Below are 57,671 nucleotides of genomic sequence, written 5' to 3' on the forward strand. Positions count from 1 at the left end.
GCTGAGCTCGCAAAAACAAGGGGTGATATACAGCCGTAGTCATATGTGACCTACAAAAATTTAGTGTGAAAGTGAGTAAACGATTTAATCTGACAGGACATAATCATCACCATGATTATGTCCTGAGGATACATTACTGGGAGTCGTATTTTTCAATCAGCGCTTTGGCAGCCTGATACAGTTTGGTTCCGTCCATCTTACGTTTGTCCATTTCTTTAACCCAGTCCTCGGTCACTGTTTTGCTGACCTTTTTCCACCGTGCAGTTTCAGCGTCATCGAGTTTAACAATGGTGTTATTCGCTTTCACAGCGATGTCATAACCACGTTTGTCTCCCGCGTCCATCGCCTGACCAAACTTTTGAGCCAATGCCATACCGGAATTGTTATCGATTACTTTTTTCAGATCGGCTGGTAAGTTGTCATAGGTGTCCTGATTCATGGCGAAGAGGAATGTAGCAGTGTATAACCCATTCCGGCCGGAGAACTCAGTGTGATAAGGTGCCAGTTCAGCAATTTTAACCGATGGAGTCACCTCCCAGGGCACTACTGTTCCGTCGATAACTCCTTTGGACAATGCTTCCGGAACTGCCGGAACCGGCATGCCCAATGGGCTGGCACCGAGAGAACTCAGCATGGCATTAATCACTCTGGAAGTACCGCGCAGCTTCAGACCTTTGAGGTCCTCAAGTTTTTCGATTGCAGAATCACGGGTGTGCAGCAAGCCGGGTCCATGGGTATGCACGGCTAGAACTTTCAGTCCACGAAAACCCTTATCACCCGTCATATAGGTATCATAATATTCCTGAAAAGCCATGGACGTGGCTTCTGCAGTAGTCCCGATAAAGGGCAGTTCAAATACTTCTGTTTTTGGATAACGACCTGGGGTGTAGCCAAACAATGTCCAAATCACATCCACGACCCCATCCCGGGCCTGATCGATCAGATCACTTGGCTTACCACCCAGTTGCATGGACGGATATAGTTGAACCGAAATTCTGCCCCCGGATTCTGATTCGACTTTTTTTGCCCATGGTTCAAGAACCTTGGCTGGAATAGTAGCCTGTGGTGGCAACATCTGGTGCAGACGTAAGACCACATCAGCTGCAAACACTGACGTTGCAAATCCCATTGTAACGATTCCAACGCTCATTATTTTAATGGCCTTGCGAAGCATATTTTGACCTCCAGTTTTATTTTTATTTTTTGCCCGCTTTCGCACTATTGCACCACACTCAAAGGTCATTCGACAATGACTGCCTACCTGTAGCATGGTTACATCCCGTCTGCCGCCAACTGGTGTAAAATGCCAGCTTCATACCGGTTGCGAATAACTCAGATGAGTATCAAGCCGGTGCATTTGATAAGCCACTTAGTTTTTCTTTTTTTTATATTAATTTTTGCTATAGTCCGTTCCAAAAGAATTTATAAAGGCTACTACGGATGCATAAAAACGTCCCAAACCTCAGACACTTACGCGCGTTTCGTGAAGTCGCCATCAATAAAAATATAAGTTTGAGTGCTGAAAAAATCTTTATTTCGCAATCTGCGATCACCCAGGCAATCAATAAACTGGAACAACACTTTGGGACAGCTCTGTTTAACCGCAGTCCTAGTGGAATGTTTTTAACAGAACGTGGCGAGATTTTGTTTCGTAGAGTTGATCGTTGTTTAAATTTATTACAGCAAGGTCTCAAAGAAGCTATTCGCAGCGGCAATGGAAAAGCAGGCACAAATCCACTCAATATAATATCTACTTCACAGTTGCGGGCATTAATCGCGCTGGAAGGTACCCACAGTTTTTCCATGGCAGCGCGTTCAATCAGCATCTCTCAGCCTTCATTGCATCGTTCAGCGAGAGAACTTGAAGATCATTTATCGATTATTCTGTTTGAAAAAACCAATATCGGTATATCGCTAACCAAAGCCGCACTTATTCTGTCCCGCAGTGCCAAGCTTGCCTTCAGCGAATTGCGTCAGGGTTTTGAGGAAGTCAACGAATCACTGGGTATAGAATCCAGCTATATCGCCATTGGATCCATGCCGCTGGCCAGAACCTATATTTTACCCATGGCTCTGAATCAGTTGACCGTCAGCCGTCCACAAATGTCTATCAATGTTATCGACGGGCCTTATGAAGATTTGCTACAGCACCTGCGCCAGGGAGATATTGATTTTCTGATCGGGGCATTACGCGGAAATTTTCCCTCCAAAGAAATTATCGAAGAAACCTTATTCGAAACTTCTCTGTCCATCGTTGCCAGAGCAAGTCATCCGTTGGCTGGTGAGTCGGAACTTAGTCTCGAACAGCTGGCGCAATACCCCTGGGTAGTACCACGCAAAGGAACCCCTGCCAGAAGCCGTTTTGAGGCTATGTTTGAACAGGGTGGCATGCATATTCCCAAGGGGTTGATTGAGTGCAGTTCCCAGATTCTGATTCGTCAGCTGTTACAAGCCAGCGACCGGCTCACGTTTCTGTCCAAACATCAGATCACTTTGGAAGAAAAACAAGGCATCCTGACTACTCTCGCCTATAAGCCTGATCACTCTTCCCGCCCTATCGGCCTGACTTACAGAACAGACTGGCATCCAACCACCGCTCAAAAAGAGCTGATGAATTATTTGCGGGATCTGAGCCGTGATATCGAAGAATAAATGTTGATGTTCGGAGTGTAATCGCCAGATCTTCGTTACTCCGGCTGCTCTTTTCAGGACATCATTGATTTGCAGGATACAGACAAAATGAAAATCACCAAAAACGAACTACCGGAACAGGCGTACTCAAAACAATATGCTGACAACGGGGCTTTTACCGATTGTTATCATGTCGACATAGCACGCAGCATATCGTTAACAGACTACCTTCAGGCATTTTACACAACTGCGATTTTCAAAATAGAGAGAACCATTTTATCGACTTTGACCGGCCAGAGAGCAGATGACCGGTCAGCCGCTCAACTGGCAAGCGGGCAAACCGACCGGTTTTCAATCTGGCGCGTTGAGCAACGAGCAGAGAATCAGATTTTGTTGTGCGACATGACTCAGAGTACACGGTCGTGGCTAATGGTGACACCTGCAGACACCAACTCCAGGGTTTTGACAAGGCTATACTTTGGTTCTGTCGTGATGCCGTCCAAACGATCCGACAATGGCCAATCATCATTCGGCCCATTGTTTCACACGCTGAGCGGTTTTCATCGCCTCTATAGCCGCGCACTGCTGGCATCCGCTGCCAAAAAACTGTTAAAACAGAACCTGTAATAAAAATAATTTTTTCTGACTTTTAAAACAGCCGGTGACTACGATACTGAACCCCGGCGCTGTACGATTAACCCGATAACTATTACCTCCGGGCTAATCGAACATCATCACATTCAGATCACATTCCGGTCGGAATCAGTTTTTTAATCGTGCCATCGTCATTGTAGTAGATTCGATCAATACATATGGATCGACGATAGTCACCTCCGGTAGGCAATCCACCATTGTGATAGGACATATAATGAGCTCCTTTGAATTCAAATATGGAATGGTGCACGGTACCAACACCACTGGGAATCGCAGATGAGTCAAGTATTTGCCCTTTGTATTCCCATGGTCCTCTGGGAGTGCGACTCATGGCATAAGCTGTACTCTCGGGAAATCCTTTCGAAAAGCTCAAATAATACCAATCGTCATGTTTGTGCAAGTAAGCGGCCTCTTCAAAATCCGGTAGATTACTAACCACATTAATTTTGACATTGGAGGTATTGCGATTAATCATTTTTCCGGAAGTATCCAGAGAATAAGACTCCCCTTTCAAATGGATCATGTCCTGCTCGAGCTCCACCCAATACAATGAGTTATTGCCCCAGTACATGTAGGCTCGACCGTCATCATCCACAAACACGGTTGGGTCAAGATTGCGCCAGCCATGATCGGCGGTTTGTCCGGTAGCCTGGTACCACAACCCTGCAGTATCCGCCAGCAGAATCATAGGCATTCCACGCGGATCTGTGTAGGGACCTTCCGGCCTGTCGGAAACACCGACACCAATGGTAATTCCCCAACCGCTCGGATCACCATTGATGGGTACATAGATATAGAATTTATCGTTCCCCTGGGCATCTTTTCGATGCACAGTCTGCATCGCATTAGCATCACCAGCCCTGTCATTTCCTCTGGCCCATGCCCAATCGCTATAACGCGCCACCGCGCCTTTATTCTCCCAATGGATCATGTCGGTCGTTTCCCATAGCCGGTAATCAAACATCCGATACCCCGAAACCCCCTGGGCCTGTTCATCATGGGTCGTAAAAAGATAAAGCTTGTCGTTCCACTCGAAACCGGCTCCGTCAGCGGTAAAAATATAGTTACCAGGACCATTAACCGGATCCGCAGCATCATAACGAATCAGCGGGTTGGGAAAGGATGTAGGCGCTTCCACCTCTGGGTCTGGTGGGTCCATAGTGCTGTTGTAAGGACCAATATAAATCCAATCGAGATCAAAGTAGTCAGCCCCTGTCGCTGTTACACGGATTTTTTGAACCCCAGGAGTCAAATGAACGGTGCCAGCCGACCAGACCTTAAACTGCCCCCAGGCACCCACCACAGGTACGGTGAAAGAATCTATTAACGTCTGACCACATTGAGTAATAGAGAGTGTACGCCCGGCATTAACGCTTCCGGAACGGATCGTAATATCATAGTCACCTTCGGTTTCAACATTAATGGTGTATTCCACCCACTCACCGGAGGTTATCCAGCCTAACCCATAACCGGTATCCACCCCTTTAATATCTACATCGGTGTTGGTTCTGTAGCTACCACCTTCATTGCCAGCGCTGGAGTCGTAATACCCCGCCGGGTCAAAATTCTCAGCTTCGACCATATCAGGCACGACCACCACATAATGGTTATATGCATGATCACTGTCACTGGGACAGGTATGACCAGCGACCTGCGCGCTCGGAGATTTGTCCGAAGATGACTCAGAGGACAAGGATGATCCTGAAGAAATATATGAATCAGGAGCATATGACAAACCTGAAACACCGGAACTATGACCATCCTCATTACAGGCAGTCACACTGAGAGCAACTGAAACAAACAACAGATGCATGATTTTTCTTTTAAATACAATACTTAATACACTACCCGTCAAAGAGAATTTCATAGCAATGTGCTCCTGCTACGCGGTTGGCAAACAACACTTTGGATACTACTCACACGTTTGATTATCATCACAATGACATGAGGATACGTTGGCTCAATTCACATCGATGACACAAATCCACCGTCATATAAAAAACAGAAAAGACTGGATGGCAACGGACCCGGCCAGTCACGCCAGCGTGAGCCAAAGGCATTTTCATGGCTGGACAACATAGAATTAACCGTCCTTCAATGAATTAACTGAACTGAATAGTTGTTTACGCTGTTCAAACTGTCATCAACGAATTCAATTCAAGACTGAAATTCCTGTTTACCCCAATTTTTTATACTTATTCACCAGGGCAATGCGCTTAGCCAAATTAAGGAACCTCTGAAAAAGGTCGATAACGCGACCTCTGTTCCATATACAGACATTGATGATAGTACTTCAGTCCACTGCCACCGCTATAGGGATTTAGTATGAAGGCTATTCATAGCAGACATCCTTTTCACTGAAAAATCAGGGAAAATTGATAGCACCGAGACACCAAATACCCTGTACATGGAATGGTCTCTATCATTTTTCGAATTAACTGACATCGGCCGTATTTATCATTCATGAGTCCGCAATAGCCGGATCAGCAGGTCGCCCGGAGAATGACTCTCAGTAAGCCAACTCAAGCTTGCAAGATATGTTAGTGGAGGGCTCCATCTTTGGAACCGATGATAAGAAGATAAATGAACTATTGGATTATCACGTCAAATTGCCTGAAAAGAATAGAATCGTAATCCTCAACCTCAATACAGATACGGACCAGCGTTCTTATGCAAATGGTTTTACACAGCTGAGTGATTCGCTGGTTGAATCCCTGATTACCAGACTTGGAGCGTCAAGCTGAGTCTATGATGCCTCATTCCTACCAGCCATGCTGGTTTATTACTGGCATACAGAAATTCCTGCCAGTCCTATCAAAAATATAGATTCATTGATCCCAATGAGCGCAAATCATACTGTTCGGTTGAGGCCGTGTTACTGGATATTCGTTCGGGGATCATTGTGAAATCTGTCATCAACACAGAAGACTTCATGTCCCCAAAAGCCACCAGCGATACTAAGGAACCTCTGAAAAATGGCCTATTTTCGCGCAGGACGTTGTCAGCCCCATCTCACATCCTCATTTACGCCCATAAATTGCGGTGTTGCGAGTGGTGCTTCCTCGCCTGCATCAAAACTATTCCTATTTTTCAGAGGTCCCTAATTTTTATGAAGCAATCAAAAAATCTGAGTTAGGAGTTATTGCAAAGCTCTGGACAATATTGCGACCGAAATCGTGGTATTTTTAAACAACGTACCAACCATCAAACAAGCATAAATTCTCGATACCACCTGAGTAAGATGTTAACTACTCGGTGTATGGAATATTAACTGCTTATTTCCGGCGTGTGGAACTGTCTGCGCCAGTCAGTTCACTGCCTTCTAACACGACGAATGGTGGAGCGTTTTTAGTGGCTCTACGTGTAGGTGTTGGAATGGTTACTCTGATGATTACCATGCACTTAGCATGGCTCGCAGCAGATATATCTTTTGTCATGCAGGAAGAATGAAAGGAAGAACGGCTTAAGGGCTTTGAAGTAAGAAATGAATGGTCGGTGTGAGAGGATTTGAACCTCCGACCCCTTCCTCCCGAAGGAAGTGCGCTACCAGGCTGCGCTACACACCGGACAGCGGGCAATTCTATTCAGAATTCAGTCAGAGTCAATGGGCTAGATCAACAGACTCTCCTGCTTGCTCTGTTCATAAGGAAGATACTGCTGAGTAGCAGACAGTTTGACCGACAGCGACAAAAACGAAACCAACCATCGCCACTTCCCGGCGAATAAGAAATCGGCATCGTTCCTGCCATCACTATGGTTCTGAAGCTCCCGCTGACTGTAAATGGAAGTCTTTTGGAGGAACCCCAACCTTTTTCTTAAAAAAACGGCTGAAGTACGCTGGATCCCGATAACCCAGTACCTCTGCCACCTGAGACACGTTTAACCGGGTGTATACCAACAAACGTCTGGCCTCCAGAACAACACGCTGATGAATAACATTTAGCGCTGCCGTTCCAGCCACCTGATGACATATGACGTTCAAGTGTTCAGGCGATACACCTAATTGCCGCGCATACCAGGAAACATGCTTTTGGGTGGCAAACTGCTCATTAACGAGCTTCTCAAATTTATAAAAGTGCGTTTCAGCACGATCTCTCGGGTTATTCTCACGTTGTAGCTGAGATTGGGTCTCATGAACCCATGCTGCAAACAAAGCTTCAGCCAGAATGGAAACCAATGACATATTGCCCGGTGTTGCTTCCCGAAAACTCTGGCGCAAGCACTCAAATAGTTTTGGCAACGCCTGTTCGGCAGCATTCCTAAACCAGGTGACCTGGGATAAACAGACCGGATAGTCGGAAAAACGTGAAAATATGGGTTCAAGAAAATCTTCGTCCATCGTTATAACCAACCCGTCTGAGCCTGGGTCAAAATCGAACCCATGTACCACCCCCGGAGCTATACCAATAGCCTGATGAGGAAACAAGGCATGGCTTTCGCCATCCAGACTCACCACAGCTCTACCTTGCTGAACCAACAACAGCTGAAACAGGCGGGTATGCTTATGCGGCAAAATATGCCAATCATGCAAGCGACTGCGTTCAATTATTTGCTCGCAATGCACCAACTCCGGCATAGAAGCAGCCATTTCTTCGCCATATAACCGATAAGTTGGAATGGTCTGGCCCATCTTCATATGCTTACCTCACACCATGCATCTTTGAAATGTACAAGAAGTTATCAGAATAGCCCATAGCGCTTTGCCGCCAATTTTATCAACATACCTGACACTAACTGAAACTATAAAAATAATCATTACCAACGTCGATGTTGGATGTAATACGGACGAACAATTCGCGGAGAACAATTATGAAAACCACCGTAGCAATTATTGGATCAGGTCCTTCCGGGCTTCTGCTCGGACAACTACTGACTAAAGCAGGTATCGACAACGTCATTCTGGAAGCCAAAACCCGGGATTACGTTCTCAGCAGAATACGTGCAGGAGTACTCGAACAGGGAATGGTTGATCTACTGCGTAAAGCAGGTGCCGGTGCCAGAATGGACCAAGAAGGACTGGTACATGATGGCGTGAATATTTCCTGGAACGGGAAGCTGCACCGTATTGACCTGAAAAAGATGTCTGGAGGCAGCAGCGTGATGGTATACGGACAAACGGAATTGACCCGTGACCTGATGGACGCTCGACTGGAATCTTCAGCCCAGACTTTTTACGAAGCGCAGAATGTTCAACCTCATCAGGTGGATTCTGATCACCCCTACGTCACCTTCACTCATAATGGCGAGGACTATCGTCTGGAATGTGATTACATTGCCGGTTGTGACGGCTTCCACGGCGTATCCCGCAAAACTATTCCAGAAGATAAAATTACCGAATTTGAGCGGGTTTATCCGTTTGGTTGGCTGGGAGTGCTGTCCGACACTCCACCCGCTGCAGAAGAACTGATCTATGCGCACCACCCTCGCGGTTTTGCGCTGTGCAGCCAACGCAGCCTGACCCGTAGCCGCTACTACATTCAATGCTCGCTTGATGACAAAGTGGAAGACTGGTCGGATGAGCGGTTTTGGGAAGAATTGAAAAAAAGGCTGCCGGAAGACGTTGCCAACACCATGGTCACCGGGCCATCCATTGAAAAAAGTATCGCCCCATTACGCAGTTTTGTTGTCGAACCCATGCAATACGGGCGTTTATTCCTGGTTGGAGACGCAGCACATATTGTCCCTCCCACAGGCGCGAAAGGTCTGAATCTGGCCGCCAGTGATGTTCAGGCACTGTATTGCCTGCTGAAAGACGCCATTCAGCAAAACAACCCCGCGGCCCTGGAACGATATTCCGAGGTGGCATTACGCCGTATCTGGAAAGCTGAACAGTTTTCCTGGTGGATGACCAACCTGCTGCACGACCTGAGTGCATCACCATTCGAAGCCAAAATGCAGGACGCCCAGCTGGCGCATTTGCTGGAGTCTACAGCCGGTCAGACACTGATTGCAGAACAATACGTCGGCCTGCCATATGAGTTAAAGGAAGACTAGTGTAGTGTCCTGAAAAAGCACCTCAAGATGTTCACAGCGAGGCGCAGCTCTTGACAATGGAGCTCCCTTGTCAAGAGCTGGAACGAAGCGGTAGGCGTCTTGAGGGTTTCTCGAAGAATGGGACGCCGTTAGCTGAACTTAACGTAGAGTTGCGAAGTGAATTCGGCGGCCCATTAAAATATGCGTTTTATTTGAGGCACTACACTAGGGCCTTATTCTCACCCTGGCGGTTGACCCCCGACCGCCCATCTGCCCAAAATAGCGGCTTTTATCAGGCAGAAATACGTGCAAACGGACACTTATCCACTGCGATTGGGCATGGCCATGTGGTCACACTCACAATGGCGAGACACGGTATACGGCGGCAAACACGAAACGGCCGAGCGACTGGCGCGGTACTCTGAGATTTTCAGTACCGTTGAGGGCAACACCACGTTTTACGCCACACCCCATCAGACAACCGCACGGGATTGGAGCGAGGCTGTCGCCAACGATTTCCGCTTCACTTTTAAGTTTCCACAGGAAATCACCCATAAGCGGCTATTACGGTCTTGCAGCCAGGAATTGCAGACATTTCTGCATAATATGTCTCCCTTGATGGAAAAAACCGGTCTCTGGAAAATTCAATTGCCGAAGTTCTTTGGTCCTGCAGAACTACCGTTATTGCAGGCTTTCATGGGCAAACTGCCAAAGGAGATGAATATTGGCGTAGAAGTCCGCCATGATGCATTTTTTGCCAAGGGAGCCGATGAGCAACAACTGAACCGGCTGCTTATGGATCATAAGGCTAACCGCATAATCATGGACAGTCGGCCAGTATTTGCAGCGCCACCGGATACCCCGGCCATCATCGATGCTCAAAAGAAAAAGCCCAGGGTGCCTGTGCATGCTATCGCGACAGCAAAGTATCCCGTCATCCGCTTCATCGGCCATCCTACGCTGGACGCCAATAACGACTTTTTTCACAGCTGGATCGGCAAGATCTGTCAGTGGATAACGGACGGGTGCCGGCCGTATCTGTTCATTCACACACCCGATAATATTGAAGCCCCAACATTGGCTCGCGAACTATATCGACAACTGAGTGACCATTGGCTGCAATTTCATAAAACACAACTACCAGTGATCAAAACGCCGACACCGCCGGAATCGAACCAACTCGGGCTGGCTCTGTGAGCCAGGCACTATCACATCAGTCAACTCTCGGGATAACCCGAATGGGTTGGCAAGCCATCCCCCTCACAACTCCAGCGGACCCTGGAATCCCAAAATATGCGGCTTGATGGAGATATTCCTGGATCTGTATCCAGAGACCCGGATGGCACCACCACATAGCCACTACGACTAAGACGAGGTAAAGGCGAACCACAACAACGACAAAACCATTTACCAAAACTTTTTGCATCAGAAAGCTCAAAACGACTGATCAAATCCTCACCGGACAGCCAGGAAATCTGATCCATCCCCACCAACAGATTCGTTGCATGCCCGGTACCTGTGCCCTTACGGCACCGGCCACAATGGCAATGCCGCATCGTTTCAAAGGGAGGCTGGAGACTGAATCGAACCTTGCCACACAGACAACTTCCTTCAACAACTGATACATCCATACATATCTCCTACGATTTTTTTCATCATTTCATGACCCGCCAATCGGGGACCCTCAGCTATTCCCGGGGCATCCACCTGAATATCAATCAAAAAGACATCCACCCAGCTAGATTATTCATTCGCTGGACACCCACTCAAGCTTGATTGCTATTTTCAATATATTTAACGGAATCATCCAGCAAGAATGTATTGGAACATCAGCTCCTGCCCACTCAGAGGGACGTTAAGGCAAATACGGTCTGTTTACCAAAGGATTGCAAGCCAGCAGTAAATTCAGCACGGAATCCTTGCATAAAAGCCATATTTCGGTAGTTTAGCCGCTCTATATGAATTACCGTTTTTTTACATACTATAAGGAGTTCTTATGCGCATTACCCGCTGGTTCTTGGCTTTGCTTGTGATAACTACCGGCTCATCGGCGTTTGCAGCCAATAAAGCAATCGGTACAGATGTGGTTCGGATCCTGGACGAACATCAGGTTGTCGGCGAAGCTTTCAATCTTTTTTATCAGCATGGACTGGCTCGTAATTCTGCTGTTGTATTCTCAGTTGCCCGGGATTCAGATAAAGACATGATGCTGGAAGGTGCATTTAAAGCCTATTCCGGCGCAGCGTTCTCCAGTGTGTATTATCAAGTGGGCGGTAACCTTTTTGACTACAACGACGACAGCGAGCTGGGTATTCATGCCGCCATTGGCTACGAACGCAGTCCAGCACGGAATTTTGTGTTTTTCGGAACCGTTAAAGTGACCATCATGCCCGACTCTGACTACACTCAATTCTCCCCCATGCTGGGCGCAATGTTTGCGTTTTAAGCAGTGTTATCTGACCGGGTCATATAACCCGGTCCTTGAAACATTATTGTGCGTTGGAGTTGAATAGCCAGTGAGGTCATTCAATACGATTATCCCGCTTACAAATCATTGGTATTTTCATCATCAACAGCCATTGCTTCTAAATACACCACATAAAGAAACTCTGTTCCGGCTAACAGCTGCTAAACTGCAAGCTGAACGATAAATCATAAAAATGTCCCCACAAGCCGGCGAAATTAGCCAAAAACTTTCCAAGCCGTTAAAATCGCCGCCTTTGAAATACCCTGCCCGGAGCCATATTGAGATTTCACTGTTTATCATAACAACTCAGGCTCACCACTATTATTAGGATATTTATGGCCAAGAAGAACTTCATTGTTCACCGTTACCGAAGCTGGAGAAAAACCTGGAACCAGAATCTTGACTCCCCTCTGAAACGTTTTTTTGCCCACCTGGATGCTGTTTTTATCGATCATTCATTTTTTCGCATCTGGTTTCAAAATTTTCACCAGGTGGCCGAAGGCGTCTATCGTTCTAACCAGCCTTCGCCAAGGCAAATCCGAAAACTGCATCGTATGGGAATCCGGACCATTGTGAACCTGCGTGGCGCCAGCGAGTTTGGCTCCTATGCTCTGGAACGGGAAACCTGCAAAGAATTGGGTATCAAATTAATAGACTTGCGTATGTATTCACGCCGTATGCCCAGTGTGGAAAGTGTTCTGGAAGCACAGAAAGTCTTCGCCAACCTGGAAAAACCGGTATTGTTGCACTGTAAAGCAGGTTCTGACCGTGCCGGTCTGGGCTCTGCCTTATACAGCTTGCTGATTGATGGACAACCGATCGAAGTCGCACAGAAGCAACTGAGTTTCAAATATCTGCACATCAAAGCCGCCAAGACCGGACGTCTGGACCACTTTTTTGAAAGCTATCGTCGCTTCAATGTACAAACCCCAACGCCATTTTTGGACTGGCTGCAGAACCATTATGACCAAGAACACGAATTACAGACGTTCCATGCCAATGGCCTGGCCAACACACTGATAGACCGGATTTTAAATCGTGAGTAAACCCAAGGCGTCACTCATAAAACGGCTCTGGAAAGAGTACGTGTCCAAACACATGCTGTTATTGCTGGTGGCGATCACTTTGATGGTAATCGAAGGCAGTACCATGGGTTTGTTGAGCTATTCCGTTAAGCCATTGTTCGACAACATCTTCGTCGATAAAAGCGCGAATATGATTGGTCTCGTAGCCATCGGAATTTTTCTCATTTTCACTGTTCGCGGTCTCAGCGCCTTTGGTCAACGCTCCATAACAGTCACAATTGGCCTGCGGGTGATTACTGATATTCAGAAAAACATTGTCCGTCACCTGCTGGGCCTGGACAGTAGTTTTTACAGCCGCAACCCGCCTGGAGCATTGATTGAACGGGTACGTGGGGATTCTCAGGCGTTGCAAAGCTTCGCCAGTAACGCTCTCATCGTATTCGGCCGGGATACGTTCAGCCTGATATCGTTACTGTCTGTGGCCCTCTGGGTAGACTGGAAATGGACGCTTATCGCCTTCATTGGCACTCCACTTCTGGTTTTTCCAATTCGAGGTTTGCATATACTGATTCGTAAGACGACTCGACGGGCACGACAATCTTCAGCAGATATATCCAACCGCCTGAACGAAATTTTCCACGGTATCAAAGCCATCAAACTCAACAATGCAGAACAACACGAACATGGCCGTTTTGCAGAGGAAGTCAGGAAATACCTGAAGGTACAATCCCATTCCGAATACGGTAAAGCGGCTCTGCCATCCATGATCGATATTATTGCTGGCGCTGGATTTGTCGGAGTTCTTATTTTTGGTGGCCAGCAAATCGTAAATGGCGATAAAACCATCGGTGAATTCATGAGCTTCTTTACAGCACTGGGGCTTCTGTTTGATCCGATTCGTCGCCTCAGTGGGCTTGGTGGAAATGTGCAGGCCGCTATGGCGAGTCTGGAGCGAATCTACACACTGTTTGATGAGCAACCGACAATTGTTAACGCCCCGGCCCCCAAACCCGTCACCAATCCACAAGGAGACGTCTGTTTTAACAGTGTGACCTTTGGCTACAATAATCAACCGGTACTCAGAGGCATCAGCTTTACAGCACCCGCTGGCAAAACCACTGCCCTGGTCGGTCCTTCTGGTGCAGGGAAAACAACGATATTCAATCTGCTTTGCCGACTGGAAGATGTAGAAAGCGGTGAAATCCTGATCGGTGGCCAGCCACTGTCGGAAATCGACATTGTTGATCTGCGTAATCAGATTTCAGTTGTCAGTCAGGAATCTGCTCTATTTGATGAAACGATCTACGACAATATTGCGTTCAGCCGCCGCAGTGCTGAAGATGACGAAATTGAAATTGCCGCTAAAGTCGCATTGGTAAAAGAGTTCTCTGACCTGCAATCTGAAGGACTGCAAACCCTTGCTGGCCCAAGGGGATCAAACCTGTCTGGCGGCCAAAAGCAAAGAGTGATCATTGCCCGGGCATTATTGCGCAGTGCACCGATACTGCTGCTTGATGAAGCGACCTCTGCATTGGATACCCGCACAGAACAGAAAATCCAACATGCTCTGGAAACCGCGGCAAAAGGTAAAACCACGATCGTGATTGCCCATCGTCTTTCCACTGTTCGTTCCGCCGATATCATTCATGTCATCAAGGATGGTCAGGTGATTGAGTCCGGCAGTCATGAACAACTGATTGCACTTGACGGTGCCTACAAAGAACTCAACCGAACCCTCGAACAATAAAGTTATAAGCTTCCAGTACACACTGAGTGTGCTGGAAGCCTCTGCTATATCATCTGCAACTTTACTCCAGACTTTCTGTGATGTGTTTCGAAATCAAACTCAAGACCCGTGTTTATTCAAACGAGATTAATTTATGATCAAATCTTTGTTAAGCATACGTAGGTTTTATCTTGAAATTCTTGGTGTTTTGCATCTGTCTGCTGTCTATTAGTGCCAATGCTGAGGTGATCGTCAACGAAAGTTACGATTACTACAGTATTTATTCCGAAAGCAAAGGCGAACTACTGGATACCTTAAATATCTTTTCACCAATCCAAACAGATGGAAAAACATTTCATGGGAGCACCAGTCATTACATAAACTGGGATTTTCAGTGGGAAACACAGGAAGAACAATGTCTGATAACAACGGTGACCGTAACTGCTGACATTACATTTACGTTACCTGAAATCTACACGTACTCTGACGAAGTTTCGGCTATCTGGAATCAATGGTATCCACAACTCGTTGCCCACGAGAATACTCACGCCGATTATGCAATACAAACCGCGCGGGCAATTGAACAATCCATAAAAGACCTCCCGACTTACCCAGATTGTGATCAGCTCAGAGCCGAAGTTCATACCGTCGCCGAACAACAGATGAACAGACTCAACCAGATGAACAAAGAGTATGATCTTCAAACAAACCATGGCGAAACAGAAGGTGCGTGGCTGAAGTCGCATTTATAATCAACTAGCGGACTAAAGCGAATGCTTTTTTCTGGAAGCTTTCTTCAGGAGTACGACGAAGACAGGTACTGTTCCGGGTACCCATAAACACTTATGGCATAGGTATATAGTAATGATGACCGCCGAATTGATCATTATCCAAAAAATACGGGCAGCATTTTCTATCCCTCAAGACATATCTGATGAATGGATAACCCGCAATACATATATCTTTGAAACTGTCGATGCCAAAGAAGCTATAAATTACCTTCCTATTTTCATGATATGGGTACTTAACAACCACCGGGCAAACCCTCAGTCCTCAGCATACATTCACCTTTTGCAAGCACTGAACGAATACAGCAAGTGCAAACGCAATAACAATCCTCATCTGAATCTGTGGCATCAACTGAATAAGCAACAGAAAGCAGTAGTCAGGGCATTTCTTAAACATCTGCTTGAAAACCAGTCGGCAAATATCGATCGCCAGGATATTCAGAAAATACTTGATCGATTCGCAGCAGTTGAATAATGATCAACTTGTTTGTACGGACAAAATCGATCTTTCTGATCGATAATTATCATGATTTCAATCACACAACAACAAAAGTACTTTGAACGTATCGGCGTAAGCTCACTGTCAGAGCACCCCGGACAGTTACTCTCACAACTTCACCTGACTCATTTACGCCAACTTCCTTTTGAAAATCTGGATATTACATTCAACCGAAAAATCAGTCTCAATCCGGCAGATATATTTGATAAATTAATCAATCAACGCCGTGGTGGTTTTTGTTATGAACTTAACTATGGTTTTTATCTGTTGCTGAGCAGCCTGGGATTCGAGGTAACACTACTCGCTGGACGGGTATTTGATGGCCAACAGTATGGTCAGGAATTTGACCATTTATTATTATCCGTTGAATTGGCCGATGGACCTGTGATTGCCGATGTCGGGTTTGGGGATTCCTTTAACATGCCCCTCCCTATGGATGGTTCGGCGCTGGTCGAACAGCATGCAGCTCATAAAATTAGCAAGGAAAATAATCATTTTTCCATACTCAAAAGCACAGATAGCACCACTTGGAAACCGCAGTATATTTTTACCACTATTCCCAGAACTCTGGATGATTTTTGCCAGATGGCCAACTATCACCAGACCTCACCGCATTCTGTGTTCACACAAAAAACAATTTGTTCCCGATTGACTCAGGATGGACGTATTACTTTGTCAGGTCGCAAACTGATTGAGTTGCAGGGTCAGCAAAAAACCGAACGGTTACTGGAAAGCGCGGAACAATTTTGTTTGACGTTGAAGCAGCAGTTTGACATAACTCTACCTGCCGGTTTTCAGGTGAAAAAATGGTTTACCGGACAAGTCTGATAAACCTCACTCATATTTGGTCATTACGGCCATACAAATCGTCCCCATGTTTATCTTCACGGTGCAGGAAAGTTTACTGGCAGCACCAACGCTCAGCTTGACTACCCTGGATTTGCCCCCCAGTTATGCGACCAGCCCCCCAAACTGTAATATCCTTTGATTATCGTCTGTGCCATGAGGAAGTAGTTACTCTGGCTGGAAATCAGCCATCCTCGTCATTGCCTCAATATGATCACCAGAAATTGTGCTGGACCATGCGCGCCATATGCCAGCGTCTGCTGAATATCCGCTGTTTTACTTGGGCCGGAAATCATAATCAGATTTGTCGGTAACGGAGTCTGTTGTTGGCACATGAATGCCGCCATATCTGCAAAACCATCACTCTCCCGAACGATAACCACGTGACAGGGGGGTACCAGTGACAGCGCCCGGGGTTCATGCTCTGAGGATTGCAATACAACTGTGCCGGTTTCAGCAATCCAGCCAACAGCAGAAGTGATTCCCATGTCCAGATGATGGAACAGCTCAGAACGATGTTGCACCACACTTGTGGGGCTTCTCCACTGATATTCTTTGATGGCTCTAAACTGCGTCAAATGTTCGGCCAGCCAGTTATGGTCCGAACAACTGTACGAACGAACACCGAGTTTTCGACAATAGCTTTCCAGCGAGCTTGCCAACTCATCCGGCTGGATTAACATCACGTCTCCGTGCACCGCCTCCAGAGAATGTTTAAATTGGGAGAACATGTCCTCGGCAGATATCTCTTGAACAGTGGTTTCCGGTTCAGAATGCCTGACTGGAGAGACTGAACGTAACCTGGCCAATATCGCATCACGACTGCTCATGATCGGGACCTCCTCTGACGCATCTGTTGATGAAGGGTTTGTTTTGAAAAAGCCGGCTTGCGACGCTTCCAAGTCCAGGGGCCAAGGTTGTTTGGTAACAGAGGGTGTATACGACTGAAAATACGCAATCCCAGCCGATAGAGTTTTGGATGGACATTAGCAAAGCGCCAGAATACCCAGACAAATTTTTCGCGCTTTTTGGCGCCGTTTGGTGTGACCTCTGAGGCCTGTCGACGCCATCGCTGCAGTAGTTCCGGAATCGGGATTTTCACGGGACACACTTCACCACACGCGCCGCACAGGGTCGATGCTGTGGGTAGATGGGCAGTATGCATCAGGCCCTGAAGATGGGGCATGAGTATTTTGCCGATCGGCCCGGGATAGGTCGTGTCATATGCATGACCACCAACACGGCGATACACAGGACAATGATTCATACAAGCGCCGCAACGAATACATTGCAGCGTCTGTCGCTGTTGTTCATCTGTATATGCCTGGCTGCGACCATTATCGAGCAGTATCAAGTGTACCTGCTCGGGACCATCTAAATCAGCACCGCGTCTCGGACCGGAAATCATATTGACATAGGTACTGATATTCTGACCGGTAGCAGAACGGGTCAGCACATGTAGCAGTGGTGGCAGGTCAGTCAATGACGCAACAACCTTTTCAATGCCCATAAACGCAATATGCACCTTCGGCATCGTCGTTGACATACGTCCATTGCCTTCATTCTCCACGAGACAAAGCGTACCGGTCTCAGCCACAGCAAAATTAACCCCTGAAACACCAATATCAGCGGTCTCAAAAGCATGTCGCAGCACGCGTCGACCAATACGAATCAACTCATCGACATCCTCGGTATACTGAATGCCAGGTATCTTATCTACGAACAGCCGGGCGATTTCCTGTTTGGTTTTATGAATCGCCGGCATGATGATATGTGAAGGTGTCTCACCAGCCAGCTGAACAATGTATTCACCCATATCTGATTCAAGACACGACATCCCGGCAGCAATTAACACATCGTTCAGATGGATTTCCTCTGACACCATGCTTTTACCTTTGACCACGCTGGTGGCTTTTTGCTGCCGGCAGATATCAAGGGCAAGTGCACTGGCCTGCTCACCATTCTCAGCCCAGTGCACTTGAATACCATTGGCCTGACAACGGCTTTCCAGTTGTTCAAGTAACTCAGGAAGACGCGACAAAGCGCTTTTTTTAATCGCTGAAGCCTGTTGACGGCGCTGTTCAAAAACGGCCTGATCCGGAAACTGGATACGCCGCTTTTCCTGTAAATAATCCATGGCTCCAGCCAGACCGGATTGCAAAACCGGGTTGTTCAATGCGTCCTGAACACCGTCTCGCCAATACTCTGCAGATGTGTACCGTGGTTGGCTCATAACTGACCTGCCTGTTGTAATTGTTGATGAACCCAGGACGCAATGTGCATACCTGCAAGAGCCTCACCCCGCCAGGACAAATGACCATTAATATTCAGCATACAGGCGCAGTCAGCGCTTACCAGGGCATCGGGGTTTTGTGCCAGAATAGCATCACACTTATCAGACACCATGGCAGTGGAAATTTCTTTATGCCGAACGGCAAAGGTGCCACCAAAGCCACAGCACTCAGATTCTCTGACGTGAGTTTGCACACTCGCACCCGGAGCCTGCTGAAGCGCTCGCGAGACTGTTTCAAACGTACCCATTTCACGTCGCGCAGTACAACTGGTATGCAATACCACTTTTTCGACAGTGTCAGTATCCGGCCAGTGAAAGTTCGGATGATTGAAAACAAACTCACTCCATTCAATGACTTTCTGGCTGAATATTTGAGCAGAATCTCCCAACAATCGAGGGTAATGATGTTTCATCATGCCGGCACAGGAACCAGACAATACGACCACCGGCCAGGGTTCTGGAAACAATGCGGCCTGCTGAGCTGCCACGGTTGCCGCTTCCTGTTCAAATCCGGAAGTATATGCGGGTTGTCCGCAACAACTCTGATCCTCTACATAAACCACTTTCAAACCAAGACTTTCAAGTACTTCAGTGGCATGAATACCAGCCTCCGCAAAAGCCAGATCAACGACACAGGTACCATAAAGATAAACATGAGTGAATGATGAATAATCCAAGGACATAGCAACACCATTGTGGTTATTTCAATTCGGGCGACAATCGCTTTTTAACATTAGCTATTTTTAAATTTGTTTACAGCAGTGGCACACAGTTAATTTGATTCGACTTATAGCTAGTAGACTGAAAACACCACAAAACTATATAACCTGTTCATCATGAGCAGGTTATCCATACTGACTTAACACAAGTAGCTGGAGGCAGGATTCGGCGAAAATACCGTTGGCCTCCGGGGGTTTTTGCTTCTGGTCAGTCAAACCGTCCTGATGCGCACTGCCACAAGTGCAGTGTTTTGTCAGGTAATTGATAACCATTACACAAATTTCATAGTGGTCAGACCAATGCCGCAATATCGTTCAGAAGAGATACGTGATTTACTGCTGCAACAACTCCAGGACGGTGCCATCGCCACCGGCGAACGCCTGCCATCAGAGCGTCAGCTGGCCCAACAGTATACTGTCAGTCGTCCGATTGTACGTGAGGCCTTGCAGGCCCTCAAAAGTCAGGGATGGGTGATCAGTAAGCGTGGTGGAGGTACTTATGCAGCCAATGGCCTGGAGCGTTCCGCACCGACTCTGCTGCCTGAGCATATGGACAGAAACATCGACTTGCAGGAAGAGTTATTGGAATATCGCTATGCACTGGAAGGACAGACTGCCTACCTGGCCGCACAACGGGCTTCAGAGGCTGATCTGAAAAAACTTGAACGGGCGTTCTTACGGTTACAGCAGGCCCATCAGCTAAAAGATGCTCAACAAGAAGCCACCAGTGATGCAATCTTTCATCTCGCCATTGCAGAAGCAAGCCAGAACCGGGTGTTGCATTACAGTCTACAGACACTGTTCGATTTGTTGAGACAGCATATCAGCAGCAACATAGGCAGCCTGTCGCGGCGACCAGAAACCCGCCTCACTCTGATCCGCCAACATCGCAGAATATTTGATGCCATACACAGACGCCAGCCCGAACGGGCTCGCGAAGTGGTTTATGAGCATCTCGATTTCGTCAAACGCATACTTACGGACCTCGCCGAAGAGCAACAACGTGTTAAAGAGCTATCCGGAGCCCGTTAACGATCCGTCAACATTTTGCCGGGATCCAGATAAAACGCTTTTTTATACCCCTGGCTGGTGCGATCTGTTTTCCAGGGAAAAGGGATCATCCTCACAACCGAATAATGCAGATGAGGAGGTTTGCCTTTGGCATTGCCACTGTCGCCGAGAGAAGCGATTTTGTCACCGGATGCAACGACAGAAAATATCGACGTATCAATCGTATTAAGGTGAGCAAAATAATGCAGGTGCCACTTGGGACCTAACACCAGAACAACATTACCACCTAAACGAATCTGCCCTGTATACAGAACCAGACCATCGGTAGTACTCAATACGTCAGTACCGGTTTTGCCAAAGATGTCGATCCCCTTATGGACTCCAGAGACTCCCCATGGTTCATACCAGAACGATTTTGGATTCCAGTCCCGTTGACTGGCACCGGCAACCGGAATGACTATTCGTTCCGGCAAACAATATCCCACCACTATCAGCACCAGAATACAGATGGCAAACAAATACTTCTTTTTCATGAACTCAGATTAGATAACATGCGAAAAACAATTCGCATGTTATCACTCAAATAACAGACTGGTCGAAATTATATGGCGATGAAAAAATCTGAAACCAACGGCTTGGCATCAGCGCTTATCTCTCTGAATCTGAATGCGTAATGCTCGCAGATTTCAAAGTGTGCCCAGACTCAACAGTTTGCTGTCCAATCCGTCGAACTGACACGCTTCATCGCTATGGCGCAATACCCATCTCATCCAGTCGCATCAGTATTGCCGTCTTCCGCTCTCTGGCGATCTGCTGCCAATGCATGTGTTCCTGTGCTCCCAACATGGCGTATAAAAAATTCAACCCTACGCCTGGAACACTCTGCCTCAACGTTAGATACAACTCAAACGGATCCGACGCCATAAATTCCTCGACTGATGAGATGCCGGCACGCTTGAGTATTTCCTCGCTTTTTTTTCCAAGTCCCTGCAGTTCCCGAATTCTCATATTCATAAACCGGATTATTGATGTTGTTAATGATCCAAACGCAATTCCATCGGCTGAAACGAAATACCCTCCACCGTTCCCAACGGCCCGGATTCTTCGAACCCAAGCCGTTTATAGACAGGTACTGCATAGATAGACGAACGCAGGCGAAATACTTTTGCAGGAGTCTGACTTCGGGCATGCAGCCATAGTTTTCGGGCAATACCGTTACCCTGAAAAGCTTCTGCCACAAACAAATGGTATAGATAATCCCCATGTTTTATAGACAGATAACCAACAATCAAACCATCTTGCTCAACGACATAATTCTGAAATTCTGAGCTGATCAGTCGCTGTGCAAACGCACTTTCGGTCAGCGTCTCACTAAACCAATCTGGTAACCTGACATTGGAGTCATCCAGATAGAAATGCGTCAGTGACATTACCAGATTCCTGATTTCTTCCAAATCCTCCAAAAGGGCCTTACGTATATTCATTTTGATTCTTCTTTTAAATAAGTTACCAAGCTACCAATTACTGAAGCCCGAGCAGATATGGCGTTAATCAGTAAGGTAAGTAAATTTTTAGCTAACAATGACAAAATCATTCAACGTTTCTTATCCGCCAAAGGATGGAGCCTTACACCTGATATGCTTCCGAAAAACAGGAATAGTTTCGATGCAGGCGAAGAAGTAACCGCTCGCAAAACCAAAGTTTACTAATGTAAACAAACATTTGAGATAGTGCCGCCTTCTGACAAAAGCTTACCGAACAAATCAACCTCTGGAATCCACTGATGCACCGACAGGCTTACTAATGATTCAACTCAGAGAGCCGCAACAACAAACCACTCACTATGCCAATTCTCATCCCTTCAGCTACCGATATAAAAACATCTTTGACCCGATGGTCAATAAATCCTGACACAATAGATTTTGCAATAAAGATATATTGCCGTTTCAACGTACTGCATGACAACTCAGACGATAATATTTGTCCCTCAACAAACTATTTTTTTAAGACAAGTTCACATCTATATCAAAAATATTCCGTCATACAGATTTATGCCATATATAAATCTATCACCGAGAGCATTAATTCAGTAAATCAAAAACCAGGAGACTGATTTAGAAGAGATGGGCTGAATGACTATTGCAGCCCATAAAATTGAGGGACATCAGATGCTCAGGTCAAATCAGCCAACCTGATCAATGATAGACTGCCATAATTTACTCAACCGTTTGTCCGACACCGGTTGTATGGTACCTATGGTTTGAGCGAATAATGAAATGCGGTACTCTTCTATCAACCAGCGGAATGTATTGAGATCTTCGTTGACACGTTGTTCCTGTTCAAGCTTGCGGTCCAGGTCACTATATTTCTGCCACCAGTCAGCCAGCTCATCAATCATCAGTTGTTCATTCGCTGGTACGCCTTTGGAACGATCCATTCTCGCGTGAATTGCCTGAATATAACGGGGATATTGCTGCAACCAGTGTTTGGGAGTACGTGCGACAAACCCTGCCTGAGTCAGATTTTCCAACTGGCTTTTAATATCGGCATACATAAAAGCCAATACAAAATTTACTTTCTTACGGGTCGATTTCAGAATTTCTGTTCGCGCTTTAAGAATATCAAACACCAATTGCGCCACTTCTTTGCCAACGTTATTAATTTCTCCGCTACCCAGTTTTTTCAGCGCATCCCATTCCTGTTCGTTACGGGGTAAACGTTCATGTTGTTGTTTCCATGGTTCAATAAATGTCCATTTGAAAACTCCAGTCATCAGGTCATGGCGGAACTGTTGTGCATTTCCAATGGGAGCATACACCAGCTCAAGCTGTTTAAAGTTGCGCAGATCCTGTTTCAGAAAATCCTCCTGGCTGCGAAAGTTCATTCTTAACAGCTGAATCAATGCCAGCTCATGCTGACACTCTGCGTAATCGCCACCATTAAACATTTCCAGAGCGACGCCTTTTTCGGAGTATTGCAATGCCGGAAATACTTTGACCTGGATACCACCTCGTTTGACCAACTCTTCCCGAGCCAGCGGCCGGTCAGGAAAGTCAGTGAAATAGTGTTTCTCAACAGCACGCTTTTGACTGGCAGATGGGCTGATGGGAAGCTCTGTAGCAATGCTGCGCAGCTCTTCCAGATTACGGCCCTGTCGGATGATCTTGCCGTGCTGATTAATGACCTGAATATTGAGTTTCAAATGAGATTCAATATTTTCGGTATCCCACTGATCTCTTGGAATCTTAACCCCTGTCATACGCAATAACTGATGAGCCAGGGCGTCGCACAGATCTCCATCTCCAAACACTAGATTCGGCAGTGCAGCGTCGATGAAATCCGGTACCGGAACAAAGTTTTTACGCAAACTTTTGGGCAGTGCTTTGACCAGGGCAATACACTTTTCTCTCAACATTCCGGGAACCAGCCATTGAATCCTGGCTGCTGATACCTGATTGATTGCCTCAACCGGCAGCCGGATACTGACGCCATCAGCCTCACTGCCAAGTTTGAATTCGTAATTGACCGGTACGTATATGCCCCCCAGATCCATCACTTCAGGGAACTGATCAGGCCCCAATTGAGTGCCGTCTTTTCGTAACAGCGTTTCCCGGGTTAAATACAATAAACGATCGTTACCTTTTTGCTTCAGCCAATGCTCGAAACCTGAGCCATTAACAATCCCCTCCGGAATGTGCTGATCATAGAATTCAAACAGAACCTGGTCATCCACCAGATACTCATGCCGCCGGGATTTGGCTTCCATCTGTAAGATTTCATCAATCAGCTTTCCGTTATGCGCATAAAAGGCCGCACGGGTCTGATAATGATTTTCCACCAGTGCAGAACGAATGAAAATTTCTCTCGAAACAACCGGATCAACCGCACCATAGTGCACGCGTCGCTTGCCAATAATGATCAGGCCATATAACGATACCTGCTCCTGAGCAATTACCTGAGCACGTTTCTGTTCCCAATGGGGTTCAAAATATTGTTTTTTGACCAACGACCGGGCCAGCGGCTCTATCCATTCCGGTTCTATGCGGGCAACCATACGGGCGAATAATTGACTGGTTTCCACCAGTTCTCCCGCCATTATCCATTTAGGTCGTTTCTTGCTGACACTGGAACCAGGGTGAATCATACAGGCGCGACCACGTGCAGCAGTATACTGACGCTCTTCCTTCCAGGCTGCGATCTGACTAAGCAAACCAGACAACAATGCGCCATGAATTTGCTGATAACCAGCTTCACTTTCGTTTTCCACCAGCCCCAGTTCTTTACAGGCAAGATGCAGCTGCCGGTGAGTATCCCGCCATTCTCGCATGCGTAAATAATGCAAGAAGTTCTGCTCACAGTATTTACGCAACTGATTCTGGCTTAGCTCCAGACGCTGTTGTTCATAGCGATTCCATAGATTTATCAGGCTCAGGAAATCAGAGTCTTTATCGGCATCCTGAGCATGTTTCTGCTGGGCTTGCTGTTGTTTTTCCTGAGGCCTTTCCCTTGGATCCTGTATGGCCATCGCACTGACAATAATCAGCACCTCTCGCAGGCTTTTCTGCTGATGGGCCTCCAACAGCATGCGGGCCAAACGCGGATCCAATGGCAAGCGCGCCAGTTTCAGGCCAAGTTTGGACAACTGGCCATTAACGGTAACCGCGCCAAGCTCGTTTAATAAAGTATAACCATCTTTGACAAAACGGCTGTCGGGCATATCTACAAATGGAAATTTTTCTATTTCCCCCAATCGCAGGTACAACATCTGCAGGATGACCGACGCGAGATTGGTTCTCATGATTTCGGCATCGGTGAACGCCGGGCGATTGTTAAAGTCCTCCTCCGAATAGAGGCGGATACACATCCCTTCCGATACCCGACCACAGCGTCCAGCCCGTTGATTGGCAGACGCTTGGGAGATTTTTTCAATTGGCAATCGTTGCACTTTTGACCGGTAAGAATAACGACTGATACGCGCGAGCCCCGGATCTATCACATAACCAATGCCAGGCACCGTCAGCGAGGTTTCAGCCACATTGGTGGACAAAACGATCCTACGACCGGAATGCGAAGAGAAAATCCGCTGCTGCTCGGCGGCACTCAAACGCGCGTACAGCGGCAACACTTCCAAATGAGGAATAGAGGATTTTCTCAGTGCATTCGCCGCCTCACGGATTTCCCGTTCGCCCGGAAGAAATACCAGAATATCGCCCCCCTTTCCGGGAGTCTGGCCAGTACGCTCCAATTCCAGAATTTCTTCTGTCGCAGTGACAATGGCCTGCGACAAGTCCTGACGATAAGAAAAGTCCTGATCATCCTCTTCTTCCGATCCCAGCGGACGATACACCATATGGACCGGATACGTCCGGCCACTAACTTCAATTATAGGTGCATTGTCAAAATGTTTGGAAAAACGTTCCAGATCGATGGTTGCGGAAGTAATGATCAACTTCAGATCAGGGCGACGTGGCAGCAGGCGTTTGATATATCCAAGCAGAAAATCAATGTTCAGGGATCGCTCATGGGCCTCATCGATAATGATCGTGTCATATTTATTAAGATAACGATCCTTTTGTATTTCGGCCAATAATATGCCATCGGTCATGACTTTGACCTGGGTGGAGTCCTGAATCTGATCCTGGAAACGAACCTGGAACCCGACCAACCCTCCCAGTGGAACCTGCATTTCCTCTGCAATACGTGATGCGACAGCTCTCGCCGCCAAGCGTCTTGGTTGCGTATGACCGATCAAGCCTTTTTGTCCACGACCCAGTTGCAGGCAGATTTTGGGTAACTGGGTTGTTTTACCTGATCCGGTCTCACCCGCCAGCACCACAACCTGATGTTGTGCTACCAGATCAGCAATTTCACGACTTTTCTGACCAATCGGCAAATCAGGGTCAATCGTAATAGCAGGACGATTTTGTATTCGCTGCTGAACCCAACCGATAGATTGATCAAATCGCGTAATCAGCTTCTCCAGCCCGGCAGTTACATCTTTTTTATTACGAGCCAATGCCGAAAGCTTATTAACCTCCTGCTGCAAAAAATAACGATCTTTACAGGCAACAGAATCCAACAGTGATATCAATTTTTGCAGGGTTTCTTGAACCATGTCTCTTCGGTCATGTTAAGCGGGAGCGCGATTTTACCGGCAAAAGCGGAAAACACAAAAAAACCGGGGCTAACCCCGGTCATAAGAGATGCTTGAACTATGAATTATGAAGTTTTCAGCTCCTCTTTCAGTGCCCGGCGCAATACTTTACCCACATTGGTTTTGGGAAGTTCGGGTCTGAACTCAAAGACTTTTGGTACTTTATAGGCCGTCAGGTTTTTACGACAGTGAGCGATCAGATCGCTCTCGGTAACATCTCCTTTGGCCACGACAAACACCAGAATTTTCTCACCGGTCGCGTCGTCTGGTGTGCCTATGGCGGCCGCTTCCAGCACCTGTGGATGCAACGTCAGGACTTCTTCGACTTCATTTGGATACACATTAAAGCCAGATACGATGATCATATCTTTCTTACGATCCACAATTTTCAAATATCCATCGTCCTGTTTTATCGCAATATCACCCGTACGAATAAAACCGTCTTCGGTCATGGTCTTGGCAGTTTCTTCAGGACGTTTCCAATATCCTTTCATGACTTGTGGGCCGCGGGCACACAGCTCACCCGCTTCACCATCGGCAAGTGCATTGCCGTTTTCGTCCAGAATAGCAATTTCTGTAGACGGAGCGGGTATGCCAATCGTGCCCAGTTGCACATGCCCTGGCGGATTGAACGACAGCACCGGAGAGGTTTCTGTCATACCATAACCTTCGTTGATACAACACCCGGTTACTTCCTGCCACCGATCCGAAGCACCTTTTGTTAACGCCATACCACCGGAAACCGTCATTTTCAAATGGCTGAAATCCAGTTTTCTGAAATCTTCATTGTTGCACAAAGCCACAAACAGAGTATTGAGCCCGGTAAAGCTGGTAAATTTGTATTTTGCCATTTCCTTGATAAACGCAGGCAGGTCGCGGGGGTTTGGAATCAAAACATTATGATTTCCTGTGTAGGGGATCAGCATCCCATGCACCAGAAATGCGTAAATATGATACAGCGGCAAAGGTGCAATCATGATTTCCTTGCCCTCATCCAGTGCCAGCTGAAAAAATTCCTTACTTTGCAGCATGTTGGCCACCAGGTTACGGTGGGTCAACATGGCGCCTTTGGCCACACCGGTCGTCCCACCGGTATATTGCAGTACAGCAAGATCGTCACCTTTCATCTCGACCGGCTGGAGAGACTTACGCCCCCCCTCTGACAGGACAGACAATAAGGACACGACTGCACTGCGATCATACGCAGGCACCATCTTTTTGACGTATTTGACCACTGAATTGATGAGCAATCGTTTGAACGGACTGTGCAAATCAGCAATTTCCGTTACGATGATCTTCTGTATGCCAGTTTTTGGTTTTACCCTCAAAGCCTGCGCTGCCATGCCTGCATATACAATCAGGACCTTGGCACCTGAATCGTTAAACTGGTGCTCCATTTCCCGGTCGGTATAGAGCGGATTGGTATTAACCACCACCATACCTGCCCGGATTGCCCCCCAGACCACAACCGGAAACTGAAGTATGTTTGGCAATTGCACCGCAATGCGATCACCCGGCTGAAGATCAGTATGATTCTGCAGGTAGGATGCAAAGCTGGCACTCAGACGATTAAGTTCATCAAAGCTGATGGTTTGCCCCATACAGCTGAAAACCGGTTTATCGGAAAACTTTTTTACAAAATTGTCGAATATATCGACGATGCTCGAATACTTATCTGGGTCTACTTTGCCAACCATTCCGGCTGGATAATGATCATAAAAATAACTGCCTGCCATTTGCCCTCCTTATTATTATTTTGCGGCATTATCAGCTGTACTTAACAAAATAACCAAAGACCTTAAGAAATCGTCTGACAATGCTTTCAGGTTTTAAAACAACACTATCAAGAAGCTCGGATAATCGCCATAAACCAGCGAATGAGCTGAGAACTATAAACCAATTTAATGAAATTTGAGAAACATTGTGTGTATTGAAAAAGCTATTTTCGAGCCATTGACCCGGCAATCTTTAATCAGGCAGATGGTGCCACACAATATCTCCATCTTTGAATACCACCGCTTCACCGGGCTGCATCTTCTGCCACAGCTTACTGTCGGTCAACGGTTGAGTGGCCACTACTGAGACAGTAGTACACTGTCCCGTTCCCTCATTCAAATCTACTTCCATTTGTACGTCTTGGAGAAACTCTTTCTGCTGTCGGGTCTTTCGGGTGTATCTGTGCAAATTGTTCGAACAAAAACAGAACAGGAAGCTTCCCTGACTGAGCAGCATATTAAATACCCCTTCACCCTGACACTCCTGACAGAACGCCAGAATTATCGGCCAGAGTTCCTGGCAAACCGTCGGCCCCTGAGCAAAATAGGACCGGATCCGATTCAGCAGGTTACAGAAAGCTGCTTCGCTGTCGGTAGTACCGATAGGTTGAAAACCTCCGGGCAAATAACGGTACTCTTTCATTTGACCGTTATGAGCAAAGGTCCAGGGCTTACCCCATAACTCACGAGTAAACGGATGAGTATTGACCAGCGACACCGCCCCCACATTTGCCTGTCGTATATGAGAGATCACGATCCGGGAATGGATGGGATACTGTTTGACCAACTCGGCAATTCTGGATCGGGATGATGGTAACCAATCACGAAACTCGCGGGTACCACCATCCTCATAAAAAACGATACCCCAACCGTCTGTGTGCGGACCCGTCACTCCGCCTCGTTCTGTTAATCCGGTAAAGCTAAAACAAATGTCGGTTGGTACACTTGCGCTCATCCCCAACAACTCACACACTGCTTATAACGCCTCTTTGCTACTGCCTGCAAAATAATAGCACAGCCAGTTGTAAGCAACAGCCTGCACCGGAATCAAGGGGCTTTGGAATCTTCCTTATCGTCTTCCAGTTCATCCGACAGATCTGATAGATCTCCCAAATCAAACACATCCTCTTCATCTTCAGATAGCTTTCCATCGTCATCACGAAAATGGTCCAGGTCTTCCAGACTACCGAAATCTTCGTCATCACTGAGCAAACCATCAATTAATGGACCATCTGGCTCTTCCAGCTCATCTGCGTCAACCGGAGCCTCTTCTTCAACGGCAACAGCTTCATCCTGCTCTTCGTTCTCCAGTCGACGTGCTTCAGCAGCCTCATCCAGCTGTTGAATTTCCTGTTCCATAGCATCTCGGGCGGTGTTCATCTCGGCCCTGCGCCGGTTAATAAACACGTAGGCCACAGCAAAACCACCTATAACCAGAATACCAGGCAGACTCCAAAGCAGCATGGTACCAATTCCCAGTGAGTCCTTGTCGCTGCCTGATGGCTCATTCATCCAGTTATCCTTGGTCGCAGGCATCTCCTTAGCCCTTTGTTCCTGACGCTGTAAAGCTTGTTCCTTAGGGATCTCTGCGACGGTTTCGATCGCGAACTTGGCAGGGGGCAAATTCGGCTGAGGAGACGGTTCCGGTTGCACCATCACCTCGGCATCCATAGTCATAGGCTGAGTGGAGCCTATTGGAAAATTTAGCTGCTGAGGGGCAATTGTAATACCGTCCGCTAATGCACCCTGCAAATAAATATCAAGCTTTGGTTCCAATGTAACGGTATCAGCATAAGGTCCGACGTCAGCCTGCCAGTAACCAGAGACATTCCAGTTAAACTCCAGACTTTGTTGTACAGTGGCATTTTTGACCGTAGCCGTGACGGTTGACCGGCCAACGTCGATAGCTGGGTTATTGGCATAAATTCTAATTCGATAGTGGTTCCCTTCCACAGTGGTTTCGGCCGAGATATGTGCTTGTACAGAGATAGTTCTGGATATCCGGCGCTGAAAAGTCTGCCCATCCAGTGCCACTTCGAGAGTGTAATTTCCGGGTTGATTTAAAAAATGATCCAATGGCACAGAGAAACGATCACCGTTTAATACCATTTGAGCAACAATCAGGTTTTGACCTGGCTGGTCCGGAGAAGCTGTCAGATTAATATTCATCATCTGCAGAAATTCATCATCGTTCACATCCCCCTCACGGGAGTTTAGGAATGCCTCCAAACGGTTGTCCTGTCCTGGAAACATAACCACAGGCAGATTTTCCAGTACCAGCATCACATCGGAGACCACAGTGACCCGACTGTCTGCCTGGACACGCCCATCGATCACCCAGGCTCCTTCTGCCGGATTTTTAATCGTTACAAGGTCATATTTGTCCGTTGATTTCCAAGTCACCAAACGGGTGTCACTATCTGTTGCAAAGACCTCACCATCCGGACTGATCAACTTGATCGGCTTTGCCAGCGCTTCGCGAAACACCAGCACGGTCATTTCGTTAACATGACTATCAATTGTAAATGCATTTGCTTTGATTGGAACCTGTTCACTAGGTACCGCAGTATCAAAGATCCTCAAAAACACAGACATCAGGTCATCGGCATTGTTAACCTGCTCAGAAAGTCCCTGAGTCTGCATAGACAGCTGTCTAAGCAGAGGCAGATCCGCCTGTGCCGATAAAGCAATGGTATGAATAGGAGCCTGCTGGCGCCTGAAACGGGGTAATACCTGATTTAGTATTCGATTCCGTTCACGAATATTGGCCGCCAGCTCAGGTGAAATATCAGCCATTCCATCAGACAACAAAATGAACTGAGGATGCACACCATTACCACTGATCGTAAAATCAAAGGCAGACTTCTCAAGTACTGAGCCCAAAGCCGTGCGTTGACCCAATGAATTTATTTTGCTGGCCTGACGACGGGCATTTGTGCGCCACTGATCGTTGACGCTGCCATACGGTACCAACATGTTGACGTAGCGCCCAAAAGTCCAGACCCCGGCACGGGTGTCGTCGGGTAACAGATCAATCAATAAATTTAATGCAGGAATACGCAAATTATTGGGGTCGTTTTCCACCATGCTGCCGGAAATATCGATCAAAATTCGCACATCCAACGGCTGTCCCGAGGTTTCTGCAGCAGAAAACATCGGTGTACTCAGTAATAGCCACCACACAACCAGTGCACCAAAGCAGCTATTTTTAGTTTTATTCATGAACACATTTCCAATCTTAAAAACCAGCAGAAAACCATTCGATCATGAAATACTTACTTCCAGGGCACGACGTCCTTTCTCTGTAATGTGCCAGCGCATGCCTTTTTTCCCCATCGTTCGTCCAGCCAGATTACGAGCTACCATAATATTCAGAGTCTTCACCATAGTGGATTCATCTGTATTGGTTTCATGACACAATCCCGCCAGTGAGCGAAAAATATAACGACCGCTGCCCAGCGTTTTAAGCACGTTGGCGGTGGTGACGTCGAGCTCATCTTCTGGAGCCAAAGGGCCAAGATTATCATCAACGCCTGATTCCTGTTCTGTTTCGGTTTCGATCAGAGGCATCAGGTTATTTTGAATAATGCGTAGATCATGCTGTAAACGCTCGGCACTTTCTTTGGCACTGTGGGCTTCAGACAGAATACGATCCGAGACATTGACAATAAAAAAGCGGGATGCAATAGCTGCTATCAGACAGAACCCGGTAAAAATTAATAATCTCGACGGATCTCCCTGGCTCTCCAGGATCAGCTCACTGTTCACCAGATCAAGCAACACCGGCACCAGGAATGACGCACCAACCCCCACTACCAGACTTCTAGGCAGACTGGTGGTATCAGGGTCGTGCTGGCCCTGCAGGTAGAAGTTTACCAACCCACCAAATACACCTGCCAATAACATGACAGCAATGAGAATAAAAATATGATTGGCCATAAAAAATGCTCTCCCCGGGGCCTGTTTAAGTATTTGAGAGCTGCATCATAACCGTTCAACGCCAGGAAGAAATGACAAAAGTCTGATCAACCTTGTCAGGCGTATATTTCTGAGGAGGTATCATCCGTGACTTCTCGCGCGGCAGTTATCAAACAGTCTCTACCAAAAGTATCGGCAACTAATCGATTACCATTAGATAGGTATAGCATGTTTACGTGAAGCTACAAAAAAACACGTAAGGAATTTATGCGGCATTTTTTTGCCGCATAATAAAATTGAACAGGGATTACTCGGAGGACTGCCCTGCAGAATCAGGCACCTGTAGTTTACGACGACTCATACGTATGATCAGGGCTGCCACACCAGCAATGGTGACCAGAATAAAGGCAAGAATAGAAATCTGCATACGCTCCAGCACCAGAGCCAATGCGTTATCCAACCCTTTATCCAGACCGTCCAGAAAATCAAAGGCAGCCACTAATATCGCTGGCGCTATAAACTGTGCGGGCTCATGACCACGATAAGGGACAAAAATGATCACCGCCATCCACCCGAACACAATCCCTTTCAATTCAACTGGTTTGATACCACGCAATATACGTGACGCTGCCAGCATAAACACCAGACCAGCTGCGATATAAATCAGCCAGGCAACCATATAACTCTGTACATCGATCATAGTCGTTTCTTACATCGCCTTTGTTACAAGTTTATTGTTCAACCCATTGGATAATGTGTTCCTGCCAGTCATCTTCAGGTACTTCATCATCCTTCACTAATGGCTGACAGGTAACCGCAATACCTGCATCCGCGACACTGTCGGGACGACCACTGACCAATGGATGCCAGTCAGGCAATTCTTTCCCCTCAGCAATCAACCGATAACTGCAGGTGGTCGGCAACCAGTGAAACTGTTCAACATCCTCCGGCTTGAGCCACACGCATTCCGGAACCTTAATATGACGACTCTCATAACAGCTACAGCGACGATCTGCATCAAGATAACGGCATATCACACGGGTATAAAATACCTCTTCAGTTTCGTCATCCAGCAGTTTTTGCAGACAGCAACGGCCACAGCCATCACATAACGATTCCCACTCCTGCTGGTTCATTTGTGCCAGGGTTTTAGCTTTCCAGAACGGTGTTACAGCTGCCATGATAATTACAGGCCTTCATACCGATGGGAGGTGTCTTTATAGAGATCCAGCATATAATCATCTCTGGCTGGGGGCATTTGCAGATAAAACCCCTTTTCTTCGAGTTCAGACAGCACTTTACCAGCATCCACTCTGGCCATTTTCTTGTCTTCCGTCAGCAGCATGTCCATCACATGATCCGCACGGCCAAAAATCTGCATCAGGTCATCCGGCACCCGACTGAATTTTTCTGATTTACGGACGTACAAATACATCTCATCTTTGATGGCTGATTTATAAATACTCACCAGTTGTTTCATTGCGTCTGTTTATTCCGTGCTGTTAGTGGCGTTCCACTCGATGGTCAGTATATTCAGGATGTGTTTTCCGATAATGTCATACCGCCAACCGGTAAATGCATCCGTCAACTGAAACTCGCCAGTATAGGTACCGCTGCTGACAATGGCTTCCAATTGTTTTTTCCTCGCCAATAGCTCCACTGGTAGCTCCAGCTGAACAGCCAGTTCGGCAACAAACTCACGAACCTTTTTCAGCATCATGCCTTCTTCGATCTTCAAAGGTGCAGCAATCAACTCCGGATACTCAGAGCGTGGCGTCTGCTCGGCTTTTCTAGCCATGTCCAGAATTGTCTGGCCATAACGTCGGATAAGTCCCGGATATAGACCATGAATTCGATTCAACTGATTCAAGCTGTGAGGCTTGGCCGCTGCCAATTCGTATAACACGGCATCCCGCACCAGGCGGGTCCGCGGAATGTCTTTAGCCTGTACCAGGCGTTCGCGCCAACTGGCAAGCATTTTCAGAAAGCACAACCGGGCTCCACGAAGCTGCCATGCCTGTCGTATTTTCAGATAATATCTCTCGGGATCCTGTGGCAAACTCGATTCCACGACCCGATCAGAATCTTCCAATACCCAGTCAAACCTGCCCTGCTCCAGCAACGCGACTTCCTGTATCCGGAAAATCTGATGCAGATAGGCAACATCCATGGCCGCATAGTTTTTCTGGTTATCCGTTAATGGTCGCTGCAACCAATCAGAACGGGTTTCATCCTTCGGCAGATCAACTCCCAGTTCGTATTTCACCAGATTGGCGTAACCGATAGACATTCCCTGCCCTAAGAAAGACGCAGCGATCTGGGTATCAAATACAGAACGGGCTCTGGCATTGAAACAGCAATGAAAAATTTCTGCATCTTCAGAACAGGCGTGTAGAACCTTCACCACGGCTGGGTTTTCAAGCACTTGTTGAAACGGCAGAAAATCAGTGATCTGCAACGGGTCTATCAAATAGCTGTTGCGATCATCGGCGACTTGCAGCAATCCCAGTTTGGGGTAAAACGTCTTGGTGCGGATAAACTCTGTATCGATGGAAATAAATGGCAGCAAATTCCAGTACTCGCAACACTCTGCAAATTGCGTGTCACTATCCACCCAAACATATTGATCAGTCATCAATCCATCCATCAAACAACCTTTCTGGACTGTAACGCATGATGCAGGGTATGACCATCAACCTGATCAAGTTCTGCCCCCATCGGAATACCATGAGCGAGCCGGGTGATTTTAATCGCGTTATCACCCAGTTTCTGGCGTATATAGTGGGCGGTTGCTTCACCTTCCACGGTTGGGCTGGTCGCCAGTATCAACTCTTCGACCTGTCGCTGCTCGATCTGTTCAAATAACAAATGCAGCCCTATCTCCTCCGGACCAATACCATCAATAGGAGAAAGATGTCCCATTAGTACGAAGTAAACACCCTCATAAATGCCAGTACTTTCAATTGCGCTCAGGTTGGCTGGTGTTTCAACCACACAGATTTGTTGCTGGTTCCTCAGCTCATCACTGCATATATGACAAATATCAGCTTCGCACAGTAATCGGCACTGCTGACAATGGGAAACCCCGGAAAGGGTATTCCGTAACTGATCAGCCAATCGCAGCGCACCATCACGATCACGTTCAAGCAGATGCAGCGCCATACGCTGGGCAGACTTCAGACCCACACCTGGTAATACCCGCAGCGCCTGAATCAGTTTTTCGGTAAGAGGACTATAGGTGGCCATTAGAACGGAAACTTCATTCCCGGAGGTAGCTGCATTCCCTCAGTCATGGACGACATTTGGTCACGACTGTTCTCTTCTATCTTGCGAACTGCGTCATTGACCGCAGCAGCCAGCAGATCTTCAATTAATTCCTTATCTTCTGACATCAGGCTCTGGTCCAGTTCAACTTTTTTGACATCGTGACGTCCGGTCATCACCACTTTTACCAACCCGGCACCAGCTTCACCTGTCACTTCTGCATTGGCCAGTTCTTCCTGAGCCTTCTGCATTTGCTCCTGCATCTTCTGGGCCTGCTTCATCAGGTTACCCATATTGCCTTTAAACATAGTAATTCTCCTGAGTCTACGACTTCGTTGACTGTAAATATTAAATGGGTTGCTCGGTCGGCCGTACCGTTGTTTCATCCAGTACAGCACCAAAATTTTGCTCCAACGCCTGTACGATGGGGTCATTTTTCAGACTGACAATAGCAGCCTGTCGGGCCTCTTCCAGTTTTCTAGCCCGATACTGGCTAGGAGTCTCCTGCTCTGTTTCAGCAAACGTAATATCCACCTTGCGAACAGTAAAGCCAACCTTTTCCAGTGCCGCCAGTAATTGTTCGTCATGACGGGGGTTATAGACATTTTCGTAGTCACTGGGAACAGTTAAATCCAATACCGAATCATGAACATCATTCCACTGCGCATGACTGAACAGGCTTTGAGGCATACCTTTCAGATCCAGCTGCCAAAACACTTGCACCCAAGGTAATTCCGTCAAATTCCGGCATGGCTCCGACTCAGCAACGACAGTCTTAGGTTCCGCCGTTGCCGGCTCTTCTACCACGGATTCAGGTACCCGAACAGCAGTCTGTGCTGGCGATCCTGACATAAACTCAGCCAGGTCTTCTGGAAAGGGCGCAGGTTCAGGCATCTGCGGAGGGGCATTGTCATATTCCACGAACGGTATCATGCCATCTGAGGGATTCGCTCCCAAAACCGGCATTTCATGAATTGGCTCTGGCTCTGGCTCTGGCTCTGGCTCTGGCTCTGGCTCTGGCTCTGGCTCTGGCTCTGGCTCTGGCTCTGGCTCTGGCTCTGGCTCTGGCTGGATATTGTCACGGACCGGAACCCCAGAAGACAATACATTCTCTGCCGCCAGGGTAGCATCACCCTGGACAGATACTAATTCAGGCTTTTTTTCTGCAGGTACGCCTTCTGTTCGAGCAAGAGGCGAGGATTCAGCTGGCGAATGTAAATGCTCCGGTTCATCTAGTTCAGGCAGAGGTGGCAAGTCACCGGCAACTGGCTCAGGTGAAAAGACCAACATCCGCAGCATGGCCATTTCAAAACCGGATTTCATATCCGGCGCCAACGGCATGTCCTTGCGTGCGATCATGCCGATCTGGTAATACATTTGAATATCTTCGGCAGTGTTGGCCGCTGCAATTGCCTGAATGGCCGCCTTCGTACCTTCACTGTTATCGATGACATCCGGAACAATCTGTGCAATTGCCACCTGGTGCAACACACTCAGAATATCTGCCATGAGGGCAATATAGTCGGGTGAAAACTCTGCCACCTGATCTATCTTTGCCAACATGCTTTTGGCATCCCTACGGGTCAGGGCGTCCAACAAGCCGAAAATCTGCCGCCGATCCATAGTTCCCAGCATGGCACTGACATCGCCCTCAGCGATACGCCCCTGGCCATAAGCAATTGCCTGATCAGTCAGACTCAGAGCATCACGCATACTGCCATCAGCAGCCCGACTCAACAGCCACAGGGCACTCTCTTCATAATCGATTTGTTCCTGCGCAAGAATATGCTGCAGGTATCTGACCACCTGCTCCGATGACATATTTTTGAGATTGAACTGCAAACAGCGTGACAATACAGTCACCGGCAGCTTCTGTGGATCCGTGGTAGCCAACAGGAATTTCACATGTGGCGGCGGTTCTTCCAGTGTTTTCAACAACGCGTTGAAACTGTGATTGGACAGCATGTGCACTTCGTCAATGAGGTAAATCTTGTAACGCCCACGAGTCGGTGCATATTGCACATTGTCCAATAATTCGCGAGTGTCTTCGACTTTGGTTCTGGACGCCGCATCCACTTCGATCAAATCCACGAAGCGGCCTTCATCTACTTCAACACAGGCAGCACAGACACCACATGGATCAGCACTGACCCCCTGCTCACAGTTCAGACTCTTGGCAAACAGTCTTGCAATGGTGGTTTTACCAACGCCGCGTGTACCGGTAAACAGGTAAGCATGATGCAGACGATCATTCTGTAATGCATTGATGAGTGCTTTAAGCACATGCTGTTGCCCTACCATCTGCGAAAATGTTTTGGGTCGCCATTTACGAGCAAGAACCTGATAACTCATTAACCGTTTTACCACTGAACAAGTGAGCGCCTATGCTAGCCAGTTCAGCTCGAATACGCCAGTCGAAAGTCGGCAAAACTGTCGTAACCAATTGATTTATAAGGTATCAGTAAAAATAAAAATGAAGAAAATTGGAGACAGACGAACCAGCCACACCCCGGCACATAACGTCCCTGCTACCGTTGCTCCCTTCCGGGCCTGGCGGGGTTCACAGATGGTTATTGCGGGGGGACCGGTCCGCTGCCATAACTGACAGGGGATCCCCTGGCGAAGGTCGCGCATTATGCAGATTTAGCCCGCTGGACGCAAGTGCTTGATTCGCCTTTTGTTTTTTTGAACTTCGTGAGTTATTTCAAGAACCTGTGATGGCCTGGGAACTGCCGCTTGCGAACCCCATCACGCTCAATAGACGCGAAGCCATAGCTCCAGCAACACAAATGCTTTAACGCCCTCCTGAACGAGGCCCCTCAAAGCGAGAAACAGTCATTTTTTTCGTCCCAAAGGGCATTTAGTTCTACTTGAGTCGCAATGGTACGGGATGGAAACCTCTGATCCTCCCAAAAACAATAAAGCCCCACAGACTCGCCACTGTCTGCAGGGCATGCATTTACAGTACTGAATGTTCAGCTACTACACGAAATCAGGGAATCTCCTGCCATTTCTGCACGCTGTATCCGTTGCAACTCCACTGTTTGAGGGAAGCGCCGTTGGCATTGTTCCAGTCGTATACATCAAGACATTTTTGACTGTTGCGATTCTGCAGCTGGAAATAACCATTGCCGGCATCCACTTTTTTCCACTGCTGGTTGTTACCCCCCCAACAATCCCATTGGTTAACATTTGCTCCGTCTTCGGCACTCTGACCGTAAACATCAAGACAACGATTACTGTGCATGGCTTTCAATTGAAAGTACTGGGAATCCAGACTTTCATACACAAACGCCTGGTTATCAGCACCGTTACATTCTTGCTGCACCAGATCCACGCCATTAGCAGTACCACCATCGACACTGGTATCGATATTGGCACACTTACCACTGAACGCCGACTTCAGACTGCTGTATCCGCTGATACCGTTGGCGAAAGGGACACCGAAATTCGGCGTGCCATCGGCGTTCCAGGTAATGACTTTGGCGCGGGTATGGCGGTTGGGATCATACAGCGGTTCTCCTGAAATATTTTCATAATCACGAGCGTGATAGATCATGATATCGACAGAATCATCCGCTGACCGGGTAAATGAATTATGACCAGGGCCAAACTGACTGGTAGACGCATTACTGCTAAACACAGGCTCAGGATTCTTGTGCCATGAAGCTGGATTCAACAGGTCTGCATTCTGGTCTGCGGTCAACAAGCCAAGCTTATAGTTCTTATCCGTTGCACTGGCGGAAAAGGTGACAAAAATGCGTCCGTTTCGTTTCAGGATGGCCGGCCCTTCATTGACGTTATGACCAATTTTTTCCCAACTGTATTCGGGTGTCGCAATCATAGTCTGAGTGGAGATATCAATTGTCCACGGGTTGATCATACGGGCAATATACAGGCTGCTGTTTCCGCCAGGAGGAATTTGTGCCCATAGCAGGTATCTTTGATTGTTGTGCACGAAGGTGGTTGAATCCAGTGCAAAAAAGCGCGACTCATTACCCATGCCGTCAACTTTGAGTTCACCTTTTTCCGTCCAGCTGCCAGTAAGCGGATTAGTCGCAGTATTTTCCAGCACGTAGATTCGAATATCCCAAATATCATTTGCTTCCGAAGCCGCGTAGTAGATGTACCATTTACCATCGACCCAGTGCAGCTCAGGTGCCCATACAAAGCCGCTCATCGGTCCACTGTCCGGTTGATTCCAGGCAGTAACTTCGGTAGCACTGCTCAATCCCTGAATACTGGATGCTCGCCGCAGAATGATCCGGTCATAGTCTGGAACCGAGGCAGTGAAATAGTAGTAGCCATCGCTGTGTTTATAAACCCACGGATCAGCCCGTTGCAATATCAGCGGATTGGTGAATGTTTCTGCAAAGGTTGCCGTAGATTGCACCGACAACATCAGCCCAAGAAACAGAGTCAATAATATCTTTTCAACCACGCTTGCAAATTTGAGTGTCATAAATTTTCTCACTTGCTTGTCTGAATTCACAAAACCTGAAGCGCTATAGGATCTTGGGGTAGCGGATAAATGAAGATGCACACGACAATACATAAACCCACAAATAAAATAATAGGTCTCTGCCAGGATATCACCCACACCGCTTAAGCCGGACAAAAGTAATACATCAAGATAAAAAACATCAAGATGACAAGACCGGAGAAAAACCCTAAAAATCCATACAGCACATCAATTTTTTATTGTTGTTATCTTGACTGCCATTTCTGATACCAGATCCAAAAATAGCGGTAATCAAAAGGACAAGATGCTTTATGTATAATCAAGGCATTCTGACATTAAAACCATGCATCGACAGAATAGCCACTATATACATATTCATAGCACTAAATTGTCAACGGTAGGATAAAAGGCTGACCCGCCCACTCTCTGTCCGACGAATAAATCTGCATATAGTGAGCATTGCTGTCACAAATACCTTTAATCTCCACTCTCCTGACCTTAAAATCGCCCACCACAGTTCAATCAGAGTTTTTCATGTACAGCATTAAAGAGATGTTCTACTCACTTCAAGGTGAAGGGGCACATACCGGCCGGCCGGCCATTTTTCTACGTTTTAGCGGCTGCAACCTTTGGAGCGGCCAGGAAAAGCATCGCAGTGAGGCGATTTGCCAATTCTGCGATACGGATTTTATCGGAACCGATGGCCAGAAGGGTGGCAAGTTCAAAGACGCCACAACACTGGCCGACACGGTATTGCAGCTCTGGCCAGCAGATCAACAAAACCGTTATATTATCTGCACAGGAGGAGAACCGGCATTACAGCTGGATACTGAGTTGATTGTGGCACTCAAAGACCTGGGGTTTGAGATTGGCATAGAAACCAATGGCACTCTGCCGCTACCGGAAGGGATTGACTGGATCTGCGTCAGCCCAAAAGGGCGCTCTACGGTCGTTGTCAAACAATGCCACGAGCTGAAATTGGTCTATCCACAAGCTGATGCCATGCCAGATCGGTTTACGGATATCGATGCCGGCGTTCGTTATCTGTCCCCTAAAAACCCATATAACACCGATCACCTTATCATTTCGGAACAGAGTTCGACCCAGGCCTGCATTCAATACTGCCTGACACATCCGCAATGGCGGTTGTGTCTGCAGACCCATAAAATTTTAAAAATCGACTGATTTTCTGATTAGACAGATGAATAGCACGGCTATCAAAGAGATCGTTCTGATCTCTTTGATAATCAGGCCGAGACTCGACAGGCTCATTCGAAATCTTGTTGAACACCATGTGCCTTACAAGCTTTCTGCCAATGCAATTTCTTCTGAGCACAATTCTGTTAACCCAGTAAAAATATCCTCTCAATGTACAGATGATCGGATCAATTCACAGACAACAATTCCAACCGTGACAGGTTACCGGCTTTGACATCTGTTCTGGCGGCACAAAGCAAGAGCCTGGCTGATTCAATCTCTGGTGACTCCAGTACCCGTGCTTTAAAAGCAGTAGCGCGATTATTGGCCAGAGTCAAAAGCTGGTCAGTCTGTTGTTCAGTCAGTGGGGCTTCGGCACCAATATCGGCCGGAATAACAACCGGACATATTTTCACCCGCAAACCTGGTTTATCCATCATCAATCGGCTCAACTGGTCAACAAATAGCTGCTGTGATTCACCCACCTCAACCTGTGCAGTCTCATATGGCAGATCCTCAAAACGCACTTTCAGCGCATAAGATCCAGCCGCCATAGAGACCTTGACTACCTGCGCGTAAGGGACAAAAGTATTGATCAGATAATTTCTGGTTTGCATCATAACGGCTTTTTTAACGACCAGCCCCAAAATATACTGCACACCAAAACTGGGGTCTTCAAGATCTCCTTTCACGGGAACCTTCAAGTGAATATCACCATGTCGGTCCTTGAGCATTCCCAAAGCCACGTTCAGGGGAACGGCAGTTTGTCCAATAATATTGGTTTCTTCAGATTGATTCTGGCTGGCGGTAAAATCCGCACCTCTGATCGTCACATCCGCAACTGAGTCAATTTTTGATGCCCGAATAGTCCCATTGAAGTCTGTATCCAGTTGTCCAGCTTTAAATTCAAAGTCCAGGGCTTTAGCCAGATAGCTACGAACATCCGGTAACGAAAACTCCGCTATGTGTGCCTGAATATTCGCATTAACATCATCCCCGAAAGGCTGCACATCGCCATTTACGGCAAAGTTGAAGTAGCTGTCATCCTTTAATTCCAATGCATAATCAATATATTGCTCGGTATTCTGCATATCGATATTGGTTATGGACAAGCGGGTTACTTCAAGACGCTTTTTAAACGCTGGATGCTGGTTGCCGTCTTCAATCTCTATCTGCCAGGGTTGAGAATTTTCTATTTTCCCAATTCGAACGCCCGGAACAGGTTCAGCGGCCTGCGCGGCCTCCGTTTTTTCCGTTTCAAGGACCTCCTCTACTTCAGTGGTTTCCTGCCCAGTCGCTGTGTCACTCAGTTCAACCAGATTTGCGAGTCCTGAATCATTTAAATAGACATTGAAACGACTGGCACCAATACCAACATGACCGATGGTCAAAACATTTGAAGCGAACTCGAACGGCGCCAGTTCAAGTTCTTGTATGTCAATCAATGCGCTCTTTTTTTGTGCCTCACCATCCTGTTTTGGCGAGGAAAATACGATATCACTGAACATCATGACAGGTGTCTGGTAACTGACATCATTTCCAATCAGAGAAACTTCCCCCGGTTCCGGTTCAAAACTTCCCAGCGAAGCCAGAATATCATCAGAGGCCGCTGGGCGAATCAGCAGACCAGTCAGAACCGTTTTCAACTGTCCCTTCATTTTCATTTCTCCGTCAGCGGGAACCTCCAGCTGCCAATGAGTGAGATTCATCTGCAGATCCTGCATGGAAGCGTTCACATCATTATTCTGATAACCAAGCTCGTTTAGACCTAGCATAACCTTTGAGTCAGTCAGATTCAGAGCCTGGGCACTCTGATGAATGTTTGCCTCTAGTGCCAGCGCCACCTCTCCGGCAATCCGATCTGATTGCTGCGGTAGCAGATACTGATAATTCGCCAGATTCAGCTGCTTCAAATTCAGATCAACTTGAGCGGAGAGGTTTTCTGGTCGATAGTCCACCTCAGCATCAATCGTTAAGCTGGCACCGTTAATTAACAGCCTGCCGGAGATATCCGAACGACCGGCGCTGTTTTGATAACGACTTTGAGTAATATTCATCTGCTCAATGATTACGGTGTTAACCTGATCCAGATAAGTAAAAGACAGCGTTATATTGTTCAATTCAATATCCGGCGCGAGAAACAGCAGTCCCCCACTTTCTTCATTTTCAACTGTTGTTGACGGTGCAGCAGCCTCCGGTGGTGTATCTGACCCGGTTGTATCAAAATCAAACCCTGCTACAGATACCTGCTGCCCGCTATAACTACCGGCTACTGTCAGCCCCTCCATGTAGACCTTGGTTACCTGTACTTCACGAAATAGCATCCGAAACAGGCTGTAGCGAAGCTCAAGACTCTGCAGCTCCAGCGGGGTTTCCTGTCCTTTGAGTAATTGAAGCTGACGGATATTGATGACAGAACGGAACGGATTTAATCGAATAGCACTATCGTCTGTCAGATGAATACCTGATGGCTCTAACAGATGATTCAATGTGACTCTCGAAATCGCTGGAGAGAATATCCAGATCGACAGACAAATCAGTATTAGCAGCGCAGCAAATAGTATGGAAACTCGTTTTAGCCAAATCATTTTTTCTTTCGCGGGTCAGTAGAAGAGGAAATTGTAGCGTCACCTGTATTCATTAAGATGACATGCTATCGATCATATCAGCCGCAGCAGAAAAAGACAGCGTGAACCAGGCACCGATTTCAGCGTCTGCGACTTGTTTTTATTTGTCCATTGGCTAGTCTTCCAGGTTCAAAAATTGGAACGATAAAATAGTCATGACACTTAAGTATTTTCTGTTAGGTATGCCAGTTCTGGTAGCAGTTTCATTTACCAGCTGCCAGGAAATTAATAATGTTGATGAGCAGACATCGGACCAGACGGAGGACTCTAGTAACCAGGAATCTTCCAAAGACCCGTCATGGTATAAACCTGCTGTCGGCGTGCGCTGGCAGTGGCAATTACAGAAAACCCTGGATATAAACTATAACGTCGATATTTATGATATCGACCTGTTCGATACCAGCAAAGAGACCATAGCCACACTGCAAAGTACTGGGAAAAAAGTCATCTGTTACTTCTCTGCAGGATCCTATGAAGACTGGCGCGACGATGAAAATCAGTTCAACGAAGCAGATAAAGGCGCCAAGCTGGATGATTGGGAGGGTGAGCGCTGGCTGGATATTCGCTCCAGCAATGTCCGTCGTATCATGACTAAGCGGCTTGATCTGGCAAAAGAAAAAGGCTGTGACGGCGTTGAGCCAGATAACATGGATGGTTATCAAAACAATCCCGGCTTCAATCTGACAGCCAACGACCAATTGGATTACAACCGGTTTATCGCCACTGAATCCCATCAACGTCTATTATCCGTTGGCTTGAAAAATGATCTTGATCAGGTAGCGAAACTGGTGAGTTATTTCGATTTTTCAGTGAACGAGCAATGCTTCGAATATGATGAGTGTGATCTGTTGAAGCCATTTATTGATGCCGGAAAACCGGTTCTGAATGCGGAATACAATAGTAAGTATCGCAACAATACTAATACTCGCAACAACCTGTGCAACCAGTCAGTCAACATGCAGTTCAGCACACTGATATTGCCAATTGCGCTGGATGACAGTTATAGAGACAGCTGTCTTACCCCTTAATAACTTTGTATTCTCAGGTCTTCGCGACCAAGACAGCCGGGAACCTAAGGTTCCCGGCTACTACAATCAAATACAAGTAGTCCCAGGGTTAATGGTTTTGAGGATCTTTAAGCTTCACGATACCTAAAGATTTCAAAATCATCCGTTCATATAACGGTTCACTGACACCGGTACGGACTTTTCTCAAGAAATATTTCTCAAACGCAACTTTGGCCACATGCACCCATTTCCCGCTTTTCATCCAGTTCACATTTCTTGGAGGAATTTGCGGCATGGCAACAAACGCTACGCCAGTATCCCCCATATCCGCCAGACAAATTGCATTCCAGGTGGCTTTGGCTTTCTCCGGTTTATCGTCCAGTCGGGCACGTATATTATGTGCCGTTGCTGTCACCATGCTCTCAATCATAAAGCCGGTCTTCGGCACACCGGTGGGTACAGGTGTTGGTTTTTTAGGAGCAATAGCCACCGCCACCCCGATTCCCCAAATATTCCGATAGGTCGGATTGCATTGGTGCTCATCGATGATGACAAAGCCTCTTGGGTTAACCAGTCCCTCTATCCCTTTCAAAGCATCGATACCGGTAAAAGCCGGTAACATCATGGAGTACCCAAAAGGCAACTCATGACGTTTTTTCTCCTGCCCAGTGTCATCACACTCGATGACATACATGATGCCATCTTCAACTTTCTCAACTTTGGCATTACAGATCCAATCAATATGGCGACTGCGTAGCTCGGACTCCATCATAGTCTTACTATCGCCAACACCGTCCAAACCCAAATGGCCAATATAAGGCTCTGGAGTGACAAACGTCATGGGCACCTGATCACGCATTTTTCGATCACGTAGATCCTTATCCATAATAAAGGCAAATTCATACGCCGGTCCAAAGCAGGAGGCTCCTTGTACTGCTCCAACGACTATTGGCCCGGGTTGCTCGACAAATTTCAGCCATTCATCCCGTGCGGCCTCGGCATGATCTACATGACAGACAGATTGGGTATAGCCCTCTGGTCCCAAACCTGGGATTTCGTCAAATGCGAGTCGTGGACCGGTTGAAATAATCAAATGGTCATAACTGACGGTTGCACCGGTATTCAGTTCTATCAGATTCTGCTCGGGCACAATTCTTATTACGCTGGCAACGATCAGTTCTACTTTACGTTTTTTAAGCGGTCCTGCCAGCGGTACGGTAATTTCCTCTCGTTTTCGCCAGTTAACTGCTATCCAGGGATTGGAAGGAACAAAGTGAAAATAATCCTTGTCACTGATCATGATTACCTGATCTTTTGATCCGACAATATCTTTCATTTCAAATGCCATGGGCATTCCGCCCAGACCAGCACCGATAATTACAATAGCCGCCATTACCTCTCTCCTTTTTTCAAAATTGTTATGGTTATTAATGATGGGAGAACAACCGAGTTTCAGTGTAGATCAATTTAATAAACAATAATTTAGAATTAACTAATATAAAAAGCAATGAAAAATATAGATACTTACAAAATTGAACGTCCAATAAATTCATTTACGCATGATAAAAAACAACGGAGATAGACCAAAAACCCCAGATACAGTCGGGAGAATCAGCACATATGATACATCTCGCATACAGAGATCAGCATTGGAAAGTAAAAACAAAGGGAAGGTATATTATAACAGCTAAAAAAAAGGCGCCTATTGGCGCCCCTTTCTACAGATTTTAGTCCTGCTTCCAGGCTACCACGGTTTCGTAGCCATATTCATCAAGCCAGGCATCCAGCTCTTTTGGATTACGGCGTTTTTTCTCAACTGTCTGTTGAGTATGAGGATTGGTATACATACCAATTTCCAGTTTGGGCTGTTCTTTTTTTACGACAACCGCCTTTTTTCCGCCTTTAGCAGACTTACGTTTTCCAGAAACAAGACCATTTTCACGCGCATAAAGCTTGCCCATCAGCTCTTTAATTTCATGGAAACTACCTGGTTGGATCGCTTCACCAGACAGTTTTTCAAGCCATTTGTAGATATCCACGCTTTTTAGCAAAAACAGGTCATATTCGGTCAGACCGTATTCATCAAAAATACGCTGCAGAGCTTCGTCAAAGGCGTTAAACCCTTCTTCCCGCCTAAGCGCTTCCTGCTTCCTGCGTTCCAGTTCTTCAATATTTTTTTTCAGTTCCTGAATCTGCTTATCGTAATCGACGTCGATCATATTCGACTCCTGTATATTCTTACTTTTGCGTCAATGGCTTCATATGTGGAAATAAAATTACATCTTTAATTGTGCTTGCATCATTAAAGAACATAATTAACCGGTCAACTCCGATACCCTCTCCCGCCGTCGGAGGCAGCCCATACTCCAATGCGTTGATGTAATCTGCGTCATAGAACATAGCTTCATCATCGCCGGCATCTTTTTCTGCTACCTGTTGTTGAAAACGTTGAGCCTGATCGATTGGATCATTCAATTCAGAAAAGCCATTGGCCAGCTCACGCCCACCAATGAAAAATTCAAAACGATCCGTGATTAATGCATTCTGGTCATTGGCACGTGCCAGTGGTGAAATTTCAGCGGGATATTGGGTAATGAATATCGGGCCTTTCAGATTTTCTTCTACGGTAGCCTCAAATATCTCAGTTTGAACCTTACCGATACCCCAGCTGTCTTTCACTGAAATACCCAGTTTAGTCGCCACTTGAGTGGCATTTTCAACAGTGGCGAGATCATCAGGCGTCAAATCGGGGTTATAATGCAGAATGGATTCCACCATGCTCATACGTGCAAACGGCTGCGAAAAGTCATATTCCTCACCCTGATAGACGATCTGCAGTGACCCCAGAATATCCAAAGCCAGTTTACGCAGTAACGCTTCAGTCAAATCGATCAGATCGTTGTAATCTGCATACGCCTGATAGAATTCGAGCATGGTAAACTCAGGGTTATGTCGGGTAGACACTCCTTCATTACGGAAGTTCCGATTGATCTCAAACACCCGTTCAAAACCACCCACAACAAGACGCTTCAAATAAAGCTCAGGGGCGATCCGCAGGTACATGTCTATATCCATGCTGTTATGATGGGTAATAAACGGTTTAGCGGTAGCGCCACCAGGAATCACCTGTAACATCGGCGTTTCAACTTCCATGAAGTCGCGCGACTTAAGGAAATCACGGATAGCGTCGATGATCTTCGACCGTGTCACAAACGCTTTGCGGGTCTCATCGCTCATGATCAGGTCAACATAGCGCTGACGGTATTTCATCTCCTGATCTGACAGTCCATGGTACTTATCCGGCAATGGCCGCAGAGATTTGGTCAGGATCCGGAAGTCACTCAACTGTTCGATATTCACGTACAGTTCACCTTTACCGGATTTGTGCAGCTCTCCTGTGGCACCGATGATGTCGCCGATATCCAGCAACTGCCAGTCATCGCTCTCTTTTTGCAACGGTTTGCCAACATAGACCTGAATAACAGCGTCGGAACCATCCCGGATGGCGACAAAAGGGCCACCACGACGAACAACACGTCCGGCAACGGCCACTTGAATCTTCTTCTCAACCAAAGCATCTTTATCCAATTCACCGTACTCGGCCTGCAGATCGGCGGCCATGTGTTTTCGACGGAAATCGTTGGGGAATGCAACGCCTCTTAATTCAGCAAGTTTGTTCAGCTTCTGCTTACGCTCGGCAATGATATGATTTTCTTCAGAATGATTTTGCTGATCAGACATAACGAATAATTTCCAATATGCAATGGTTTGGTTGTTAAAGTCCGGTTGAAGGTATCAACCGGAGAGTAAGTCCGGATATTTTTCAATATCCGGACAACGCCTCAGGAGCCGGATTTAAAGCCCCTGTTTGAGCGATGCTTCGATAAAACGATCCAGATCACCGTCAAGAACAGCCTGTGTATTCCGGGTTTCAACGCCGGTGCGCAAGTCCTTGATTCGGGCATCATCAAGCACATACGAACGAATCTGACTGCCCCAGCCGATATCTGACTTACTGTCTTCCACGGTCTGGGCTGCTTCATTCCGCTTCTGTAATTCAAGCTCATACAACTTGGCCTTAAGCTGCTTCATGGCTTGATCTTTGTTTTTGTGCTGTGAACGGTCATTTTGACATTGAGTAACCAGACCGGTCGGCAAGTGGGTAATCCGAACTGCAGATTCAGTCCGGTTAACGTGCTGACCACCGGCTCCGGAAGCACGATAGACGTCAATACGCAGATCTGCCGGATTAATTTCAATATCAATATTGTCGTCCACTTCGGGAGATACGAATACCGAAGAAAAAGAGGTATGACGTCGGTTACCGGAATCGAATGGCGATTTTCGTACCAGCCGGTGAACACCCGTTTCGGTCCGCAACCACCCATAGGCGTATTCACCTTCGAAGCGTATGGTGGCGGATTTGGCACCGGCCACTTCACCAGCGGAGTATTCCATCAGTTCGGTTTTGAAGCCTTTGTCTTCACCCCAGCGCAAGTACATCCGCAATAGCATTTCGGCCCAGTCCTGGGCTTCTGTACCACCAGATCCCGCCTGGATATCAAGATAAGCGTTATTAGGATCCATGGGATGGGCAAACATGCGACGGAACTCCAGTACCGCCAGTTGCTGCTCCAGCTTTTCCAGTTCTGAGGAAATATCCGCCACGGCGGCTTCATCGTTTTCCTCAACCGCAAAATCCAATAATTCTGCGCTGTCTGACAAACCGGAATCCAGATCCTCGATGGTTTTAACGATGGCTTCGAGACTAGAACGCTCCTGACCCAGCTTTTGGGCATTTTCAGGGTCGTCCCATATTTTGGAGTCTCCGAGCAATAATTCGACTTCGGTCAGTCGTTCTTTCTTATTTTCGTAGTCAAAGATACCCCCTAAGCACGCTGGTGCGCTCAGTCAGGTCCTTGATCTGTTCTCGAATTGGATTAACTTCCACGTATATTTTTCCTTTCGCTATTTGCTTTTAAAGCGGTCAAATAAAAGGGAGGCGGATATTATCGGATTCAGGATTTAATTTGTAGCAGAAAGAATAAATTTTAACAGTTTTATAAATCCAATTATTTATCCAATAAGGATTTATATCCGCTTAATTTCGTAATACGACAAAGCACTGACAAATAAATCAAAATATCCGATCTGATTCCTGATGATCACTTAGGGGAATACTGGCTGAATATATTCAAGCATTAGTTGCAAAGATATATTTCCCCGAAATTCATTAATATCCAGTTTATACGCACATTGAATTTTAGGCGCCTGTGTCGGCCAGATATTTAAATCCACATTAAACGCAATAGCATCAATCAATAAGTCAGAACCCTGCGGAGATAATGTCAGTTTTAAATGTTTCTGACCGACAATACGTTGTTGAACGATGTTGAAATACCCATCAAAGCAGGGTTCAGGAAATGCCTGTCCCCAAGGGCCTGCGTTGCGTAACAAATCAGCAAGCTCCAGGTTAAAATCACTGACTCCCAACTCCCCGTCACTGGCAACTTGTGCAACCAGTTGATCGGACTCAAGCTGCCGGCGAACCTCTTCGTCAAAAGCCTGCTGAAAGCGTTCAAAATGCTCTGCACGGACCGTCATACCCGCAGCCATGGCATGCCCCCCGAATTTAGCCAATACCTCAGGGTAACGCTTGGCGACCGCATCAAGGCCATCGCGAATATGAAAACCGGGAATTGATCGGGCTGACCCTTTGAGATTACCATCTTCTGCCTGTGCGAAGGCAATGGTTGGTCGATGTACTCTGTCTTTGATGCGCGAGGCCAAAATACCGATTACGCCTTCATGCCAATCGGGTTGATAAAGACAAACTCCCCACGGCAGCCCCTCGGCATCGGTATCCGCTTCAAACTTTGCCAAAAACCCCAATGCCTCCTTCTGCATGCTCTGCTCAATCGCCCGCCGGTCAATATTCATATCATTGAGCAATACCGCCAACTCACGCGCACGGTAAGGATCTTCAGCCAGCAGGCATTCAATGCCAAGAGACATGTCATCGAGCCTGCCGGCGGCATTCAGGCGCGGACCGACTGCAAATCCCATATCGGCAGCAACCACCTGCTGATAGTTTCGACCGGCCACTTCAAGCAAGGCCAGAATACCGGGACGGGCTTTCCCGGCACGAATACGGGCAAGCCCTTGATGTACAAAAATACGGTTGTTCTGATCCAAAGGCACCACATCTGCGACAGTCGCAAGCGCAACAATATCAAGATAATCAGCCAGATTAGGCTCGCGAAGGCCCTGCTCCTCAAACCAACCGGCTTGTTTCAATCCGGCCTTTACCGCTGCCAGAAGGTAAAACGCCACTCCGCAGCCGCAAGTGGCTTTGCTGGGAAAAGGACAGTCGTGTTGGTTTGGGTTGACGATGGCATTGGCATCGGGCAGCTCAGCCCCCTGCAGGTGGTGATCGGTTACCAGAACATCCACCCCCAAACGACGGGCGACAGCCACCCCCTCAATACTGGATATGCCGTTATCAACCGTCATGATCAGGTCGGGATTCATGCTGTGTGCCACCTGCACAATCTCAGGGCTAAGACCATATCCGAACTCAAATCTGTTTGGCACCAGATAGCGAACATTACTCGCACCGAGCGCTTTGAGCACCAGCACAGACAACGCCGTTGAAGTGGCACCATCGGCGTCAAAATCACCTACCACCACGATGTTGCTTTGGCTCTGAATATGACGAACCATCAGTGCGGCTGCCTCTTCAATGCCTTTCATTTGTCGGTAACTCAGTAACTGTTGAGTGCCCTTTTCCAGTTGCTGCAGGGTTGCAATTCCGCGATTCTGATAAATAGTCCGCAGGATATTAGGTTCAGCCGGATCCCAATCAGAGAGTTCAGCCAATGGCGTTCGACGTACAATTTTTTTTTCGGTAGTGGTCATAGTGACAGGTATGGGTATTGTAAGAGGATATATATAAAGTGCTCATTTGAGCTGGATGACAGCACACTAACCATTGAAATCCTATCTTTTTGAGGCTGCCGTTTTATGGTTGCGCTGCTGCTCTTTGGATCTTTTTCGTTTCTGTTCCTGACGTTTTTGCAGTTTCATCAACCACCTTAGCACCAAAAACACGGCAACCATGGCAACGACGATGATCGCGATGGTCAGTAAACCACCAACCCCATCCACCTGATTGTTATAGCGCCTGATTGCAGTCAACCGGTCTGACTGTATCGCCGTTGAGATCTGCGGAATAAAATTTACAAGCCCAAACATAAAGATAGAAAACCTTATTATTTTCTGTCGACCATATAGTCATAAGACCGGGCGGATATTCTATAGTTCCACCCGCATGGTAACAAAATAACAAATGTCAGACATTCATTAACGTTTATTGGCTGCCAGCAGAATTTCCCGGATCTTGGCAGTAACTTTTTCGCGCGCATTCTCAGGCCCGGATAAGGTCACTCCCTGGTTTTCCACAAGCCCGTTTTCCAAACTATACACCCAGGCATGCACATTCACTTCCTGGCCTTTGCTCCAGGCATTTGACAACACGGTTGTTTCTGCCACGTTCAATGCCTGCGCCAGAGCATTGATCCGACACATCACATGATTTTTCTGTTCGGCATCAAGCGCACGCAAATAACGGTCATAAACCAACATGATGTCCTGAATATGGCGCAGCCAGTTATCAATCAGACCATTTTGCTGTTTCTCAACAGCGGCCCGGACACCTCCGCATCCCAAGTGTCCACAAACGATAACATGTTTGATCTTCAGCACATCGATCGCATACTGAATCACAGAAAGACAGTTCAAATCCGAGTGCACCACGATGTTAGCCACATTACGATGCACAAATACGTCTCCCGGTAATAGCCCCAATATCTCATTAGCCGGCACCCGGCTGTCTGCACAGCCAATCCACAGTACCTCGGGGTTCTGAATATTCGCCAGACTGCCAAAGAACTCGGGATCCTTCTCAGCAGTCTCTTTAGCCCAACGCTTGTTGTTTTCCAATAAATGCTCTAACAAATTCATACCTCCTCTATTAAAAAGGCAACTCTAAAGCCAAACATAAAAATCTCATCAGATCTTTGGTTTTGGCAAACTCCTTCGCCAGAATCTTGGTCATGTTGTTTGAAAAGATGATCTGCTCATCAAACGCCTTGCTAACCAGAAAATCCTTACGTTTGATCTCCTGAATCAACGAATGGTCACAATTAAATCCCTTCGGCGGCCGAATCAGTGTGTCGCCTTCCCAATTAAAGGATTTTAGCGAGGAAGATTTCAGGATCCCGGCATACTCCTTATCATGTTCAACAATGGCCGTTCTGATTTTCATCAGAGCCTGACTGTCCGGTTTCCAGAGGCCAGCTCCCAAAAAACAGCCTCCAGGTTCAATATGGACATAAAAACCCGGTGCGTGTACATCCTTCCCTGCTTCATGGCGAAACTGGATGCCGACATTGGTTTTATAAGGGGATTTGTCATTGGAAAAGCGGGTATCACGATACGGTCGCATCATCGACCCACCTGATTTACGCGCAATCGCTACAAAATGAGGTGAAATTTTTTGCAGCGGCTCCTGCATGGATTCAATAAACTGAAGCGCAGGCGTCCGTATCCAATCTTCATAATCACTTTTGTACTCGTTAAACCATTCTTTACGGTTATTGCCGGCCAATGCATTGAGAAAATTCAAAGCATCCTTACCAAACCCCTGAAATACCATGTGATAACCCTCTGATTTATACACACGCAGGATTCTCAGGCAGACTTTTGGTACTGCCTGAGAATCCACTTTATTTACGAGGAATATTACAAGGTATGTGAAACGGACAAAACCGCGAATGTTTTAAGGGTTTTATGTCTTTTTCATATCTTTCTTGGACTGCACAATCTTGCGCGCCATCTTGGCAAAGGCCCGGCTATGGCGGTGTTGTTCTGCAGCTCCGGCTTCCTGACGCAAGTGGAAGGCCTCCTCCTTTTGCAGTTTTTGATACTGCAACCAACGGGATTCAGCAACCTCTCCACTGGTCAGCGCAACCGCAACCGCACATCCAGGCTCACCCTGATGACGGCAGTTACGAAAACGACAACGCAGGGCAATTTCATTGATGTCATCGAAACTGGCATCCACCTGACCATCTTCCAACCAGAGCTGAACTTCTCGCATCCCCGGGGTATCTATGATCATAAAACCATCATCGGTCTGTAACAGTTGCCGGGAAGTTGTGGTGTGGCGTCCCTTACTGTCCTGTTCACGAATATCGCCTATCTGTTGCACTTCAGCATTTAAAAGCGCATTGGTCAGGGTGGATTTTCCAACCCCTGAAGATCCTAGCAGGACAACCGCATCCCCTTCTTTCAACCAGGGTTGCAGCTGCTCCCGGACATCATCTCTGTCTCTAGCATTACAACAGATAAATGTCAGTCCGGTATCATGCTGCCACTGTTCAAGTTTCTGTTCGAGGTCGGGATCAGTATGAAGGTCCTTCTTGGTTAACACCACCAACGCCTCAATACCTGCATCATCAGCGATCAAACGATAACGATGAATCCGGCTCAAACTGAAATCGTCATTCAATGACATCACAATAAACAACCAATCCACATTGGCTGCCAGCAACTGCTCCTGAGTACGCTGGCCAGCGGCCTGGCGCCGTAACAGACTGGAACGCTCAAGAATACGGTACAGCCACAAACAATCCTGTTTAGGTTCGGCCAATAGCCAATCCCCAACCGCCACCAGACTGCTGACAGGTATTTCAGACTTGCCCATTCGCAACATCTGAACTCCGTCCTCGGTCAGGACATCCATATAATCGCGATGAATACTAATCACTCTGGCAGGGATATATTGATCCCATTCATCCAACTCGAGTTGTTGGGTAAAAAATGACTTCCAGCCCAGGTGCTGGAGTTTCGAAAAGTCCATGATGGCTCTCCAGTATGAATTCAGCAAAAACCGCGCTACTTATCCCTTGGCAATATTATGACAAGTCAGATAAGTAACACCATTTGGAAACAATTGTTGAATCAAATCCCAGTGACTGGAGCGAAAAGATGTAGGATAAAACAGAAACTGCTATCTTTAAGACCCTATCACTGAGAGGCGTTTTTTCACAATCATTAAAATGCCCTCCAATTACAGTACTCAGGTAAATAAGGATCCTAGTTTGTGCTGAGCCTATCGATTTGTAAAGAGCTAAATATGATCACTGTCAGGTTGTTGCTTCTCTGCTTGGTCAGCAGTCTGTTTCCGGCTATGGCAGCCAACAGCTTTAACATATTGCTGTACCATCATGTAGCCGATAACACACCGGCATCCACTACCATATCACCCAAGGATTTCGAAGCTCATCTGGCCTTTTTAAAGGACAATGGTTATCAAGTGCTCAGTCTTGAAGAGGCATTAAACAACGTTATTAATGATCATCCCCTGCCAGACAAGAGTGTAGCAATTACCTTCGACGATGGTTTTTCAAGTATTTATCAGAATGCATTCCCGCTGCTAAAGCAGTATGGCTATCCATTTACAGTATTTGTTGCGACCGATCCGATCGACCATAAATTTCCACAGATGATGAGCTGGGATATGCTCAGGGAAATGAAACAGGCCGGTGCGATTATCGCCAACCACACAACCGATCATGCCTATTTGGTCAGGACCGATGACTACTCGGAACAATGGTTACGCAAGACACTGGAAAACATCCATCATGCGCAAAAACGGCTGACCGCAGAACTTGGTGATGTCCCGAAATGGATTGCTTACCCTTACGGGGAATACAATGACACCCTCAAAAAGAAAATGGCGGAAGAAGGCTGGATCGGGTTTGGTCAACAATCAGGAGGTGTCGCCAAGTTTTCTGATTTCACTGCGTTACCACGATTTCCTGCGGCAAGCTCTTATGCCAATCTAAAGACACTGAAGACAAAACTGGCCTCACTGCCATTACCAGTGGACTATCTGGGGCTGCCGGATACCGTCACACGGACATCGAAAAACAATCTGACCGTCAATTTGAATACCAGACTCAAACGTCAGAACGAGCTTAGATGCTATTTCAATTCGAATGCCTATTCCCCAAAAGTGCAAAGCAGCAGCTTTACAGTCGATATCCAGCAACCCTTTAAAGCGGGGCGTAATCGTATTAATTGCACCGTTCCTCATAAAAGTCAGCCGATTTACTACTGGTTCTCTTTTCAGTGGCTCTACTGGCCATTAAATGTTCAGACAGAGACCACAAAATGACCATATTTGATTGTCCATGTGGTCAGGGAAAAACCTATCAGCAGTGCTGTGGTCGTTACATTGAAGCCGGTATTCCGGCTCCCACTCCGGAAGCATTAATGCGCAGCCGTTATTGTGCTTACGCACTCAAAAAAATCACATATCTGCGCAAAACCTGGCACCCCGAAAACTGCCCTGAGCTGGATATTGATGAGCTGAACAGCGTGGAATGGCTTGAATTGACGGTAATTCATACAGAGGCCGGGTTTAAGAAAGGATTGGTTGAGTTCAAAGCCAGATATCGCAGCGCTCAGGGAGAAGGTGAATTACACGAACGCTCTGTGTTCCAAAAACTGAAAAACCGCTGGGTATATCTTCGCCCTATGACTGAGACACCATAAACCATACACAGACCTGCTGATGGTATTTGATATCAGGGCGTTCCATAAGATGATTCTGACGTCATCTAAATGAATCAGGACGATCTGCTTGAATGCTCGGTTAAGATGCAAATCATACCTGCAACGCCCGGGAGATCTGTTCGCGTAACCTTGGTAACAGATTCTGCTCAAACCAGGGATGTTGTTTTAGCCACCGATTGTTGCGTGGGCTTGGGTGCGGTAACGGAAAAATTCCCTGCTCAGTCCGATACCCCTGAGACACCACATCCGCCAAGGACATTCCCCGATGATCGGGTAAATGCCAATCCAATGCATAACGGCCAATAACCAAAATTAATTGTAGATGATTCAGAGTGGCCAACACACTATCACGCCAAGCTTCCGCACACTCCGGTCTGGGTGGAAGATCTCCACTACACCCCTTCCCTGGATAACAAAATCCCATCGGCAATATAGCAACCTGGGTTGGGTCGTAAAACGTTCGCTCAGAAATTCCCATCCAACTACGTAGCCGTTGTCCACTGACATCGTCAAACGGTTTGCCGGACTCATGAGCTCTCAAACCCGGGGCCTGGCCGGCAATAAGAATACGTGCATCTGCATGCAGCTGAAAAACCGGTTTTGGAGGTAATGGCAGAAAGGCCTGACACAGTCGACAAGCTCTGATCCGATCAGATAAATCGTCACCACTGACTGACATTATAAAAACCGTCCTGTAAATCTATAAAAATGATAAGCCTCAAGCAAGCATAATGCAGACAAAACAGTCACTCAAGCGGACGGGACTCAACTGCAAAAAACAGGATGAACACTGAAGCAAGCCCGCTTGGTACGGGCGACAACGTCTTCCAATATACCTCGGGGAAATCCCCCCCGAGGCACATTACACATTACTTAACGACAGCAACCGCATCAACAACCAGCGTACCACTCAATACCCGGAATTTTACCGTGTGAACCCCGGGACTCAGTTCTCGTAATGTATAGGTCTGATAAAACTCGTTAGATGCGGA

General features: G+C 47.0%; 51 protein-coding genes, 1 tRNA gene and 1 other RNA gene (2 of these 53 cut by a window edge). 15 read left to right on the forward strand and 38 right to left on the reverse strand.

Going from position 1 to position 57,671, the window contains the following annotated elements; genetic code table 11:
* Together ACQY6I_RS11385 and ACQY6I_RS11390 are read right to left on the reverse strand one after the other, a co-directional pair.
* A protein-coding gene (locus ACQY6I_RS11385; protein WP_428241610.1) for a TRAP transporter small permease crosses the window boundary here: on the reverse strand, positions 1–43 show its beginning. 515 nt of this gene lie to the left of the window's left edge; only the first 43 of its 558 coding nucleotides appear in the window; it begins with the start codon at positions 41–43; its stop codon lies beyond the left edge, outside the window.
* A 90-nt stretch (positions 44–133) separates the two neighbouring features.
* Positions 134–1,174 (reverse strand): TRAP transporter substrate-binding protein, encoded by a 1,041-nt coding sequence (locus ACQY6I_RS11390; protein WP_428241611.1) that lies wholly within the window; start codon positions 1,172–1,174, stop codon positions 134–136.
* A 266-nt stretch (positions 1,175–1,440) separates the two neighbouring features.
* On the opposite strand from ACQY6I_RS11390, the gene ACQY6I_RS11395 reads away from it, so the two are divergent.
* Together ACQY6I_RS11395 and ACQY6I_RS11400 are read left to right on the forward strand one after the other, a co-directional pair.
* Positions 1,441–2,652: a LysR family transcriptional regulator gene (locus ACQY6I_RS11395; protein WP_428241612.1), complete on the forward strand. Its 1,212-nt coding sequence runs from the start codon at positions 1,441–1,443 to the stop codon at positions 2,650–2,652.
* Between the two features lie 87 nt (positions 2,653–2,739).
* Complete coding sequence (locus ACQY6I_RS11400) at positions 2,740–3,258, forward strand: hypothetical protein (RefSeq protein ID WP_428241613.1); 519 nt, start codon at positions 2,740–2,742, stop codon at positions 3,256–3,258.
* A gap of 118 nt (positions 3,259–3,376) precedes the next feature.
* Here the strand turns inward: ACQY6I_RS11400 and ACQY6I_RS11405 are convergent, their stop codons facing one another.
* The 3 genes from ACQY6I_RS11405 to ACQY6I_RS11415 all read right to left on the reverse strand — a co-directional run bounded on the left by ACQY6I_RS11405 (position 3,377) and on the right by ACQY6I_RS11415 (position 7,921).
* A complete protein-coding gene (locus tag ACQY6I_RS11405; RefSeq protein ID WP_428241614.1) occupies positions 3,377–5,152 on the reverse strand; it encodes a family 43 glycosylhydrolase in 1,776 nt (591 codons plus the stop codon).
* A gap of 1,622 nt (positions 5,153–6,774) precedes the next feature.
* A tRNA-Pro gene (locus tag ACQY6I_RS11410) sits at positions 6,775–6,851 on the reverse strand.
* A gap of 185 nt (positions 6,852–7,036) precedes the next feature.
* On the reverse strand, positions 7,037–7,921 hold the full coding sequence (locus ACQY6I_RS11415; protein WP_428241615.1) for a helix-turn-helix domain-containing protein: 885 nt from the start codon (positions 7,919–7,921) through the stop codon (positions 7,037–7,039).
* A gap of 173 nt (positions 7,922–8,094) precedes the next feature.
* Between ACQY6I_RS11415 and pobA the strand changes: the two genes are divergently transcribed.
* Both pobA and ACQY6I_RS11425 read left to right on the forward strand, forming a co-directional pair.
* Positions 8,095–9,279 carry a 4-hydroxybenzoate 3-monooxygenase gene (gene pobA, locus ACQY6I_RS11420; protein ID WP_428241616.1) on the forward strand — a complete coding sequence of 395 codons (1,185 nt, stop codon included), beginning with the start codon at positions 8,095–8,097 and terminating at the stop codon, positions 9,277–9,279.
* 285 nt (positions 9,280–9,564) lie between these two features.
* Entirely contained in the window at positions 9,565–10,455 is an 891-nt protein-coding gene (locus ACQY6I_RS11425) for a DUF72 domain-containing protein (RefSeq protein WP_428241617.1), read from the forward strand.
* A gap of 20 nt (positions 10,456–10,475) precedes the next feature.
* Here the strand turns inward: ACQY6I_RS11425 and ACQY6I_RS11430 are convergent, their stop codons facing one another.
* Positions 10,476–10,889, reverse strand: a complete 414-nt coding sequence (locus ACQY6I_RS11430) for a GFA family protein (RefSeq protein WP_428241618.1) — start codon at positions 10,887–10,889, stop codon at positions 10,476–10,478.
* A 365-nt stretch (positions 10,890–11,254) separates the two neighbouring features.
* Between ACQY6I_RS11430 and ACQY6I_RS11435 the strand changes: the two genes are divergently transcribed.
* The 6 genes from ACQY6I_RS11435 to ACQY6I_RS11460 all read left to right on the forward strand — a co-directional run bounded on the left by ACQY6I_RS11435 (position 11,255) and on the right by ACQY6I_RS11460 (position 16,591).
* Positions 11,255–11,704 (forward strand): hypothetical protein, encoded by a 450-nt coding sequence (locus tag ACQY6I_RS11435; protein WP_428241619.1) that lies wholly within the window; start codon positions 11,255–11,257, stop codon positions 11,702–11,704.
* Positions 11,705–12,060: 356 nt separating this feature from the next.
* Positions 12,061–12,771 carry a tyrosine-protein phosphatase gene (locus ACQY6I_RS11440; protein WP_428241620.1) on the forward strand — a complete coding sequence of 237 codons (711 nt, stop codon included), beginning with the start codon at positions 12,061–12,063 and terminating at the stop codon, positions 12,769–12,771.
* On the forward strand, positions 12,764–14,497 hold the full coding sequence (locus ACQY6I_RS11445; protein WP_428241621.1) for an ABC transporter ATP-binding protein: 1,734 nt from the start codon (positions 12,764–12,766) through the stop codon (positions 14,495–14,497). Before ACQY6I_RS11440 ends, ACQY6I_RS11445 begins: the two co-directional genes overlap by 8 nt.
* 170 nt (positions 14,498–14,667) lie before the next feature.
* Positions 14,668–15,228, forward strand: a complete 561-nt coding sequence (locus tag ACQY6I_RS11450; RefSeq protein ID WP_428241622.1) for a DUF922 domain-containing Zn-dependent protease — start codon at positions 14,668–14,670, stop codon at positions 15,226–15,228.
* Positions 15,229–15,340: 112 nt separating this feature from the next.
* On the forward strand, positions 15,341–15,739 hold the full coding sequence (locus ACQY6I_RS11455) for a DUF6714 family protein (RefSeq protein ID WP_428241623.1): 399 nt from the start codon (positions 15,341–15,343) through the stop codon (positions 15,737–15,739).
* A 51-nt stretch (positions 15,740–15,790) separates the two neighbouring features.
* Positions 15,791–16,591: an arylamine N-acetyltransferase family protein gene (locus tag ACQY6I_RS11460; RefSeq protein WP_428241624.1), complete on the forward strand. Its 801-nt coding sequence runs from the start codon at positions 15,791–15,793 to the stop codon at positions 16,589–16,591.
* Between the two features lie 215 nt (positions 16,592–16,806).
* On the opposite strand, the gene ACQY6I_RS11465 is transcribed toward ACQY6I_RS11460, so the two are convergent.
* The 3 genes from ACQY6I_RS11465 to ACQY6I_RS11475 are packed head-to-tail and all read right to left on the reverse strand — an operon-like array spanning position 16,807 to position 19,585.
* A complete protein-coding gene (locus ACQY6I_RS11465; protein WP_428241625.1) occupies positions 16,807–17,439 on the reverse strand; it encodes a LutC/YkgG family protein in 633 nt (210 codons plus the stop codon).
* Positions 17,436–18,842 carry a LutB/LldF family L-lactate oxidation iron-sulfur protein gene (locus ACQY6I_RS11470; RefSeq protein ID WP_428241626.1) on the reverse strand — a complete coding sequence of 469 codons (1,407 nt, stop codon included), beginning with the start codon at positions 18,840–18,842 and terminating at the stop codon, positions 17,436–17,438. The genes ACQY6I_RS11465 and ACQY6I_RS11470 overlap by 4 nt, the downstream gene beginning before the upstream one ends.
* Complete coding sequence (locus tag ACQY6I_RS11475) at positions 18,839–19,585, reverse strand: (Fe-S)-binding protein (RefSeq protein WP_428241627.1); 747 nt, start codon at positions 19,583–19,585, stop codon at positions 18,839–18,841. Before ACQY6I_RS11475 ends, ACQY6I_RS11470 begins: the two co-directional genes overlap by 4 nt.
* A 336-nt stretch (positions 19,586–19,921) precedes the next feature.
* Here ACQY6I_RS11475 and ACQY6I_RS11480 point away from each other — a divergent pair, with 336 nt between their 5' ends.
* Positions 19,922–20,653: a FadR/GntR family transcriptional regulator gene (locus ACQY6I_RS11480; RefSeq protein ID WP_428241628.1), complete on the forward strand. Its 732-nt coding sequence runs from the start codon at positions 19,922–19,924 to the stop codon at positions 20,651–20,653.
* Here the strand turns inward: ACQY6I_RS11480 and ACQY6I_RS11485 are convergent.
* The 17 genes from ACQY6I_RS11485 to ACQY6I_RS11565 all read right to left on the reverse strand — a co-directional run bounded on the left by ACQY6I_RS11485 (position 20,650) and on the right by ACQY6I_RS11565 (position 40,205).
* Complete coding sequence (locus ACQY6I_RS11485; protein ID WP_428241629.1) at positions 20,650–21,165, reverse strand: M23 family metallopeptidase; 516 nt, start codon at positions 21,163–21,165, stop codon at positions 20,650–20,652. The genes ACQY6I_RS11480 and ACQY6I_RS11485 overlap by 4 nt on opposite strands.
* A 214-nt stretch (positions 21,166–21,379) precedes the next feature.
* Entirely contained in the window at positions 21,380–21,640 is a 261-nt protein-coding gene (locus ACQY6I_RS11490; protein WP_428241630.1) for a TfoX/Sxy family DNA transformation protein, read from the reverse strand.
* A gap of 26 nt (positions 21,641–21,666) precedes the next feature.
* Entirely contained in the window at positions 21,667–22,116 is a 450-nt protein-coding gene (locus tag ACQY6I_RS11495; RefSeq protein ID WP_428241631.1) for a GNAT family N-acetyltransferase, read from the reverse strand.
* A 698-nt stretch (positions 22,117–22,814) separates the two neighbouring features.
* Positions 22,815–26,747: an ATP-dependent RNA helicase HrpA gene (hrpA, locus tag ACQY6I_RS11500; RefSeq protein ID WP_428241632.1), complete on the reverse strand. Its 3,933-nt coding sequence runs from the start codon at positions 26,745–26,747 to the stop codon at positions 22,815–22,817.
* Positions 26,748–26,851: 104 nt separating this feature from the next.
* The gene (locus ACQY6I_RS11505; protein ID WP_428241633.1) at positions 26,852–28,522 is read right to left on the reverse strand and encodes an AMP-binding protein; all 1,671 of its coding nucleotides are present in this window, start codon (positions 28,520–28,522) and stop codon (positions 26,852–26,854) included.
* A 232-nt stretch (positions 28,523–28,754) separates the two neighbouring features.
* A complete protein-coding gene (locus tag ACQY6I_RS11510) occupies positions 28,755–29,534 on the reverse strand; it encodes a class II glutamine amidotransferase (RefSeq protein WP_428241634.1) in 780 nt (259 codons plus the stop codon).
* A 74-nt stretch (positions 29,535–29,608) separates the two neighbouring features.
* Positions 29,609–31,783 (reverse strand): VWA domain-containing protein, encoded by a 2,175-nt coding sequence (locus ACQY6I_RS11515; protein ID WP_428241635.1) that lies wholly within the window; start codon positions 31,781–31,783, stop codon positions 29,609–29,611.
* Between the two features lie 42 nt (positions 31,784–31,825).
* Complete coding sequence (locus tag ACQY6I_RS11520) at positions 31,826–32,500, reverse strand: YEATS-associated helix-containing protein (protein ID WP_428241636.1); 675 nt, start codon at positions 32,498–32,500, stop codon at positions 31,826–31,828.
* A 286-nt stretch (positions 32,501–32,786) separates the two neighbouring features.
* Positions 32,787–33,179, reverse strand: a complete 393-nt coding sequence (locus ACQY6I_RS11525; protein WP_428241637.1) for a hypothetical protein — start codon at positions 33,177–33,179, stop codon at positions 32,787–32,789.
* Positions 33,180–33,210: 31 nt separating this feature from the next.
* A complete protein-coding gene (locus ACQY6I_RS11530; RefSeq protein WP_428241638.1) occupies positions 33,211–33,660 on the reverse strand; it encodes a YcgN family cysteine cluster protein in 450 nt (149 codons plus the stop codon).
* A gap of 5 nt (positions 33,661–33,665) precedes the next feature.
* The gene (locus tag ACQY6I_RS11535) at positions 33,666–33,947 is read right to left on the reverse strand and encodes a YcgL domain-containing protein (RefSeq protein ID WP_428241639.1); all 282 of its coding nucleotides are present in this window, start codon (positions 33,945–33,947) and stop codon (positions 33,666–33,668) included.
* Positions 33,948–33,968: 21 nt separating this feature from the next.
* Entirely contained in the window at positions 33,969–35,114 is a 1,146-nt protein-coding gene (gene rnd / locus ACQY6I_RS11540; protein WP_428241640.1) for a ribonuclease D, read from the reverse strand.
* A gap of 11 nt (positions 35,115–35,125) precedes the next feature.
* Positions 35,126–35,725 (reverse strand): recombination mediator RecR, encoded by a 600-nt coding sequence (recR, locus tag ACQY6I_RS11545; protein ID WP_428241641.1) that lies wholly within the window; start codon positions 35,723–35,725, stop codon positions 35,126–35,128.
* On the reverse strand, positions 35,725–36,051 hold the full coding sequence (locus ACQY6I_RS11550; protein WP_428241642.1) for a YbaB/EbfC family nucleoid-associated protein: 327 nt from the start codon (positions 36,049–36,051) through the stop codon (positions 35,725–35,727). The genes recR and ACQY6I_RS11550 overlap by 1 nt, the downstream gene beginning before the upstream one ends.
* A gap of 40 nt (positions 36,052–36,091) precedes the next feature.
* Positions 36,092–38,095, reverse strand: a complete 2,004-nt coding sequence (gene dnaX, locus ACQY6I_RS11555) for a DNA polymerase III subunit gamma/tau (RefSeq protein WP_428241643.1) — start codon at positions 38,093–38,095, stop codon at positions 36,092–36,094.
* 141 nt (positions 38,096–38,236) lie between these two features.
* Positions 38,237–38,333: signal recognition particle sRNA small type (gene ffs, locus ACQY6I_RS11560), an RNA gene on the reverse strand.
* A 402-nt stretch (positions 38,334–38,735) separates the two neighbouring features.
* Complete coding sequence (locus tag ACQY6I_RS11565; RefSeq protein ID WP_428241644.1) at positions 38,736–40,205, reverse strand: family 43 glycosylhydrolase; 1,470 nt, start codon at positions 40,203–40,205, stop codon at positions 38,736–38,738.
* A gap of 534 nt (positions 40,206–40,739) precedes the next feature.
* Here ACQY6I_RS11565 and queE point away from each other — a divergent pair.
* Positions 40,740–41,390, forward strand: coding sequence for a 7-carboxy-7-deazaguanine synthase (queE, locus tag ACQY6I_RS11570; RefSeq protein WP_428241645.1), 651 nt, complete (start codon positions 40,740–40,742; stop codon positions 41,388–41,390).
* A 200-nt stretch (positions 41,391–41,590) separates the two neighbouring features.
* Here queE and ACQY6I_RS11575 read toward each other — a convergent pair whose 3' ends face one another.
* Positions 41,591–43,891: a DUF748 domain-containing protein gene (locus tag ACQY6I_RS11575; protein ID WP_428241646.1), complete on the reverse strand. Its 2,301-nt coding sequence runs from the start codon at positions 43,889–43,891 to the stop codon at positions 41,591–41,593.
* A 293-nt stretch (positions 43,892–44,184) separates the two neighbouring features.
* Between ACQY6I_RS11575 and ACQY6I_RS11580 the strand changes: the two genes are divergently transcribed.
* Positions 44,185–45,057 (forward strand): endo alpha-1,4 polygalactosaminidase, encoded by an 873-nt coding sequence (locus tag ACQY6I_RS11580; RefSeq protein WP_428241647.1) that lies wholly within the window; start codon positions 44,185–44,187, stop codon positions 45,055–45,057.
* An 88-nt stretch (positions 45,058–45,145) separates the two neighbouring features.
* Here the strand turns inward: ACQY6I_RS11580 and ACQY6I_RS11585 are convergent, their stop codons facing one another.
* The 9 genes from ACQY6I_RS11585 to rsgA all read right to left on the reverse strand — a co-directional run bounded on the left by ACQY6I_RS11585 (position 45,146) and on the right by rsgA (position 54,958).
* Entirely contained in the window at positions 45,146–46,429 is a 1,284-nt protein-coding gene (locus ACQY6I_RS11585) for an NAD(P)/FAD-dependent oxidoreductase (RefSeq protein WP_428241648.1), read from the reverse strand.
* Between the two features lie 334 nt (positions 46,430–46,763).
* Positions 46,764–47,255, reverse strand: a complete 492-nt coding sequence (locus ACQY6I_RS11590; protein WP_428241649.1) for a DNA binding protein — start codon at positions 47,253–47,255, stop codon at positions 46,764–46,766.
* Positions 47,256–47,274: 19 nt separating this feature from the next.
* On the reverse strand, positions 47,275–48,777 hold the full coding sequence (gene lysS, locus ACQY6I_RS11595; protein ID WP_428241650.1) for a lysine--tRNA ligase: 1,503 nt from the start codon (positions 48,775–48,777) through the stop codon (positions 47,275–47,277).
* 114 nt (positions 48,778–48,891) lie between these two features.
* A protein-coding gene (prfB, locus tag ACQY6I_RS11600) for a peptide chain release factor 2 (RefSeq protein ID WP_428241651.1) occupies positions 48,892–49,987 on the reverse strand; the annotation gives its coding sequence in 2 pieces (ribosomal slippage) (positions 48,892–49,914 and positions 49,916–49,987; 1,095 coding nt in all).
* Between the two features lie 218 nt (positions 49,988–50,205).
* On the reverse strand, positions 50,206–51,954 hold the full coding sequence (gene recJ / locus ACQY6I_RS11605; protein ID WP_428241652.1) for a single-stranded-DNA-specific exonuclease RecJ: 1,749 nt from the start codon (positions 51,952–51,954) through the stop codon (positions 50,206–50,208).
* A gap of 81 nt (positions 51,955–52,035) precedes the next feature.
* A complete protein-coding gene (locus ACQY6I_RS11610) occupies positions 52,036–52,290 on the reverse strand; it encodes a hypothetical protein (protein WP_428241653.1) in 255 nt (84 codons plus the stop codon).
* 108 nt (positions 52,291–52,398) lie between these two features.
* Positions 52,399–53,058 carry a carbonate dehydratase gene (gene can, locus ACQY6I_RS11615; RefSeq protein WP_428241654.1) on the reverse strand — a complete coding sequence of 220 codons (660 nt, stop codon included), beginning with the start codon at positions 53,056–53,058 and terminating at the stop codon, positions 52,399–52,401.
* 10 nt (positions 53,059–53,068) lie between these two features.
* Entirely contained in the window at positions 53,069–53,776 is a 708-nt protein-coding gene (locus tag ACQY6I_RS11620) for a DUF2461 domain-containing protein (RefSeq protein ID WP_428241655.1), read from the reverse strand.
* 108 nt (positions 53,777–53,884) lie between these two features.
* The gene (gene rsgA, locus ACQY6I_RS11625) at positions 53,885–54,958 is read right to left on the reverse strand and encodes a ribosome small subunit-dependent GTPase A (RefSeq protein WP_428241656.1); all 1,074 of its coding nucleotides are present in this window, start codon (positions 54,956–54,958) and stop codon (positions 53,885–53,887) included.
* Between the two features lie 276 nt (positions 54,959–55,234).
* Here rsgA and ACQY6I_RS11630 point away from each other — a divergent pair, with 276 nt between their 5' ends.
* Positions 55,235–56,278, forward strand: coding sequence for a polysaccharide deacetylase family protein (locus tag ACQY6I_RS11630; protein ID WP_428241657.1), 1,044 nt, complete (start codon positions 55,235–55,237; stop codon positions 56,276–56,278).
* Positions 56,275–56,658, forward strand: coding sequence for a YchJ family protein (locus ACQY6I_RS11635; protein WP_428241658.1), 384 nt, complete (start codon positions 56,275–56,277; stop codon positions 56,656–56,658). Before ACQY6I_RS11630 ends, ACQY6I_RS11635 begins: the two co-directional genes overlap by 4 nt.
* A 112-nt stretch (positions 56,659–56,770) precedes the next feature.
* Here ACQY6I_RS11635 and ACQY6I_RS11640 read toward each other — a convergent pair whose 3' ends face one another.
* The gene (locus tag ACQY6I_RS11640; RefSeq protein WP_428241659.1) at positions 56,771–57,358 is read right to left on the reverse strand and encodes a uracil-DNA glycosylase family protein; all 588 of its coding nucleotides are present in this window, start codon (positions 57,356–57,358) and stop codon (positions 56,771–56,773) included.
* 190 nt (positions 57,359–57,548) lie between these two features.
* Positions 57,549–57,671, reverse strand: the 3' end of a protein-coding gene (locus tag ACQY6I_RS11645; protein WP_428241660.1) for a cellulose binding domain-containing protein. The gene runs 3,435 nt beyond the window's last position; the window shows 123 of its 3,558 coding nt (coding positions 3,436–3,558); the start codon falls outside the window, past its right edge; it ends in the stop codon at positions 57,549–57,551.

This window comes from Gynuella sp. (assembly GCF_050297175.1).
Lineage (GTDB): Bacteria > Pseudomonadota > Gammaproteobacteria > Pseudomonadales > Natronospirillaceae > Gynuella.

What these genes read in the sequence shown, in the direction of transcription:
- ACQY6I_RS11390 (WP_428241611.1), bottom strand. Translation starts at nt 1,174, where the DNA reads ATGCTTCGCAAGGCCATTAAAATAATGAGCGTTGGAATCGTTACAATG.
- ACQY6I_RS11395 (WP_428241612.1), top strand. Translation starts at nt 1,441, where the DNA reads ATGCATAAAAACGTCCCAAACCTCAGACACTTACGCGCGTTTCGTGAA.
- ACQY6I_RS11400 (WP_428241613.1), top strand. Translation starts at nt 2,740, where the DNA reads ATGAAAATCACCAAAAACGAACTACCGGAACAGGCGTACTCAAAACAA.
- ACQY6I_RS11405 (WP_428241614.1), bottom strand. Translation starts at nt 5,152, where the DNA reads ATGAAATTCTCTTTGACGGGTAGTGTATTAAGTATTGTATTTAAAAGA.
- ACQY6I_RS11415 (WP_428241615.1), bottom strand. Translation starts at nt 7,921, where the DNA reads ATGAAGATGGGCCAGACCATTCCAACTTATCGGTTATATGGCGAAGAA.
- pobA (WP_428241616.1), top strand. Translation starts at nt 8,095, where the DNA reads ATGAAAACCACCGTAGCAATTATTGGATCAGGTCCTTCCGGGCTTCTG.
- ACQY6I_RS11430 (WP_428241618.1), bottom strand. Translation starts at nt 10,889, where the DNA reads ATGGATGTATCAGTTGTTGAAGGAAGTTGTCTGTGTGGCAAGGTTCGA.
- ACQY6I_RS11435 (WP_428241619.1), top strand. Translation starts at nt 11,255, where the DNA reads ATGCGCATTACCCGCTGGTTCTTGGCTTTGCTTGTGATAACTACCGGC.
- ACQY6I_RS11440 (WP_428241620.1), top strand. Translation starts at nt 12,061, where the DNA reads ATGGCCAAGAAGAACTTCATTGTTCACCGTTACCGAAGCTGGAGAAAA.
- ACQY6I_RS11455 (WP_428241623.1), top strand. Translation starts at nt 15,341, where the DNA reads ATGATGACCGCCGAATTGATCATTATCCAAAAAATACGGGCAGCATTT.
- ACQY6I_RS11460 (WP_428241624.1), top strand. Translation starts at nt 15,791, where the DNA reads ATGATTTCAATCACACAACAACAAAAGTACTTTGAACGTATCGGCGTA.
- ACQY6I_RS11465 (WP_428241625.1), bottom strand. Translation starts at nt 17,439, where the DNA reads ATGAGCAGTCGTGATGCGATATTGGCCAGGTTACGTTCAGTCTCTCCA.
- ACQY6I_RS11470 (WP_428241626.1), bottom strand. Translation starts at nt 18,842, where the DNA reads ATGAGCCAACCACGGTACACATCTGCAGAGTATTGGCGAGACGGTGTT.
- ACQY6I_RS11475 (WP_428241627.1), bottom strand. Translation starts at nt 19,585, where the DNA reads ATGTCCTTGGATTATTCATCATTCACTCATGTTTATCTTTATGGTACC.
- ACQY6I_RS11480 (WP_428241628.1), top strand. Translation starts at nt 19,922, where the DNA reads ATGCCGCAATATCGTTCAGAAGAGATACGTGATTTACTGCTGCAACAA.
- ACQY6I_RS11485 (WP_428241629.1), bottom strand. Translation starts at nt 21,165, where the DNA reads ATGAAAAAGAAGTATTTGTTTGCCATCTGTATTCTGGTGCTGATAGTG.
- ACQY6I_RS11490 (WP_428241630.1), bottom strand. Translation starts at nt 21,640, where the DNA reads ATGAGAATTCGGGAACTGCAGGGACTTGGAAAAAAAAGCGAGGAAATA.
- ACQY6I_RS11495 (WP_428241631.1), bottom strand. Translation starts at nt 22,116, where the DNA reads ATGAATATACGTAAGGCCCTTTTGGAGGATTTGGAAGAAATCAGGAAT.
- hrpA (WP_428241632.1), bottom strand. Translation starts at nt 26,747, where the DNA reads ATGGTTCAAGAAACCCTGCAAAAATTGATATCACTGTTGGATTCTGTT.
- ACQY6I_RS11505 (WP_428241633.1), bottom strand. Translation starts at nt 28,522, where the DNA reads ATGGCAGGCAGTTATTTTTATGATCATTATCCAGCCGGAATGGTTGGC.
- ACQY6I_RS11515 (WP_428241635.1), bottom strand. Translation starts at nt 31,783, where the DNA reads ATGAATAAAACTAAAAATAGCTGCTTTGGTGCACTGGTTGTGTGGTGG.
- ACQY6I_RS11520 (WP_428241636.1), bottom strand. Translation starts at nt 32,500, where the DNA reads ATGGCCAATCATATTTTTATTCTCATTGCTGTCATGTTATTGGCAGGT.
- ACQY6I_RS11525 (WP_428241637.1), bottom strand. Translation starts at nt 33,179, where the DNA reads ATGATCGATGTACAGAGTTATATGGTTGCCTGGCTGATTTATATCGCA.
- ACQY6I_RS11530 (WP_428241638.1), bottom strand. Translation starts at nt 33,660, where the DNA reads ATGGCAGCTGTAACACCGTTCTGGAAAGCTAAAACCCTGGCACAAATG.
- rnd (WP_428241640.1), bottom strand. Translation starts at nt 35,114, where the DNA reads ATGACTGATCAATATGTTTGGGTGGATAGTGACACGCAATTTGCAGAG.
- recR (WP_428241641.1), bottom strand. Translation starts at nt 35,725, where the DNA reads ATGGCCACCTATAGTCCTCTTACCGAAAAACTGATTCAGGCGCTGCGG.
- ACQY6I_RS11550 (WP_428241642.1), bottom strand. Translation starts at nt 36,051, where the DNA reads ATGTTTAAAGGCAATATGGGTAACCTGATGAAGCAGGCCCAGAAGATG.
- dnaX (WP_428241643.1), bottom strand. Translation starts at nt 38,095, where the DNA reads ATGAGTTATCAGGTTCTTGCTCGTAAATGGCGACCCAAAACATTTTCG.
- ACQY6I_RS11565 (WP_428241644.1), bottom strand. Translation starts at nt 40,205, where the DNA reads ATGACACTCAAATTTGCAAGCGTGGTTGAAAAGATATTATTGACTCTG.
- queE (WP_428241645.1), top strand. Translation starts at nt 40,740, where the DNA reads ATGTACAGCATTAAAGAGATGTTCTACTCACTTCAAGGTGAAGGGGCA.
- ACQY6I_RS11580 (WP_428241647.1), top strand. Translation starts at nt 44,185, where the DNA reads ATGACACTTAAGTATTTTCTGTTAGGTATGCCAGTTCTGGTAGCAGTT.
- ACQY6I_RS11585 (WP_428241648.1), bottom strand. Translation starts at nt 46,429, where the DNA reads ATGGCGGCTATTGTAATTATCGGTGCTGGTCTGGGCGGAATGCCCATG.
- ACQY6I_RS11590 (WP_428241649.1), bottom strand. Translation starts at nt 47,255, where the DNA reads ATGATCGACGTCGATTACGATAAGCAGATTCAGGAACTGAAAAAAAAT.
- lysS (WP_428241650.1), bottom strand. Translation starts at nt 48,777, where the DNA reads ATGTCTGATCAGCAAAATCATTCTGAAGAAAATCATATCATTGCCGAG.
- recJ (WP_428241652.1), bottom strand. Translation starts at nt 51,954, where the DNA reads ATGACCACTACCGAAAAAAAAATTGTACGTCGAACGCCATTGGCTGAA.
- ACQY6I_RS11610 (WP_428241653.1), bottom strand. Translation starts at nt 52,290, where the DNA reads ATGTTTGGGCTTGTAAATTTTATTCCGCAGATCTCAACGGCGATACAG.
- can (WP_428241654.1), bottom strand. Translation starts at nt 53,058, where the DNA reads ATGAATTTGTTAGAGCATTTATTGGAAAACAACAAGCGTTGGGCTAAA.
- rsgA (WP_428241656.1), bottom strand. Translation starts at nt 54,958, where the DNA reads ATGGACTTTTCGAAACTCCAGCACCTGGGCTGGAAGTCATTTTTTACC.
- ACQY6I_RS11630 (WP_428241657.1), top strand. Translation starts at nt 55,235, where the DNA reads ATGATCACTGTCAGGTTGTTGCTTCTCTGCTTGGTCAGCAGTCTGTTT.
- ACQY6I_RS11635 (WP_428241658.1), top strand. Translation starts at nt 56,275, where the DNA reads ATGACCATATTTGATTGTCCATGTGGTCAGGGAAAAACCTATCAGCAG.
- ACQY6I_RS11640 (WP_428241659.1), bottom strand. Translation starts at nt 57,358, where the DNA reads ATGTCAGTCAGTGGTGACGATTTATCTGATCGGATCAGAGCTTGTCGA.